This is a genomic window from Sulfuricurvum sp. (genome assembly GCF_049587615.1).
In the GTDB taxonomy this organism is placed as follows: domain Bacteria; phylum Campylobacterota; class Campylobacteria; order Campylobacterales; family Sulfurimonadaceae; genus Sulfuricurvum.
Genome location: NZ_JBAVEF010000012.1, coordinates 1 through 57,671 on the forward strand (window position 1 = coordinate 1; position 57,671 = coordinate 57,671).

Here is a 57,671-nt window from a genome sequence, read left to right on the forward strand (position 1 = left end):
GGTAATCAGAAACTCTTTTTTAGAATATTCATTTTTAAATTTTTCACTAATTTTTTGAATCGACTCTAATAATTTCTGAAAAATATATTGATTGTCTGTTGTTATCAAAAATTCAAATATCCGATACCAATGATAATCTAAAAGTTCATTTTTATTATTGTCGTCAGCTTCATCTATGAGAGTATCTAAAAAGTCAAAAAATAAATTTATCGCATAATCTTGGTTGAAAAAATATACTTTTTTATAAATTTTTTCTATATCAAACCTCATCTTATCTTTGCGTACAAAATGATGATATTTTTCAAAAATTGCAAAACTATAATCGTTCCAACGATCAAGTCTTTCCAATGATAACATTATGGCTTCATCTTTTATTTCAGGATTACATTTACAATCATCTAGTATTTGTAAAACCATATATGGTTCTTTGTTTACAAATGTATCCAATCGATAATGCAAATTATATTTTTTAAAATTCTCCTCATTAAAAAAATTGGCTTCTTTCAAATAGATTAGCCAATCAGAAGATATCCAGCTCTCAATAAAATATTTTTCAAAATTTTTATTATCACTAAAAAGTTTTTGGATAAAATCAAATTCATTAGCCGTTGGATTTTCAAGGCTTCCAAGATATGACATCAATAAAAGTTTGATATGAAACCGAACTTTGTCTGAATACAAGATATTTTCAAGTTCTAAGAGATACATATTCTCATCTGTACCCCTTAAAAATTGGATAATTTGTTTGAATTGTTCCCTTATACTCAAGTCTTGGGATGTTGTTAAAATATACTCAAATAAAGACATACCTTTTTTGGCAAAATCTCTAGCGAATACATAATCATAAAAAGTTTGATGAAAAAATGAGATTTTATTATTCTCTTGTTTCAAAATTCCATTACTACATAAAAGATTCAATTCTTCTTTAAACTCATCTTCAAAATATAAAGCAGGAACTTCAATTTTTTTCAATTCATTCATTTTTTTAACAACTGAGTTTAATAGTTCAATGCTATTTAGTCTCATAGTTTTATCTACTGACTCACTATTGATTTTTTGTTCCCAAAATTTCTTATACAAATCTTGTAGCGTTTTAATGGATATACAACTACTGTCATTATGATATAGGTCTATAAAAATCGACAGATGCAGTGGTGTCCGTAATAACTCAATTAAGGTATTATTTAATGTTGCAGACTCTTTTATAAATGACTTTAATTTGTCATTGACATATTCAAAACTCAATAACTGTGTTCTTATAACATTAGAGTCATCTAAATGTTTAAATAACGGATCATTTTTTAAATCATATTCCCTGATAGAAACGATTATTTTTACATTTGAGATGTATTTTAATTGTTCTATAAACCCCAAGATAATATTTATTACTTTTTGATTTGATGACATTGTTAAAGATAAAGCATCCAGTTGGTCTATCAACACAATGACTTTTTCTTTTCTTGATAACTGTTTTATAGAGTGCAAAACATCTTCAACTCCAAAAAATTTAGAAAGTGAATCTCGACTTTCTATATCGATTTTATCGCTTTTAATGCTCAAATAAGCCATCTGACTCTCTATAAGATCACTTTGTATCTTACTTAGTATTGCAGTTTTACCGATACCAGCTTTTCCAGTCAGAACCAATAAATCATCTTCATAATTCTCACTATTTATAAACTCAAAAATCTCATCAAATTCGGGCATATCAATAAAACTTTTTTCTATATATAAACTTGATGAGGAAAGTAAAAACACTGAATTCTCATGAAATTTTTGTCTTATATCATGTTCAGACAATATACTTTTATCGAATAAATGAGGATAATATTGTTTTGATACTTTTAAATATTTTTCGAGTAATCCTTCAATCTCTTCCCAACTCCACACAATAATAGTAAAGCCAAATTGAGCTGTTAACTCTGTTGCTCTATCTTGCAGAACAGTATCTTGTTTAAAAGAGTTCGCAAAAATAAATGTATCGATATTTGTAAATTTAGCACTAGCCGATTGAACTTCATTTTCTATATCTTTTAAAAGCTCTGTTTGAATTTTTGTATCATCTCTAGCTATTAGTTTATTTTTGCATTGATAAACAATTTGTTTTTCATTCTTTGCAAAAGAAAGCCCATCTATTCCACTTTGAGTTTGACCTTTTCTTCCATATATTTGAAACTCAATGCCATATTTTTCTTCACATAAGTCATTAACTAACGATTCAAACTCTTTTTCATCTTTTAAAGGTGAAAATTGATACTTACTCATATTGTTATCTCAATATTTATCCCATTCATACTCAACCTATTTCGTGAAAATGAATTTAAAAGAGACCTTTGGAAGAATGACAAATTTTGTGCCTTACTGTTAAAGTGATACTATTATAGCAAATCAAAATTCCAATCCCCTTTTATGCTACAATCCGACTAAAAAAGAGCACGCTATGGAAATACTCAAACGTCCGATGGGCGATTATCAAACCAACTGCTATATTGTTAAAATAGACGACAAAGAGATCATTATCGATCCGGGAATGGGGGCGACCGAATGGGTCATGGCGAATGTTAAAAATCCCGTCGCCATCCTCAACACCCACGGTCATTTTGATCACGTCTGGAGCAATAGCGAACTGCAAAAAAAATTAAATATCCCTCTTTATACCCCAAAAGGGGATGTGATGCTGTTACAAAACAGTACCTGGATGCCAGGATTGCCACCATCGACACCCGATATCGAAGTGAATGGTGATGAAACTTTTGAGATTTCAGGGATTACGGTGAAGTTTCACCATTTTCCGGGGCATTGCCCTGGGTGTTCGATGATCGAGATCGGCGATGTGATCTTTAGCGGGGATTTTATATTTCACAACTCTATCGGCCGCTGGGATTTTCCCTATTCCGACGCAGATGCGATGAAGCAGAGTTTGCAAAAATTTTCAAAGATGCAATCTACGAAAACACTTTATCCCGGTCATGGAGAGCCCACTACCGTCCCCGCAGAACAGCGTCACGTCGAATACTGGATACGTTCTATCTAAATAGACTATTCCACATTTTTCATCAAATCGAGGCGTAAAACATGCCGCTCGGTGACGACGGTTTTAAACTCCCCTTCGAAGACTTTGATCTCATGAACATACCCTTTGACGGTGACATTACGCTTTCGCCCCTCGGTTTGGTGCTCAGTTGCTTCAAACGTCACAATATCGCCGACTCTTACCGGCGCCAGAAAAAGACAATTACACGAAGCCAATACAACGTTCGGCTCATTAACCGATGCCATCGCTGCAAAATCAGCCGCGCTGAAGATAAATCCGCCATGCACCAATCCCACTTCATCGGCACGCATCGCTTCATTTGTCTCCAATAAAACTTTTGCGTATCCGACCTCTAGTTTAACAATTTCACCGCTGTAAACACGGTTAATTCTCTCATGAGTATTCAGCGAGCTTTGCTGGTTGATCACCACTGGAAACGACTCTTCTTCTCTTCCTGATTGATTTTTTGCCAAAATTACCCTTTCTTGATCCGTATGTATCCCCGCTTCGGTGCAGGATATCCCTCGATTGTTTTACTATTATCGGCAGGATCAAGAAAATCTTCAAGACTTTGCGATTCAATCCAGGACGTTTTGCGCTGCTCATCCGAGGTAGTCACTACCGTTCCAAGAACCTCAAAAGAGGCAAAGCCGGCGCGAATACACCAATTTTCCAGCGCTTTAAGGGTCGGGACAAAATAAACGTTCGTAATTTTCGAGTAACTCTCGCTCGGGCAAAGGGCAAAAGGTTCGTCTCCATCGATGATAAAGGTATCGAGATAGATTTCTCCCCCCTTTGCCAAACCCTGCCCCAGGGCTTTGAGCATAGCAACCGGATCGCTTCGATGATACAATACCCCCAGACAAAAAATGACATCAAATTTCTCTTCGTAATCGGGTAAATGCTCCACCCCTAGCAACTCATACACAATATCGCTTTTCACATAATGGTTGATAAAATCAAACTGGGATTTAAAGAGTGCCGAAGGGTCAAACCCAACCACCTTGGCCGGAGCATCTTCGAGGAAACGAAACATGTAATAGCCGTTGTTACACCCTATGTCGGCGACTTTTTTGCCGCTCAGATTGAAATGGGGACGAAGAAAATTGTATTTAAGATCCGAGCGCCATTCGGTATCGATAAAAAGGCCGAAAAGATCGAACGGCCCTTTTCGCCACGGCATCATCATTCGCGCTATCCGTTCAAGTTCATTTAAATCCACTGCCTCCGTAGTATGGAGGGATACGACATCCTTCAACTCGACCGTAGCAGTAATGACCGGAAGCTGATTGAGCGCCTCACGTAACGGAGCAATATTTTTCCATTCCATCCATTTTGAGCGTTCTTGTCGAACCGCATTCAGATCCATATTTTCTCCTTGCTATAATCAACTAATTTTATCCATATTAGGCTAAAATGGCACCATGCGTATAGAACAAAAAGCCACTCTCATTTCTACCATTGTCGCCTTTTTATTGGTAACCTTTAAACTTTCCGTTGGGGTTATCAGCGGCTCCGTTGCCGTCTTGGCCTCTGCAATCGACTCATTGCTCGATATGGTTGTCTCCTTGTTTAATTACTTTGCACTTCACAATTCGGATAAAGAGCCCGATGAAAACTTTAACTTCGGTCGTCGTAAACTTGAACCGCTTGCCGCGGTGATTGAGGGGACTATTATCAGCCTCTCGGCACTCTTTATCCTCTACACCGCCATTTCCAAAATGGTTCAGGGAAGTGCCATAGAACATTTGGATATCTCTATCTGGGTCATGGCCGCTTCCCTCGTTATCACGGCAGGGCTGGTTTTATTTTTGAATTTTGTGGCGAAAAAAACGGGAAATATGGTCATCAAAGCGGATGCGCTCCATTACAAAACCGACCTTCTCAGCAATGGTGCCGTTGTAGCCTCTTTGGTATTTATCTCGTTTACTGAATATACCTTTATCGATCCCCTTTTAGGGATTGCCATCAGTATTTATATGATTTATTCTGCTTACCCGCTGATTAAAGAGGGGATTTTGATGCTTCTTGATGCCGCGTTAGATGCGGATAGTGTTGCTAAAATCAACAAGCTTTTAAACGCTCAGCTCGATATCAGCAGCCACCATGATCTGCGAACCCGCCGTTCAGGTTCCGACATTTATCTAAGCGTTCACATTGTTTTCAGTATCAGCACTTCATTGTATGATGCGCACATGGTCGGGGATCGGATCGCATTGTCCCTCAAAAGTCTTTTTCCTGAAAACACGGTACACCCCCTCATCCATCTCGATCCATATGACGATTCTGAAGAAGATCCTTTAGATTAAGGGTGTTAGGCAAAGATTTTAACGCATCTGCTAAAATAATTATTATTATAGATAAAGGATATACCTATGCGTCATTTTCCGCTGCTTTCACTCTTTTTAACCTCTACGTTACTCACCGCTTCGCCTTTAAGTGAAGAACAAATGGTTACAAAAGGCTCCGAGGCATCTGCCCTACTCCTCCAAAAACTCGGCGGTGAATTAAAAAACCAAATGCAGACCAACGGCTCTATGGGAGCACTCCATTTTTGTTCTCAAAACGCCCTCACCCTCACTGAACAAATAGCCAAAGAGTCAAAAACTTCCATAAAACGCATTAGTATCAATAATCGTAATCCGGTGAATAAAGCCAATAAAGACGAAATAGCTCTTTTAAATGAATGGGATAAACTGGTTAAAAATGGCCAGCCTCTCCCTGCACAAAAACTCGTAAAGGTATCAGACAGTACCATCATGTACTATAAACCGATTGTGATCAATAATGAAGCGTGTTTGAAATGTCATGGAAATGTCGAAGGGGCGTTAGCCAAAGCGATTCATACTACCTATCCTGAAGATAAAGCGACCGGATATAAAATGGGAGATTTACGAGGAATGATCGCTATTACGATCAAACGAGACTAAGGGAATTACCCCTTAGTTTTTAACATTTTTTATCGAGCGTATTCAACCGCTCTGCTCTCACGGATAACACTTACTTTAATTTCACCCGGAAACTGTACTTTTTGCGAAATATCATCGGCTATTTCACGGGCAATCAAGGCGGTTTCATCATCATTGACACTTTGCGCACTGACAATGACACGTACTTCACGCCCTGCATTAATCGCATACGCTTGTTTAACACCCACTTTTTGAGTTGCGATCTCTTCGATTTCGCTGACACGGCGCAGAAAGCTTTCCAGCACTTCACGCCGTGCTCCGGGACGGGCTGCAGAGAGGGTATCGGCAGCACAGACCGCCGCACACTCGATACTTTTAATCTCTTCGTACCCATGATGGGCATAAATGGCATTAATGACGACCGGATCTTCATTATAGCGTCGGCACAATTCAGCACCGATATCAACGTGACTGCCCCCACTTTCTTGGGTCAGTGTTTTACCAATATCATGCAACAATCCTGCACGGCGGGCCAATTTGGCATCACCTCCCATTTCTGAGGCCATGATGCCGGCGAGATGGGCCACTTCGAGGGTATGAGCAAGGGCATTTTGGCCGTAACTGGAGCGGTATTTTAGTCTACCGATCAGTTTCATAAGCTCCGGATGGACCCCCTGGAGCCCCATCTCAAAAATGATCTCTTCCCCTTCACGCTGCATTGCCTCTTCAAACTCATCGCATACTTTTTGGTACACCTCTTCGATCCGTGCAGGTTGGATGCGACCGTCTTCAATCAGCAATTCGATCGTTTTCGTCGCAATGGCACGGCGATAGAGGTTGAACGAACTCACGATAATGGCATTGGGAGTCTCATCGATGATAATATCGACACCGCTCACCATTTCGAGGGTTTTAATATTCCGCCCCTCTTTACCGATAATACGCCCTTTTAACTCATCGTTATCCAGATGGATAACACTGATCAGTCTCTCTGCGGCATATTCACCGGCAAATCGGGAGGTTGCTTGCGCCAAAATATAGTTGGCTTTACGCTTAAGCTGCTCTTTGGACTGCTCCTCGAGTTGACGCAGTTCACGCGCCAGTTCCAAACGCGCAGTGTCGCGCACTTGCTCCAATAAAATCGTTTTCGCTTCCTGCACCGATAATCCGGCACGCTGTTCGACGATCACCTTTAGCTGTTCACTTTTTTGTCGGTAGTCTTCTTTTAATTTCTCTAAAGCACGTTCGTTGCGCTCGACATTGAGTCGTCGGTTCTCAAGACCGGTACGTTCTGAACTGATTTTTTCCTCTTCAAGCTGTCGAAGATGCTCAAACTCACGTTCGATGCGTTCTAATTTTTCTGCACGCTCCGACAAATCTTTCTTGACCTGTTCATACGTTTCATCGTACCGTTTTTGTGCCTCTTTTTCAATCTCACGAGATCGAATCGATGCACGTTCAAGTATCATCTGCGCTTCATTTTCAATTGCTTTTGCTTTGGCTTTCGCCTGTTCTGTATAAAGATCAAAATGTGCGGCGGTAATCTTTTTTGAAATTAAAAATCCGACCAACCCGCTGACGAGGGCGATTCCACCCCCGACGAGAAGTTCGTTTAACATTGGTTTTCCTCATGCTTTGCACCCCATGAGAGGTAATGAGCAGGTCTCCTTGCACATCATAATCATCACATACGTGTTTCATCGTTCGACATGCGCATGATTGAATAAAAATCGTAAACGGTTTCGTTTTCAGGGTCGGAAAAAATCGATCATACATACCCTTACCGAAACCTACTCGGCGCAGTGACCCGTCTACCCCTACTACAGGGACAATAGCTACATCTATTAAATTATATTTTCTATACGAATCCCGCGGCTCATAAATCCCAAAAGCCTTACGTTCCAACGGGTATCTTAATGGTACCATTTTGAAACTGACGCCATCCATAAACGGCAGATATACTTCTTTTTCACGACGCAGAATTTTGATCGATTTACGGATATCCACTTCAAAGCCCATCGGCCAAAAAGCCAATATTTTCTGAGCATCCAATTTTTTGAGGATAGTTTCAAGGGTAGAACGAATTTTAGCATCACGATAATTTTTAGTACTCGGGCTGAGACCCTTCAACCGTTTAAGACAATCGGTTCTAAAATCGCTTTTGGACACTTTTTACCTTTGCTTCGTTATAATCTTCATCATTTTATCTAAAAAAAGGTTTTGTATGCGTTTTTCAACCCTTCTAATCCCTTTGCTTTCTGTCATGTTTCTTTTTCAAGGATGCAGTGAAGAATCGACTGACGAGGGGATAGTTTCAACGGCTGAATTTACCCTTATGGATACACAAGGGAAAAACTATATCGTCGAAAAACAGGGAACGAATTTCACCCTCGAAGGGGGCAGTGATAAAGTCGTTCTTTTTGATATCTTCGCAACATGGTGTCCTCCCTGCCAGGCAGAGGTCAAACACCTCGGCAATTTGCAAAAAAAATACGGTGAAGATCTCATCATCATGGGGATCACGATTGAAGAGGATAAAAGCAATGCTGAACTGGAAGCCTTCCGTGAAAAATACAAAGGGGGTGAATATCTCATCTCCAACAAAGCCGATAACCAAGAACTTGCCCGGGCCATCGCTTCAACCATCGGCGTGGGGCAACAGTTTCCGATTCCCCTCATGGTTCTGTATAAAAACGGCACATACGTTACTCACTATGCGGGTGCCACGCAAGAAGAGATTATCGATCATGACATTGCTCAAGCGTTAGGAAAATAACTATGTTCGGATTTATCAAAAAGGGGCTTCAAAAAACCGTCGAGGCGATCAGCGCCATCATCCCAGAGAAAAAAGCGACCATCAGCAAAGACGATCTTGAAAATATCCTTCTCGAAGCCGATGTCGAATACGATCTGGTTGAAATTATACTCCGTGAGCTCTACCAGGAGAACATTACCCGCGATCAGCTCCGTTCCAAACTTCTCGCAACCCTCAGTTTTGCGCAGAATACCCTCCCTGATAATCCGGATAAACCGACGGTCAGTCTCATCATCGGTGTTAACGGTGCAGGAAAAACGACGACCATTGCAAAACTCGCCCAGCGTCATCTGAATAACGGCGAGCGGGTTATTCTCGGCGCAGGTGACACCTTCCGTGCCGCCGCCATCGAACAGCTCACCCGCTGGGCCGATAAACTCGAAATTCCTATCGTCTCCTCGCGTCAGGGGCACGATCCGAGCGCCGTCGCCTTTGATACGATCGAATCGGCCAAAGCGCGAGGATTTGAGCAGGTGATCATTGATACCGCCGGACGCCTCCATACTCAGACTAATCTCGGGAACGAACTCAAAAAAATCGTCCGTATCTGCGATAAAGCCCATACCGGTGCTCCGCACCGCAAGATTCTCATCCTAGACGGTACTCAAGGCTCTTCCGCTATCGCGCAAGCCAAAGCCTTTAACGAGATGATCGGAGTTGACGGAATCATCATCACCAAACTCGACGGCACGGCAAAAGGGGGATCGGTCTTCAGTATCGCCTATGCCCTCTCTCTTCCGATCCTCTATATCGGTGTCGGCGAACAGCCCGAACATCTGATACCGTTTAACAAATATGAGTTTGTAGACGGGATTTTGGATGCGATTTTTGGGGAAGAAAAAACAAATTAGCCCTATCTATTGACATCACTATGTAATTACTTTATGATTACATAAATAGTAATGAGGAGTACATCATGACCATGCTCATCAAAATCGGCAACTCTCAAGGGGTTCGCATCCCCAAAGCGATCATCAAACAAGCTCATTTGGAGAATTCACCTCTCGAATTTGAAGTCACCGCACAAGGGCTACTCCTCAAACCCGCTAAAAGAAAACCGCGCGAGGGGTGGGAAGATCAGATCAAAAAAGCTCTTCTCGAATCTCCCGAAGAAGAGGAAGTTTTTCTCGGAAATGACCTCGATTTCGAGGGATGGGAATGGTAATTAAACGTTTTGAAATTTGGCTTGTAGCACTTGATCCAACGTTGGGAAGTGAAATACAAAAAACACGTCCATGTGTTATCATCTCTCCCAATGAAATGAATCTTTTGCGCACCGTTATCGTTGCACCATTAAGCAGCAAAGGATTTGATTTACCCATGCGTGTTAAAATCAATTTTGATAACAAAGAGGGATTGATTTTACTCGATCAAATTCGTAGTGTTGATAAACAACGGCTTGTCAAAAAAGTTGGAATAATTGAGTCAAACATTGCTGAAGATATTTGCCTCAAACTTCAAGAAATATTTGAATACGAAAGATAATCAATGGCCAAGAAAAAAAACGTCCTCTTCGAATGTCAGCACTGCGGGTTCACCACTCCAAAATGGATGGGAAAATGTACCAACTGCGGCGGATGGGACAGCTTGGTCGAACTGAGCGAACAACAGCAGGAGGTGATCAAACTCACCTCGACCTCTTCCCCCTCAGGAAACAATAAAGCCAAAGAGATCACCCAAATCGTCGAAGAGCATACCGAACGCTTTAGCAGTGACGATGCCGAACTCGATATGGTGCTCGGCGGTGGGGTCGTCCCCGGTTCACTGGTTCTCATCGGGGGGAGTCCCGGGGTCGGAAAATCGACCCTGCTTCTGAAAATCGGCTCCAATCTGGCGAAACAAAACCGCAATGTCCTCTACGTCAGCGGTGAAGAGAGCGAAGGGCAGATCAAGCTCCGCGCCAACCGTCTGGGGGCCAATGTCGACAATCTCTATCTCTTAGCCGAAATACGGTTGGAACAGGTGCTTGGTGAGCTGCATGAGCGCGCGTATGAGTGTATCATCATCGACTCGATCCAAACCCTCTACTCCGAAACCATCGCTTCGGCTCCCGGATCGGTGACCCAGGTACGACAGATCACTTTTGATCTGATGCGGATCGCCAAAGAGCGCCGAATTGCCATTTTCATCATCGGGCATATCACCAAAGAGGGTTCTATTGCAGGACCTCGAGTTCTCGAACACATGGTTGACGTAGTTCTCTATTTCGAAGGGGACAGTGGACATGAACTTCGCATATTGCGAGGATTTAAAAACCGTTTCGGCCCCACCAGCGAAATCGGGGTGTTTGAGATGCGCTCAGACGGTCTCGTATCCGCAAAAGACCTCTCGTCGCGCTTTTTCAACCGAACCAAGTCCCAAAGCGGTTCCGCCCTGACCGTTATCATGGAAGGGACTCGCCCCATCGTTCTCGAAGTTCAGGCCCTCGTCAGCGATACCCATGCCCCTAACCCGAAACGTCAGGCAACGGGGTTTGAGAACAACCGTCTCAATATGCTCCTTGCATTGCTCGAACGAAAGCTCGAAATCCCCCTTAACAGCTACGACGTTTTCATCAACATTACGGGGGGGATCAAAATCACCGAGACTTCTGCCGATTTGGCAATACTCGCCGCCATTATCAGCAGTTTTCGCAACCGCGCCATCTCCAAAGAGACAGTTTTTATCGGCGAAGTCTCTCTAGTCGGCGATATCCGCGAAGTATACCAACTCGATCAGCGTCTTAAAGAGGCCGCCTCCCAACAGATTACCAAAGCACTCATTCCGAAAAAACCGATCGAAAAAACAGCCATTAAATGCTATGAAATCGATGAAGTAAGTAAACTTCTTGAGTGGTTTTAGTATAATAAGAAATATAATAACGATTAAGGGATATACGCATGCCAGTTTGTTCTATTGTTGCCGACCATAAATCCGAAGAGCGCTATTCCAAGCTCTCATTAGCCTACTCTACCGAAGAAGAACGCAAAATGATCGAAGAAGCGATTAGTGCATGTACTCCGTTATGTTCTATTGCGGCAAATATCTATGGTGGAGATGTTGTCGGCGGTAAAAAGATGATTACAATCGAATACCATGATGACTGCGATCGTGAAGGCGGAAAAGTTTTTGAAGAGATTATCAAACAATTAGGGATTGAAAAGTGCCACTAAGCAAAAATGCTGTGGACCTAAGTGTCCAGCGTCTCAAAGAGTTTGCTGAGGGTAATGAAACCTTTCAACAAACCTATTTTAAAAAACATGAAACCCAATTGCTGAATCTGGTCAAAGAAGGTCAAAATCCCAGAGCCCTTTTTATCGGATGTTCTGATTCGCGGGTTATCCCCGATCTCATCGTCCAATCAAGTCCCGGTGATCTTTTTGTGGTTCGAAACGTCGGTAATTTTGTCGCCCCTTATAAACCGGATGAGGATTTCCACTCTACGGCAGCAGGGATAGAATATGCGGTATTGGTTCTGGAAGTCTCCGAAATCATTATCTGCGGACATTCGCACTGCGGTGCTATCGAAGCGCTCTATAAATCCTCCTGCGATACCTCCATGATTCATACGGCAAAATGGCTTACATTAGGGGAAAAAGCCAAATCGATGGCACTACTCGCATTAGGAGAGAATGCTTCGCATGGAGAGTTGCTCCGCGCTACCGAACAACTTTCAATCATAACCCAAATCGAAAACCTTCTCACCTATCCGTATGTGAAGAAATTGGTGGAAGAAGAGAAACTCTTCATTCATGGATGGTATTACGATATCGAGACCGGAGGAATAGAATATTACGATCCCGATCTCTACCAGTTCCGTCCGCTAAGCGAGCTAGGAGAGTAAAAAATCTCCTACCAATCCAAATACAAAAACAATGCCGATATAAAGTAGTTAGCGATGAAAATTGAGACTGCGGAATAAACAACGGCATAAATCGTCGATTGCCCTACTCCCCGCGCTCCTCCGCTGGTATGATAACCGATATAACTTCCGATCGAACTGACAATAAACCCAAATACTGCCGCTTTAATCACCCCGGTCATGATGTCATCGAAATCCCCTAAGCGCAAAAGGGTCTCTTGGTACGCTATCGGATTAATTCCCAGTACCTGTGTCGAAATAAAATAGGCCGAACCGATTGCGACGAAATCAAACCAAATCACCAAAAGCGGCAAGGAGATAACGGTTGCAATAATGCGGGGAGTAATCAGATACTCCTTTGAATTAACCCCTAAAATATCGATCGCATCGATCTGTTCAGAGACCCGCATCGTCCCCAATTCTGCCGCCATCGCACTGATCGATCGGGAAATCAGCATCAAAGAGGCAAAAACGGGGCCAAGTTCTCGAGTAATGGAGAAAAATACCGTATAACCGACAAAGCTTTCAGCTCCGAATTGGTGAAAGCCGTTATAAAGCTGTATCGCCAATACCATTCCGGTAAATAGAGCGGTCAGGGTGATAACGCCCATACATCCCATTCCGATAACATCAATCTGTGTTAAAACAATCTTGTAGCGTCTAAATGCAAGGTGATAAAGCTGAAAAAGTTTCATCTGGAATAAAATAAAAAGGCCGAATTGTTCAATCGTCTCATAAAAGCGGACAAATGGGCGACCGATATAACCTAAAAGCGTTTCTACCATATTGTTTTCCTTCTTTTCTTGAAGTAAGTTTAGCCAAATCAAACCAAAATTCAAAAGTTTCTCGCTACAATAAGCGATTAATTTTTTGTGAGGAAGCAACGGATGGCCACTAAAGAGAAAGAGCACGAAGAACAAGCCCCTGAGGGAGGCGAAAAGAAAAAAAGCAATCTTCTATTAATCATTATTATTGTTGTATTGGTATTAGTTTTACTGATCGGAGGTATCGTAGCTGCATTAATGATGGGTAACCACGACGCAGAAGCGGAATCGGGGCATGGTGCGAAGACAGAAGTTGCTGCCGACGCTCATGCAAATGAAGAAGGTCATGCAAGCGAAGGAGAGAGCAGTGCATCACACGGAAGCGGTGAAGCGATGACCGAAGTGGGACTGATGTTCCCTCTCGACACGTTTACCGTCAATCTTCTCAGTGAAAGTGGCCGCCGCTATCTTAAAGTTGAAATGAATCTCGAACTTGAAGGAGAAGAGCTTTCTCCTGAGCTTGATACTAAAAAACCGATATTCAGAGATATTATTATCCGTATCCTCAGTTCTAAATCCCTCGAAGAGATTTCAACCATCAAAGGGAAAGAGAAACTCAAAGAGCAAATTGTGAATGATCTCAACATGCGTCTCAAAGACGGCAAAGTCAAAAACGTTTACTTCACTGACTTCGTGGTGCAATGATCGGCATCGACCTCATTAAAACTGACCGTATGAAGCGCTTTTTGGAGCGTTTCGGCGACCGTGGCCTGCAAAAATTTTTATCCGAGAGTGAAATTCTTTTAATCAAACACCACCGTAATGCCGCAGGTTTTTGGGCAGCCAAAGAGGCGTGTGCCAAAGCGCTCGGATGCGGTATAGGAAGCGAATGCGGTTTCCACGATATCATCCTCTCCAAAAGCCCAAAAGGTGCACCCCTTATCAATCTTTCTTCACATGTTAAAGAGCTCTTTAATATCCAAAGCCTTAGTGTCTCCATCACCCATGATGGAGAGTATGCGATCGCCGTCGTAGCCCTCCAACAATCTTAACCATAACAAGGCAAAAATATGCAATCTTCTGAACTAATGAGTATCCAAAAATACGCGTCAAAGTACCGTATCAGTATTTTTAATGTCATCAAAAAAACCATGAACGGAGAATTACCGACTGTGGTAAAAGAAGAGAATGGAAAGGAAGTAACCTATATCGCCATCACTCCATCGACGCAACATAGCACGATAGAAAATTCTAGCTCAGAGGCAGAAAGTATCGAAATCGATTATAAAAAAGAGTATGAAGCACTTCACAAAGAGTATCTCATTCTCAAAACGAAATACCAAAAAATGGTTGAGATGTTGGAAGGGTAATTCACCCTCCTCCGACAAAATCGAGAAGCTCGATCGTATCCCCCTCTTTTAACACGGCATTTCCCCACGCATCTTGTTTAACGATTTCCATATTAAGGGCTGAGGCCATTACCCGTTCTTCTAATCCCAAAGAGCGGATAAGATCAAGCATCGTTGAGCTTTCCGGCATTTCACGTACTTCACCGTTTACTTTGATTTGCATGTTGTCTCCTACATCGACATTTTAATAAGTTGAGCGATTTGAAAATTTTTCTTGGCAATTGCAAAATCATAGGCCGTTGCTCCGTCATTGTTTTTGAGTGTCGGATCGGCTTTTGCTTTGAGTAAAAAATCAACCACCTTTTCATTTCCGCTAAATGCGGCTTGGTGCAATGGGGTAATCCCGTCGTTATTGGCGAGATTGACATCGGCATGCGCCATCACTACAAAGGTTACCAACTCTAAATTTTTTTTCTTCACCGCTAAAATTAACGGAGTATTTCCCTGAAAATCCTGTGCATTGATATCGGCACCGTTATCGAGTAAAAACTGAGATATTTTAAAATCACCCATTTTGATGGCAACGTGCAAAGCGGTAAGACCCGCTTTGTTTTGTTCATCAACGTTCTTATGAACGCGAAGGTGATTACGCATTTTTCCGATATCACCTTCAAATGCAGCGTCGTGTAAAATACCGCCATACGCAATACTGGCCACTATCCATAGAACTATCCAGAAACGCATCCCCTACTCCTTGACAAACCGAATCATCTTAAACCGCTCTCCCATGAGGGCCGGTGTAATCAGAATTTTAACTTTTTCAAGTTCCTGGGTATAGATTTCATCACCGGCATGCTCTTTGAGCATCGCTAAAAGATCCAAGATACCCATTTCAATCAATGCTACCAGCTGCGTTGCATACGCGGCACACTCAATGCCCGCTTCTGCGAAAGCATCTTTGACGTGTGTAAAATTGACATCATAGGTGATATCGCTTTTTCCGAAAGCTTCTGAACGGTTCAATACTTCGTCAAAAAGAGGAAAAGTTTGATGCGTTTGATAGACACGGATCGAAAAATCACTCCGTCCATTCAGTTCACCATAATCAAAACTCATAAACTCAAACCGCTTCGAGCTCTGTTGCATTGCTGACGCAAAAGATTCGTATCCTAATGCTATTTCCCCACGATCTTGCTTATATTTTTCTGCCAATTCAGCTATTTTAGGATCATCAATATCAAAGAGTATTTCATGATTCTCGACCCGAGCGATTTTACCTTTGTAAAAAAGTTCACAAGCGAATGCATCAAAAATCTCATTAGCAATAAAAAAAGTGGACTGTTCATTCAGCTGGGACAAATCGCTGTAATGCTCCAGACTTACCGCATTACCGAACGATTCCTCAAAATACGATTTTTGTGCAATACGGAGATTCTCAAACCGCTCCACAATTCCAAATCGCAATGTTTGCAACAATTGGGGCCGAAGCGTATGGATAAACTCGATAATATCGGCTAAAAGATAGCCATGATGGGCACCTATTTCACAGATCAGCGAATCGGAACGTAAAAACCCCTCATCAATCCGTGCAATGATATGTTTAGCAATCGTTCCTCCAAAAAATTTAGAAGTGCTGACTGCCGTATAAAAGTCCCCTTTTTTTCCGATGGGGCGATACGAGGCATAATACCCGTCTTCCCCATACAACCATTCATTCATATACTCACTAAAACGCACGTGCTGCCTTAGAGATTTGACATTGCTTTTTCAAGACGGACAAACCCTTCATCAATTTCTCCTTTGGTAATCGTCAGCGGCGGGAGAAAACGGAGGGTATTGCGTCCCGCTTTAAGGACGATAACTCCGGCTTCACGCGCAGCATTGATAATCTTGCCCAAAGTCTCTCCATCGACGACACGAAGTCCGCGCATCATTCCAAGTCCTACATGTTCTAAAAAGACTGCCGGATGCGATGCGGCGAATGCAGCCAAAGCCGTTTCAAAATAGAGGAGATGCTCATCCAGTTCTCCATTTTCTTTTATCTCTTCGAGAATATCGAGCACTTCGTTGGCCGCAGTTGTCGAGAGATAATTTCCGCCAAACGTCGAGCCGTGATCGCCGGGTGCAAAAATATCTTTTTTGCTTGTCATCACCACACCGATAGGGACACCGCCTCCGAGACCTTTGGCCAAGGTAATCACATCAGGTTCGATGCCGTAAAGGTTAGAAGCTAAAAACTCACCCGTTCGGTAGATCCCCGTTTGTACTTCATCTACCATCAGCAAAACATCGCGTGATTTGAGCATCGCCGCTAATGCTTGCACTTTGGCGCGATCCTGAGGCTGCACGCCCCCCTCCCCTTGCACCAGTTCAATCATTACCGCTACCGTGTGATCATCAATCAACGATTCGATCTCATCAATATTTTTGGCATACACAAAACCATCCGGAAACGGTCCGAAATAGTTGTGCATCGATTCTTGTCCCGTTGCTTTGAGTGCGGTGATCGTGCGGCCGTGGAACGAGTGATCCAAAGTAATGATTTTATACCGTTTCGGCTGACCTAAAACCTCTCCGTATTTGCGGGCAATCTTAATCGCCCCTTCATTGGCTTCGGCACCGCTGTTACCGAAAAAACATTTCATATCGTATCCGCTCAACTCTACAATACGGCGGGCACACTCTGCCTGAGGCTCGATATAATAAAGATTAGAAACATGAATCACTTTGTTCACTTGATCGCATATCGCTTTGCTGAGACGCTCATTGGCATGTCCTACGCTGCACACCGCGATTCCCGCGGAAAAATCGATATACTCTTTCCCCTCGCTATCCATCAAAACAGCGTTTTTCCCCGCCGTAAAACTGACATTTTGGCGTCCATAGGTAGGTAATACGTAATTGTCAAAATTTTTAGTCATTTTTTTGTCACCTTTATTTTATATTCTTGATACACAGCACTCTCCCCCTCATAACTGAGATGAGAAGGGGTTAACACATTACCATCGCGGGTTCCGGAATAGATCAGAAGACAATCCTCTCTTAAGCGTTCATCATGGTGTACCACCATCTCGATTGTTCCCACCGGTGAGGAGAGTCGAACGATCTCCCCTCTCTCAAACCCTGAATGAGGATGCAAATAAACCCCTTCGGCTCTTTTAAACTGTGAATTAAGCCCTTTAGCGTATTTGGGTGTGATAAGATGAAACCCTTCATCTTCATCAATATCCAAATCGATCTCCTCCAAAAATTCGAATTCACCGTTTTCAAATCCCTCTTTATAAGGAATTTCAGAACTCTCCTGACGATATCCAACCCCATTATGATACTCGATTTGAGTACGAAAATAATTTAAATAGTATTCTTCACTCTCTAAACTTACTCCGAATGTTTCGCACAAGAGACTTGTCAGTTGATATTCGCTGATTCCGATCTCACTCTGTGTTAATCGCGGCATCTCCTGGAAAGTATAATCGCCATACGAACTGCGAAAGTCACTTTTTTCCAAAAATGTTTTCGCCGGAATCACCAGATCTGCCACACGGGAAGTTTCGTTCTCATAAAGGCCGAAATAAACCGTAAATCCGGCATTTTCGAACGACGTTTTTACCCTCATCGTATTGGGCATTTGGGAGAGCGGATTACCACCCTGTACAAAAACACACTGATACTTCGAAAAATCAACGCTCGCTTTGCTGACCCTATGGGTAATGGATGTAAACGGCAGCTCAATCCCACCAAGTGAATCGCCCAGATAACTTACTCCGCACCCTGATTTGCCAAAAAGCCCCATAACAGCTCCAAATCCGTCAATGCTCCGAAGTACATCCGCCCCATTACGGTATTTTTGAACACCTGCACCGACCAAAATTACCGTCTTTTTCCCCCGAACACATTCAAGCATCGCCCCAATTTGTCCTAGCGAGACATCAATAGCCTCAAGCGTGGCTTTAATCCTCACCGTCTGTGTCAATTCATAAAAATCGTTATACTCACTTGCATGCTCTTCTAGGAATTTCGTATCGTGTATCCCCTCGATAATCGCAAAACGGCTCAAGATTAAGGCCAGATGCAAATCGCAATGGGGCTTAATTTGAATGTGCAAATCAGCTTTTTCTGCCATTTGCGTTTTTAACGGATCGATAACGATGATCGTTTTACCCTCTAAAAACGGTAACAGATGCGAATGGGTCGTATGGGGATTCCGTCCCCAAAATACGACAACCTCACTCTGAGCAATCATTTGCGGTGATAAAATTTTGTTTCTACCACGCCCCAATAAAATACCCGCTTCTCCGGCCCCGTCGCACAACGATCCGGAGGTTCCAATCCCTTTGATCGAAGCAAAAAAATGTTCAGGTATGCGTTGCATCAAAGCGACATTACCGCTTCCGCGATAATAGAGCACTTCATCGGATTTGGAGCCTTTCAGCGCAGAAATCAGGGTTTCCATTGCTTTTTCCATAGAAATCTCTTCGCCTCGCAGCCTTGGAGAACCCAATCGTTCATAATCGCTAAAATGGTTTAGATTTGGACATAAATAGCCTTGCGTTACAGGATGGCTTTTATCCCCTTTGAGCTTTCCATTTTCGTCCACTACAATACGACACGCATCATAGCAATCAAGTGGACAGGCAGTCGTCTTGTTCATTTTTATTACTTTATTTTAATACTAGAGATAGACACGAGAAATTTTAAACGTCTTTATCGCATTTTACACTTCACACCCTTTAGTTTTTAGTAAATAAATCTCCCGAATTGGATATGATAAATAAATATAAAATAATTGAGGTCACTATGTCTCTTCTCGAACACGTTGACGCTGCAACGAATTTAGCTAAAAACAATGAAGTACAACTTTTAGTCTTCAAAATCGATGCCGCAGAGTCATCTCCCTATTACGCGATTAATGTATTCAAAACACGAGAAGTCGTTGAAGCCAAACGGCACTATCTCACCCAGATTCCCGGAGCACACCCCCTGCTGGAAGGGACAATCGTTTTACGTGAAATGCAAATCCCCATCCTTAATCTCCCAAAATGGCTCGGTGTGGAACTCGAAGATGCGAATAAAAAAGCGTCCAATCTCCTGATTTGCGACTTTAACGGAGTCATCATCGGGATACGAATTATGTACGCGTACCGTGTTATCAAAAAGAATTGGAATGAAATGCATGCCCCTGACAGTTATCGGTTAGGGGAGGATGGGCTGGTGATCAATGATACCCGTCTCGATGACGGGAGTTTGTGTTTGGTCCTCGATTATGAAAAACTCTTAGCCGAGGTCATCCCGCAAGCAATGGTCAATGTCGAATTGGCCGCGAATTCTCTGGCAAACATTGCAATTCCCGCGAAACTCAAAAACGGCATTGTCCTTATTGCGGAAGACTCAAAAACCGCACAACGCCATTTGACCCATATTTTCGAGCACGCCCATATCGGGTATCAAATTTTCAATAATGGCAAAGATATGATTGAATTCATTGCGAAGCATCCCAATCCCGCTTCGATCCCCGCCATCATCACCGATATAGAAATGCCGGAAATGTCCGGATTTACCGTTATTCAACGTCTCAAAAACAATCCCGAAACCAAATCTATCCCTATTATTGTCAACAGTTCAATGACCGGAGATAATAATAAACGCGAAGCAACCAGTTTAGGAGCGGACGGATTTATCGACAAAACTAAAAGTGAAAATATTTTACCGCTTATTGTAGAAAAAATGAATGAAATGGAGATGAGACTTCTCCCGCGATAAGGGGAGAAGGAAGAAGAAACTTACTCGACTACTGCCAATACTTGGCCAGCTTCGATTTTATCGTTAGGCTGTACATTGATTGATGTTACTTTTCCTGCGCGTGGAGCGACTACGTCGATTTCCATTTTCATCGCTTCAAGAATCATGATTTTATCACCTGCATTGACACTGTCACCTACTGCTGCAACCAATTTGAATACAGAACCCGGAAGCTCAGCACAAATAGCGTTTGCATTAGCTGCTGGCGCAGCAGGTGCAGCTGCTACTGCCGGAGCTGCTACCGGTGCTACTGCTGCCGGAGCCGCTTGAACGACGGTTGCATTTCCGCCCACGATTTGTACATTATACGATTGTCCATCGACGATTACTGTGTAAGTTCCATTTGCCATTGTGAAATTCTCCTGTTGTGATTGTTTTGGTTGGTTTGATTCTGCCACTTTCGGGCTATTTTTTCGGACATTAACGGTCGCTTCCCCTTTGAGGAATGCAATCCCTTTGACATCACATGAAGCGGCGATAAAAATATTTTCATCCGTTGCTTCAATCCCCTCATCGCTCAATTTTTGAGTCCAATAGGCGATTGATTTTGTTTCGTCGCGATCGGCAATGTCGATTGCATTATCGGTTGTAGGGTCAAGTTTGAGCTGTTCTGCAGCAATACGGACTACCTCTGCATCCGGTGCGGTAGGCGTTTTACCAAAATAGCCCAGAACCATTTTTCCATAACCCGGAGCAATTTTCTTCCATGGTCCCATAAGAGCATTGTTAAGCGCTTGCTGAAAGTAAAACTGAGAAACTGGGGTTACCGACGTACCGTATCCCCCTTTCTCTACCACTTCGCGCATCGCACGGATTACTTCGGGATAACGATCCAACATATTGTTGTCGCGCATCATCTGTGTATTTGCCGTCAACGCTCCCCCCGGCATCGGAGAGAATGGAATAAGAGGTGAAACCTGAGTCGCTTCCGGCGGCATGAAATAATCTTTTAAACAATCACCCAATACATCTTCGTATTTGAGGATTTTTTCGAGTTCAAGTCCGCCCAGATCGAAATTTTTACCCTTGACCGCATGGAGCATCGTCAAGATATCGGGTTGTGAAGTACCGCCGCTCACCGGAGCCGCCGCCATATCGATGCCGTCTACTCCGGCATCGAGTGCTGCGAGATAACACGCAACACTTACCCCTGCCGTCTCATGCGTATGAAGACGCAAATGAGTCCCTTCCGGGACCAATTTACGTGCCATTTTAAGCGTTTCATACACTTTTTGCGGACTGGAAGTTCCACTCGCGTCTTTAAAACAGATAGAATGATACGGAATACCGGAATCTAAAATTTCACGGAGTGTCTTTTCATAAAAAGCGACATCATGCGCACCGACACATCCCGGAGGAAGATCCATCATCGTAACAACGACTTCGTGTTTGAGTCCATGATAAGCGATACGCTCACCGGAGTATTTAAGATTTTCGACATCATTAAGGGCATCGAAATTACGGATCGTTGTCGTTCCGTGTTTTTTAAACATTTTGGCATGCAAATCGACCATCTCACGACTGCCGGTATCAAGCATTACCGTATTCACCCCGCGAGCGAGTGTTTGGAGATTTGCATCCGGCCCCACAATGGCGCGAAAGCGATCCATCATATCAAATGCATTTTCATTTAGATAGAAAAAAAGGCTTTGGAAACGGGCACCGCCTCCAAATTCGAAATGTCGGATTCCCGCCTCTTTGGCTGCCTCGAGGGCAGGGAAGAAATCTTCCATCAACACCCGTCCTCCGAATACGGACTGAAAGCCGTCGCGGAACGTAGTGTCCATCACATCGATGTATTTTTTTGCCATTTACGTAATCCCTACTTCTTTAGATTATTATGGTGGTGAATCACGGCTGCTAGAGCCGCAATTCCTAATAAACCGCCATTCTGAGAATTTTCCATTTCATGATGATGGAGTGCGGCTGCAATCGCCGCTACTTTTGCTCTTACATCGCTGTTTTCCAAATCATGGTGGTGTAATGCTGCTGCAATCGCCGCTACTTTGGCACCTTGTGAACGATCACATGAAGATGCGACGGCAACCTCACCTGCAAAGTTTTGAGATTCCGGGGCATTCTTGGATTGAAATAGTGTAAAATATTTCATTACTTTATTCAGTAATTCCATTTGCTATCCCCTGTTTAATTTGCACGCGTAATCTTTACACGATGCCCTATTTTAGTATAAAGTTCATTAAAATAGATTTACTGCGCCCTCTTTCAATGAACCTTTTAGTTTCTTTCGTTACAATCCGCCTCATTATTTTATACACAGAGGTGTCTTATGGATCTAAGCAAAATCGGCTACGGAGAAAACCCGGATAAAGTTAAAGCAATTATTGAGATTGCCTGCGGATCAAACATCAAATATGAAGTTGAAAAAGAGAGCGGTGCTTTAGTCCTTGACCGTGTCATGCACTCGGCAATGTACTATCCGGCGAACTACGGTTTTGTGAACAAAACCCTTTCTCAAGACGGCGATCCGGCTGATATCTTGATCCTTACCGAGTATCCTATGGTTGAAGGTTGTGTCACCAACTGCCGTTTAGTCGGTGTACTTATTATGGAAGACGAAAGCGGTATCGATGAAAAATTGCTTGCCGTTCCAACCTCAAAAATTGATCCAACATTCGAAGAGATCCAAGACCTCGGTGATATCCCGAAACACACCCTGGCAAAAATCAAAAATTTCTTTGAAACCTATAAAATGCTTGAACCGGGCAAATGGGTAAAAGTAAAAGGGTTTGAAGACAAAGCATCCGCAACTAAAATCCTAGAAGATGCTATCAAAAATTACAAAGAGTAAGCGAATATGATCGATTTCGGCTCACCGGATTTTTTTGCGTATGCGATTTTCGGACTGATTTTAAATTTTGTCTTTTCGATCGCATTTGGATTGTATCTCAGCAATAATATCGGAGTTGAAGAGATGATGCTCTCCAAAGGAGATCGCGAGCAGCCGTGGTGGCTCGCCCTCTCTCTCGCTATCCCTTACGCCAAAATGGCCATTACTCTCTATCGGGTTGCTATCTTGCAACTTTATTTTCTCGATCAAGGCAAATCCCACAAAGAGTACTGGATCTATCTTACATCACATGATGAACGTTAAGTTTATTTCTCTTCTTTAATACAAAATTTTCGTATCAACGTATCATGCAGTCCGCTCTTTAGCGACTCTGCCCCTTTTTGCGCCCGTTGAAATCGTCCATTCCACTCGTTATTCTTAAATGCCGGATCAACCACTGCCAACCCCTGACGCAGTAACATCTCGCTGTAGCTTTCCGGTCCATTCCCATAAAGGACACACCCTTCTTTAATCATCTCATAATGATAAGAGTGCTGCAGGTATAAATGTTCACGGGCAAACTGTTTATCATGGGGATGGGCCTTATAAAAATGTTCAATTGCCGATCGGCACTCCTGCGGACTTGCACCGTTAAGTATCATCTTTTCCAATGTTACCACCCCAAAAGGCTCACACGGGATAAGGGTGTTACGATGAAGCAATTTCTGCTTGCCGTTACTGTCAATTTCGCTCAGCAACCCGACCGTAATCTCTCCAAACAAAGGAGTCATACAAATCAATGCACTCAGTAATCGGACAAAAAATGTTTCATTTTTACTCATGAGTACTTTTTTAACCCTTTTTTTTAATGATTTTAGAAAACTTTTTACATTGAAACTTAAACTAACACCCACTTTTATAACATTTTAACACAATTTAAACCAATATAGTCTTCCAAACTTAATCTCTACTTTCCCGCTGGTTGGTAGCATACTCCCCTTTTCTATTACTTTTTCTTAACTGATTCATTTAGAAAGGCCACACCATTGTTATATGCTTCCCAGTACCCTAAAATTTCACATTCCATATTCGAGGTGTAAATTTGAGATTTCTTTCCCTGATATTACTGCTTGCATTGTCCCTTTTTGGTGACGCAATGACCCCTAAACAACTCCATGTATTACAAACCGTACGTGATGTCGCGAAATCCATCCCCGACAAAAACGGTAAGACGTATGAGAATACAGTTAGTGCGATTTGTTTAACGGAAAGCAGTGCGGGGAAAAATGTGATCGGCGATTTTCGACATAAAAAATCGTTTACCAAAGCTTCCCTCGGTGCCATGCAAATCCAAGTTGCTACGGCACGACACGTCTCTCAAAATGTTAAAAAACTCCGTTGGATTAATACTCTCAGTGATGTACAGTTGGCAGGGCGACTTTTGGGAGATATCAAACTTTCCGCACAAGTTGCCACATATTATCTTGTCTTGCTGCAAAATCAGCGACTGGACCATTTTTATGCGATCAGCGGATACAACGGCGGATTTACGAATCGCCCCTATTATAATCGTGTCATGAAAAACATGGATATTGTCACCCATCTTGTCTCTTCCGGTAAGCTGTCCTAATTTTTAAGCTATAATACTTTCAACTAGTCAGTGGGGAATTATGATGAATGATGATAAGCTCAAAATTATGCTCGCGATTTTAAGCGGTATTATTTTTAGCCTTATTTTTATCCTCCTCGCTTTTATACTCCCTCTTCATCCCTCTAAGGTTCCTGCAAAAACCATGGACAGCGAACTGCAAAAACTCTCGAAAGAGTATAGAGAGAACAAATTAGTTCCTCCTCCGAAACCGTAATCGATACTCTTTCAAACCGACACAATTTCTCTATGAAAACAATTGCACATGTCTTATAATGTGTTTTCCTAAATGAGGAGTCAAAGATGAAAATTGCCGTATCTGCATGTTTGTTAGGTGAAAAAATTCGATATGATGGTGGGCATAAACATGAACCCTTCATTACCGATCAGCTCGGTCAATTTGCCACATTTATCCCTTTTTGCCCTGAGCATTTGGCTTTTGGAACACCTCGTCCCTCGGTACATTTACTGCGCTATGAGAATGAAATACATATTCAATTGAATAAAGACGGCATCGATCTCACGGAACCTCTTATTCAGAGCAGCCGTGATGAGCTCTCAAAAATCTCTCAAGAACCTCTGTGCGGTATTGTTTTTAAATCCAAATCTCCAAGTTGCGGTATGAAAAGCGCCAAGATATACCTCGATAACGGATTTTGCGAAGGGAAAGAGGACGGTATTTTTGCATCGATGTGCCGCGAGCGTTATCCGCTCTTGCCGATGGAAGAAGAGGGAAGGCTCCAGGATGCCTGGTTGAGAGAAAATTTCATTATGCACGTGTTCGCCTATGATACGTACGAGCGATTCAAAGCCTCCAACCCGGCCATCGGCGATTTGGTCCGTTTCCATACTGTCCATAAATTTATGCTCCAATCCAAAGATGAAAAAATTTACCGAGAACTCGGCAATATTGTCGCCAATCGTGATGATATCTCCCTTGAAACACAGCTGGCGATGTACGAGCTGGGATTTAAAACAGCGATTTCCGCTAAAAGTTCAATCAAACGGACGCGCAACGTTTTAGAACATATGGCAGGATTTTTTAAAAATGAGTTGAGTAAAAGTGAAAAAGAGATTCTGCATGAGCATATCCATGACTATGCCGATAAAATTATCCCCCTTATCGTCCCCCTCTCAACGATTGCCCTTTACGCCCAAAAATATGATCTTCGTTACCTGCTCGAACAAACGTTTCTCAACCCCTACCCTAAAACGCTCGCACTGCGTTCTCATATCAATGCGGGAAAATAAAGGTGCGACGTATTTTATGGTTTCGCCGTGACCTGCGTTGTGACGACAACCCCCTTCTCTCCCTGGAGGGAGAAGTTCTCCCGATTTTTATCTTTGATCCAAATATTCTCTCCTCCCTTCATCATGATGATCGACGGGTTAGTTTCATCTATAATGCCCTCATCCATCTCAAAGACGCCTTACGAAATCGGGGGCTTGACTTAGCCATTTTTTACGGTGAGCCGACGGAGGTTTTTCGCTGGCTCCTCTCTAAAGGCTCCTATGATGCTGTCTGTGCATCAGGAGACTATGATCCCTACGCAATCCGGCGCGACCGTGATGTATCGCATCTGCTGCCGTTTACCTATCTGCACGATACCTATATCTTCCGCCCCGATGAAGTGCTTAAAAAGGACGGAACACCCTATCAGGTATTTACCCCTTTTTACAACCGGGCGAAATCCCTCTTTCAGCCACAGCACCTGTATGAGTATGAGCCCGTCCATCAACAGCTTATCGAGTTTGATTATGAGTACTTGCATACCCTACAATCTACGGAGCATGCTGAAGTGCCTTTCACCCTCGAATCGATCGGCTTTGAATTCCAACCGCTTACCCCGCATCAACAACGCTCACCCGAAACAAAGCTTGAACATTTTGCCGCTCAAATCGAGAATTATCCCAAAAATCGTGACGCTATAGCATTAGATGGGACCTCTGGGATCAGCACCGATTTGAGATTTGGAACCTTGTCCATTCGCAGTGTATTGCGATGGATCGCGGCGCAAAAAAAACAGGGGATAGAGACCGAGCCCTTTTTTCGCCAGCTGATATTTCGGGAATTTTACGCAATGCTCCTGTATCATTTTCCGTACCTTAGCGAACGCAATTTTCGCTATCCCTTTAAAGGGATACCCAACAAAACCTATTTCGAAGCGTTTTGCACGGCACAAACAGGGGTACCTATCATCGATGCAGGGATACGAGAACTCTTGATGAGCGGAGAGATGCACAACCGTGTACGGATGATTTGCGCTTCGTTTTTTACAAAAAACCTCCTCTTGCCATGGCAATGGGGGGAAGCGTTTTTTGCCGAACATCTGAATGATTACGATGCTGCAAATAATATCCTCTCATGGCAATGGAGCGCAGGAACAGGGATCGATCCTCAGCCCTATTTTCGTATTTTCAACCCTTATACGCAAGCCTCTAAATATGATCAAGATGGGATTTATATCCATAAATGGCTTCCGCACTTGGCCTCCGTTTCTCCCAAAACACTCTGTGATGAAGAAGCTTTAGCCCATTTACCGTTAAACAATTATCCTCTGCCAATCGTCAATCATAAAATCAGTTCGAAAGAAGCCTTAGCCTATTTTTCAAACTATTTAAAATAAATAGTAAATGTGGTATCATGTTTCAACATCCTCTTCTTCACACTTTTATGGGAGATTCGAATGGATAACTATAATTCAGTATTGCCACATTCACCTCTGCTAAGTGATGAACATTTCCAAGAGTTTCGACGCCTCAAATTTGCCATCAGTTCTTCAGAAGACGGAATCTGGGAATACAATATCCAAACCAATACGACCTATGTCTCTAAACAGTGGCTGGAGATCATAGGATACGATGAGAATGAATACCAGAGTTCGATTGAGGCATGGAAATCGCTACTGCATCCTGATGATATCGAATATGCTATAGGGGTTCTTTTTAGCTCAATCGCCAACAAAATCGAAAGCGCACATGTCCGTTACCGTATCCGCCATAAACAGGGGCATTGGATCTGGATTTATGACCGCGCGAAAATTCTCTTCGATGAAACAGGTGAACCGTTGATTGTTGCCGGATTTCGTACCGATATCACACAGCAAGTCGAACTCGAAAATCATAACCAAGAGCTCGCGGTAATCGTCCAAAACGCTACGATCGAAGTCTATATTGCCGATGCCACAACCTTAGAATACCTCTATGCCAATGATGGAGCCCTCAAAGCATTGGGATATACTCTTGAAGAGCTCCAAAAGCTGTCGGTTTTTGACATTAACCCCGATCTCACTGCCGATCAAATCGATATTTTTCGACAATATTTCGATACCGTCAGCCCTGTACTGAGTAATATCTCCCACCACAAGCGGAAAAACGGTACCCGTTATCCCGTACAGGCAAGTGTCCATAAGCTCACCTACAAAGGTATTGCGGCCGTCGTTATTTTCGATACGGATATCACCGAACTTACCTTTACCCAAGAACAGCTGCTTCATTTGGCGACCCATGATGCACTGACCGAGCTGCCCAACAGAGTCCTTTTTCTTGACCGGCTTCAGATGGCAATCAAAAAAAACGAACGGACAAAGGATAAAGTCGCATTATTGTTGATCGATCTGGATCATTTTAAACAGATCAACGATTCACTGGGACATCCGATAGGCGATAAACTCCTCATTCATGTCTCTCGGCGTCTTCAATCTCTCCTGCGTCAAGGTGACACTATTGCCCGGATAGGGGGAGATGAATTTAACATTCTGATCGATGGCCTGAGTCATACTCAACCCCTTATCGATATTGCTGAAAAATTAATCCATGCTTTTCAAGAGCCTTTTTCCATTCAAGGACAATTATTGTATACCACCCTGAGCATCGGAATCGCATTGTCTCCTGATGACGGTATGACAACCGAAAGCCTCCTCAAGAATGCCGATACCGCTATGTACCGCGCCAAAAACGAAGGGAGAAATACCTACCGATTTTATGCACATGAAATGGGAGAAAAAGCTTACGAGCGGGTAGTCATGGAAAACGCTTTGCACGTTGCGCTCAAAGAGAATCAATTTGCCGTCTATTATCAACCTCAGATTGATTTGAATAATCATAAATGGGTGGGGATGGAAGCACTGGTACGATGGGAACATCCCACACTCGGAATTGTCTCCCCGGCAACCTTTATCCCCTTGTGCGAAGAGACGGGACTCATTCAAGAAATAGATTTTTTCGTTTTGGAAAGTGTTATCAAACAACATGTAGAGTGGAAAGAAGAGGGGTTAAGCGGACCGAAAACCGCAGTCAACTTCTCCGCGAAAACACTTTCCAACCGTCATATCGCCAAAGAGGTAGCCGCAATTTTACATTTTCACGGTTGTAACTCCGAATGCATTGCCATTGAAGTAACCGAGTCGCATGTCATGCATGATCCGAAGGAGGCAATTGAAATTTTAGGGGAATTTAAAACATTAGGACTCGAAATATCGATCGATGACTTTGGAACGGGGTATTCTTCCCTCTCCTATCTCAAACGGCTCCCTATCGACAAACTGAAAATTGATCAAAGTTTCATACGCGATATTCCTCATGATGAAGACGATATGGCCATTACCAAAACGATCATCGGACTGGCCAATAATTTAAAACTCAATGTAATTGCCGAAGGGGTAGAAACACATGAACAAAAAAGTTTTTTACTCGAAAACGGGTGTCTACTGGGGCAAGGATACCTCTTTGCCAAACCGCTTGATGTAAAAACTACGACAGACTACTTACATTCGAATGGCTATCATCACTGACTCAAGGTAGATCACATCCTATATTTTTCGAGAACTTTAACCGATTAACTGATGCTATGCACTTTATTAATTTTAACTCTTAAAAGTCGTATTTTACTTTCGTCATTCCCGCGAAGGCGGGAATCCAGCTTTTATTTTTGGGGATGGATCCCCGGGTCAAGCCCGAGGATGACGAGAAAAATATTTTTCTGCTTAACGTCAGATATTAAGCATCAAGTGCACTCTCCACTCGATTTCGTCCTCTCTTTTTGGCCTCATACAATGCTTTATCAACCCGACCGATATTTTCATGTACGCTTTGGTTACGGAGTAATTTGCCGACACCGATACTGATGGTAATCGAATGGTCCAATCCAAATGCGTAATTTTCCACCGCACTACGAAGATTTTCCGCTGCAATAGAGGCTTGTTCAGCCGTTGTATGGGGGAGAATCACGATAAACTCCTCGCCGCCCCATCGTCCGATTACATCGGTTTGACGGAGGGAATTTTTGAAAATTTCTGCCAACAGCTGTAATATACGGTCTCCGCTCTGATGTCCGTACGTATCATTAATCATTTTAAAATAATCGACATCCATCATTACAATTGCACAGCGATAGGTTTTGTAACGGTCTACTTTTCGCTGTTCTTCTTGAAGCTTTTCATCGGTTTTTTGGCGGTTGTATAATCCGGTGAGCTTGTCCGTGACAGAAAGTTCAAGGAGCTTTGCGTTATAGCGCCGAAGAACAAAATAGCGCCACGTGAATGCCAATACTCCCAATACGATGAATCCGATAATTTTCCAAACCATTTTCTGATCTACCCACGCTACCTGCTCAATGGTTGATGCCCAGCGGTTATAAATCACCTGCATCGTTTTCTCATCCATATCTTGTACCAGTTTTTCGAAAATATCATGGAGAATCGGTTCATCACTACGTGTCGCTACATGCAGTTCATCTTTTTCTTCCAGACGCAAGGAAACTTTTAAACTTCCGGTATATTCTCTTTGGATATAGGAAGTGGTCACTACAAGATTATCGATATAGCCATAAAGCTGGCCGTTTTCAACTTTTTTTAATCCGTCATTGATCGATTCAACTTCAACAATCGTGAGGGCAGGATAAAGTTTTTTTAATCGATTTACAATCTCATACCCTTTTACGACTCCGATTTTTTCCCCTTTAAGAAGTTCAATACTTTCAATAAAAGGTTTCTCCATCGTCGTAACCATAACATACGGAAGTGCCAAATAAGTCGAGGTAAAATCCAAATAGGGTTCACGCTCCGGCGTTTTTGCCGCCAATGACAAAATATCACACCGGTGATGTTGTACATTGAGCAGTGATTCATTCCAGGTAGTTGTTTGAATCAGTTCGACAGGAATGCCGAGTTTGGATTCGAAGTTTTTCATAACATCCGAAGCGATACCGATGTGTTTCCCCTCTCGTATCGCTTCAAGCGGATACCATTCCGGATCAACACACATCGTAATTTTTTTCTTTTGAAGGAGATAGCTTTTTTCTGCCTGTGTCAGCTGAAAGCTGTTTTTAGCGCTGGCAACGATATCCTGAAATAAAAATTGTCCTAATTTTTGGTCTTCACGGATAATTCCGGCATACAAAAGCTGTTTGTACAGTCTCACGGTGAGTTCGCCGTTCGTTTCACCGATTCGATACAAATCCGTCATCATCAATTTTTTAATCACTTTGGCTTCATAGGCAAGCGCTTCAGAAGATTTATGTACTTTGTATTTTTTCTTTAGGATATCAATAATTTCTTCGGGATGATCCAAGGCGTATTTCCAACCTCGATTGGTTGCGTCAATAAACTTTTGTCCCCGCTGTGAATGTTCCATTGCCTCTTGTTGGGAGGTGAAGAGATTTCCCGCATTCATCACAAACCCATATTCCATAGGATCGATAATTTTATAAGGAATCTTCAATCGATCGAGTTCATAAAGTTGATTGGAGCGATACGCACTCATAGCATCAACTTCATGACGGGTAAAAGGATCGATGCTAAACGTATGATCGACTAAATGGCTATTAGAATGAGTGATGCCGAAATGAGATAATAGAAGCGATAATGAGCTGTGTTTGAACTCGTTTTTTGTCCCCATAAGTGTTTTACCGATTAAATCAGCAGGGCTTTCAATCCCTTGGTGGGTAATAAATACGAGAGGTGAATGCTGTAAATAGGTTGCCATTAAAACGATCGGCTTAATATGACCGTTTTCCACCACGATATTACTGTTGTAGATGCCGTAGTTGCTCTTTCGGTTCAAAACATCCGAAACGACGTCAGAGCCTTCCCGGTACTCACGGAGTTCGACATCGAGCCCCGCATCACGGTAATACCCTTTTTCTTTTGCAGCAATATACCCGGCATACTCAAACTGATATTTCCAATCGAGCTGTATCGATACTTTTTCAAGATTACCGCCACTCAGAATGACAACTGCACTGACAATAATGAGTAAAACCCGTAATACCATTCCCAAAAACCAACTTTCTATAAAGAGCCTTAATTTTATTGTACAACGCTAAAGATAAAAGTTATCCCTATTGTTAATGGCGTCGATCATTATCGCGTCGTTTTGGCTCATGCCGTCCGCTGTCACGTTTTTGAGCCGGTTTCCCGCCACGATCTCCGCCGTTGCGGTTACCGCCACCTCCGCCCCCGCGGCCTCGTTGAATCGGTTCTGCTTTAATGGAGGGATCAGGCTCATACCCTTCAATAATTTGACGGTCAAGCTTTTTATTAATCAGTTTTTCGATCCCTCTCAAGTAATCCGCTTCGTCTACACAAACCAGGGATATCGCTTCTCCTTCACATCCTGCACGCCCTGTTCTACCGATACGGTGAACATAGTCCTCCGCGATGTTAGGGAGTTCGAAGTTAACCACATGCGGCAATGCATCGATGTCGATACCACGGGCTGCAATATCGGTCGCAACCAGGATCCTAACCGCTCCGCGCTTGAAATCATCAAGTGCTTTGGTACGTGCGGCTTGGCTTTTGTTACCGTGGATCGCCGCAGCGGTAATACCGATCTTTTGGAGATATTCGGTGAGTTTATTGGCTCCGTGTTTCGTGCGTGTAAAGACGAGAACCTGTTCCCATTGGTTTTTGCCGATCATCTCTCCGAGAAGTGCACTTTTACGTTTGCAGTCTACAAGGATGACACTTTGCTTAACGAGTTCACTCGACGTGTTGCGGCGTGCCACTTCAACCTCGGCCGGATTACGGAGCAACGTATTTGCCAATGTTTTAATCTCATCCGAATAGGTTGCGGAAAACATGAGATTTTGTCGATGTTTCGGGAGAATACTAATGACACGGCGGATATCACGGATAAAGCCCATATCAAGCATACGGTCCGCTTCGTCTAGAACGAAAACATCGACAGCGCTCAGATCGACCGTCCCCTGCCCTACGTGGTCTAACAGACGTCCCGGAGTAGCAATGAGAATATCGATTCCATTACGGAGCATCGTGATTTGAGGATTGATCCCCACACCGCCAAAAATAACGGCACTTTTGAAAGGGAGATATTTGCCGTAAAGTTTAACACTTTCCCCCACTTGTGCTGCGAGTTCACGGGTCGGCGTGAGGATAAGCGCACGGATTTTACGGTGCGGTTTGGGTGTTTTCTTTTCACTCAAAATTTGGAGCAACGGCAAAGTAAAGCCGGCCGTTTTACCCGTACCGGTCTGGGCTCCTGCGAGCATATCGCGCCCTTCTAAAATAAAGGGGATCGCTTGTGCCTGAACAGGTGTCGGCGTATTATAGCCTTGGTCTTGTATCGCTTTTAGCAGCGGGGCAACGAGGTTTAGATCGGTAAATGTCATAAAGGTATTCCTTTGGTGGTTAGGCCCAACCAAAGTCGCAACTCAGGACGGTTTTAGGCAAGGGGTAAAAATTAGGGTGGAAAGTGCAGTTCAACGCAAGTTCGTAAGCAGCACCAACCGTAGGTGCTGTTAATAAAAGTATTCTAGCATATTCTGCCACTAAAACTCCTATGGTGATTAACCGCATTAGATTAAAACTCTCCAAAAAGAGGAGCGAAGTACTTTCGCCATTGGTTTAAAAATTAGAGAGTTATTTTCCTTTTCTCGGGGAGCCCAAAAGTCGGATAAAGGTATCCGTATAATATTCGTCAAATTGGTCTGCCATCTGCTGTTTTATCATTATAAGCGCTTCATAGCTGGTATAGTTGGATCGAAAGGTACGCTGTGTCGTCAAGGCATCAAAAACATCACACATACCAATAATACGGGCAAACTTAGGAATCATTTTTCCTCGCAACCTTGAGGGGTATCCATTTCCATCTAATTTTTCATGGTGATAATGAACGGCGTCAAGGATTTTTGGGTCTGCGATCCCGTTGTTTTGAAGAATTTCCAAACCAAAATTCGAATGCTGCTGCATCCGTTCAACCTCTTTTGTTTCTAAATAGGTCGGCTTTAAAAGAAGTGATTGATCTATCCGCATTTTCCCGATATCGTGTAACAATCCAGCATAAGCAACCTCACGTAAACTCTCTTTCGTCAAGCCGGTTGATCTTCCTAAAATGATTGAAAAAATAGCTACATTCGTACTGTGATGATGGGTAGTGTACGCTTCGGGTATGATTCGTAAAATGATAGATATGGCATCACTCTCATCGCGATTCAGGCAATGAACCAAGGCATCTACACATGCGTCCAAAGCGCTCAACGGCAATGTTTCAGAGCTTTCATAAAAAATAGCCTCCATCAATTCCGACGTCGTTTGATACACACTTTGCAGTTGATTTTCAAAAGTTTCACACTGCTGCAATATTTCATTCAATCGCATCACACTCGGGATCATCTCCTGAACGCTCCGAATAGGATTCGGTACGGCATTTTTCTCCTTCAAGCCGTAGCGTTCGATATACCCTCTTATTTTATCGGTATCCTGAACCGCAATGTAAATTTTCTCAATCCGTTTGAGTTTAACGGCCAGTTCCGCAGTAATGAGGGTACCCGCTTCTATGATAATGACGTAATTATTAAATCGTTTGATGTAACAATCGAAATTAACCACTGCCCCTTCGATCAGCATATCCGATTTGAGAGTAGTATATTTGTGATTAATAACTCTTCGAACAACTTTTTGCAACCAAATCCTTCTTCTTTCTAACTTCGTTTGATAATCACAATTTTATCTCAAACAATCACATATGCAACTTTATCTCTTCCGCTCGATTTAGCAAGGTAAAGGGCTTCATCAGCGCGTTTTAAAAGTTCTTCTTTAGAAGCGGCACTGTCGGCTTCTTTGAACGCCATGCCGGCACTGATCGTGACATATTGCGTCACATCCGAGTAGGCGTGAGGAATTTGCAGCGCTCTAACCGTCTCGATCAAACGCTGCGCGACGTTATTCACTCCTTCTCGATCAATATCTTTGAGAATGACGACAAACTCTTCCCCGCCATAGCGTGCTACCATATCGGTTGGCCGTTTGAGGCTCTTTTTCAATGCCTCAGCGATAGTAATGAGACATGCATCCCCCTGCACATGACCATAATGATCGTTATAAGGCTTGAAATAATCGACATCGATCATGATGACTGCCAACGTTTTTTTATCTCGAGAGGTCTCTTTGTATTTTCTTTCATACATTTCATCGAAAAAACGGCGGTTCGGAATATGGGTCAATCCATCAAACATCGCGAGTTCTTCGAGGATAGCGCTTTTTTGTTGGAGGGCGGTGTTAACCTCTTCGAGTTTACTTTTTGCCTCTTTAAGTTCTTGAAGGATTCGAACTTCTTCGGTAATATCCTGTACGGTGCCTCGTGAAATGAGCGGATTTCCCTCCACGTCGTATTCACTATCCCCCACCTCTCGAACCCATTTGATTCTTCCGTCTTTCATCACTAACCGGTGATCGATCGTATAAGGCTGTTTCGTTTGGAGAGAATCAAAATAGGCTTGGTTAACACTTTCTCGATCATCAGGGTGAATCGCTTCTAAAAAAGCTTCGTACGAGGCATCAAATCGGCACCGGTCAATCTCAAAAATATGGAATATCTCATCCGACCACTCCAGATTATTGGTACGTAAATCGAGTTCCCAATTTCCAATGTGCGCCATATTCTGCGCTTTAATGAGACTCATTTCGCTTTTTTGGAGCGCTTCTTCGGCTAATTTGCGCTCGGTGATGTCGCGAAAAACGACAATAACCCCTTCTCCGTCAATACTCGAAACGGTCAGACTGACCGGGAAAAAGGTACCGTCACGTCGGATAAAATAATCATCTTCGTGCCGCGTTTTCCCGTCTTTTAGAGTTAAATGAACGGGGCACTCCTCATGAGGATAGATTTCATTCGAAGGTCTGTGATGATGGAACAGTGCATGTTGGTCTTTATACAACACCTCTTTTTCAGTAAATCCAATCAGTTCCAGTGCCCTTTGATTGATCCAGGTACAGTGACGGTTTTCATCGACCCCGAAAACCCCATCCCCGATATTTGAAAGCAACGACTCAAAAAGATTTTTCTTTTTTCGCTGTTGATTGTAAAACAGCATCCCCGCCGCAATAAAGAAAAGAATCACCAGAAAGGCTGCTTTATAGTGTTCCCAAATATCCGCATACGTCACTTCGGGTACGGTTTCAAAAGGGGGGAGGCGCAAATGACGCGAAAGCTCTTCCACCTCGAGATAATCGGCAGGGAGCGTGTAGCCGTAGATTCCCTGTTTTTTGATTTCTTCGTTGGTTGGCTTAAGCGAGAGAAGCGCGGCCAAAAATTCCTTCACATCGTTATGGTCAGCATGAGGAAGGGCAAAAACAGGCCATTCGGGATAGAGTCTTGTGGAGACTTTGTAAGGGTGAGCAGCAGGGTGTTGCTCATGAATGATCCGAATATCGCCGGCTGTGATCTCCCCTTTTCGAAGCATCTCTTCCAAAATCCCGTCGCGGATAAATCCGACATCCGCTTTTTGGGTTAAGATATCATGCACGACCTCTTGATGTGATCCAAGGGTTTCAATGATTTTGCTCTTTTTATCCGACAAATCGATGCCGGCATCATGCATCTCATAGGCTTGTGCCCTAAATCCCCCCATATGTTTGGTACTTGGCGTGGCGATCGTTTTCCCCTGGATATCGTACAGAGTGCGAATAGGGCTGTCACGGCGAACGATAATCACTCCCCCCAGTTTACAGGCAGGAGTTCCCTCTTCACTCACACTGATCAGGGTGGCGATGGCACCGCTGAGGGCATATTGTTGCCGGACAACAAGAAAATGAGTCGGATTGGTAGTGACGATGTCGAGCTGCCCTTTGGCAATTTTGTCGTTCATCTCCTCTTGCGTCAAAACGTCCAAAACCACCCGATTATCCAACCGTTCATTCAGATAATCGATCAGAGGCTGATATTTTTCACGCGTCTTTTCAGATCCGGTGTAAGCAAATACGCCGAAATGTATTTGATCTTTGGCATAAGCGGAAACAATTAAGGATAACAATAGAAAAAAAGAAATTAGTTTTTGCATTTATCCCCATCTTTTAAAACAATATTATTATTTGTTATAATAGCAAATTATCACTTTATCGATCCTTTTTCAAGTACCCTTCCGGCTTCGATTCATCAACATCCCCGCTCAATCATATCGATTTTTTCGGCCTATACGCTTCTAGCGAAACCATAATCGCATGATCGCCGCACCCAGCAGTGCATATGTAATCTCTTCACTTCCCGCGATCCATCCCCCCAAAGCGCCCAAAGCCAACATCAATGCCGTATAGAGTGGAGCCGTTGCTTCGCGCAGCTCTTTTTTGATAATCCCATACTGCAAATCCGAGAGTTCTACTTTGAGTTCCCCTTTACTCGCACGCTGGATAACATGACGCAAAGCGATCCAATCATCCGGGATATGTTTGACCTCATCCATCAACGTCTCAAAAATCGATTCTTTCATCCCCAATGCTCTGGGGATATTACGCTGCAAGATCGGGAGAATATCCTTAATCCCGTTAAAATTTTCGATGTAGGTCGTCCCCAGTCCTTCGATAATCGCACTGACCCGCAGAATATAGATTGCCTCTTGAGGGAGCTTAAAAGGGAGATTTCGCGTTTGTTCCAATACCTCGAACGCCAGCTTTTGCATACTTCCACTGTCCAGTGCATCGTTGCCGAAGATATCAAACATCCGCTCGGTAAATTCGGCCAGTTCGGCCGCGGGTGCATCGTAAGCAACCGTTCCCAACCGTTTGGCCGCACTCACATACGCCTCAAAATCACGCTCATTGGCCGAACGGATCAATTCGATAATGGCGATACGGGTATCGTTGGGAACCCGTTTTACCATTCCAAAATCAAGAAGAACCAATTTCCCGTCAGGATTTATCAGGAGATTGCCCGGATGGGGGTCGGCATGGAAAAAACCTTTTACCAACATTTGATCCGTATAAAACCGTACCAGCTGATCGATCAGTGATTCAATATCCAGACCGTGTGAGAGAATGGCCTCACGATCATCAAACCTCCACCCCTCTTCAAAACTCATCACCAGAGCATCATCACAACTGAGAGTCGGATAACATTTCGGAAAGACAATCCCCGCATCAGCGTACATGGCAGAGAATTTTTCCAAATTGGAGCGTTCCTGGTTGAGACTGCACTCTTGGACGATCATCACCGAAAATTCGGCAATCACCGACTCGATCGAATGGCGGGTTGTATGAGAAAAGAGAGGACGGAAGATACGGTTAAATACGGCTAAAATCCGTATATCGGCACGAACACGTTTCTCAATCCCCTCTCGTCGCAGTTTTACCGCTACTTTGGTCGTTTCATCAATAAACGCTTCATGCACCTGACCGATCGATGCCGAAGCCATCGGCTGAGGATCAAAACGGATAAACGGACTCGTAGGAAAGGCTTTTTCCATGACCCGCTCATATGAAGAAAGGCTCATCGGAGGCAAATCATCATGGAGGGTTTTCAAAGCATAAAGATACGGCTCATCGAAAAAATCGTTACGGGTTGCTAAAACCTGCGCGAGTTTGATAAAACTCGCCCCCAATTTTGTAATGACCAATGCAAGCTTTGCCGGTGGCAGAGGGGAAAACCCTAAAAAACGATCCTTTTTTTTGATCAGCAGGTAAAACGACAACAGAAGCCGAAAAACGCTCCAAAGCCGATACGGTGAATAGAGTGAATTCACGGCCGTAACGCTTCAATATCCTTTTTCGTTGCAATTCCCAGCTCTTCGATCACCTCTTTGATCGCCGTTTTAAGTTCCTCTTTGAGACGTTTCTCTTCATCTTCGCCACGGGTCTTTAAACCTTCCAAAAAGCTCTTGGAATCGGTAGCGTTGAGCTTCCCTTTCTCTTCGAGCTTTTTGAGCTCCTCTTCCACCTTCTCTTTGAGCAGTAAGGCTCCGCCCATTCCTGTATAGAGTAATTCTTTCAACATGGTTCTTCTCCACTCTTTAGATGATAGATTATAAGCCTAAAACGGTAATATCCGTATCCTTTTTTTGCCGGTTTATCGATCGAAAACTTCTCTTTACCCGAAAATTGTGATAAAGTACCCCATTAATTCCCCCAAAGGGCATCGTGTAGTGGACCCATTATTATCAAATAGCAACTTTCTCCATCTTATCGAAATGGGCCCTATTGTTGTCCTCTCATGGAGTACCGATGAGGGGTGGCCGATTAAATACGTTTCCGGAAATATCGAAAATGTTTTGGGGATCCCCTCCGATGCACTGTTCCAAAAATCGGTCAAATATTCCGATTTTATCCATCCTGAGGATATCGATCGTATAAGCACTGAAGTATCAACCTTTATTTCTGCAAAAACAAACATCTTTTATCAAGAATATCGACTTTGCTACCAAAACAACCCGCCCCTTTGGGTGGGAGATTTCACGGCTGTTGACTACAATGATGAAGGAATGGCCCTATCGATCAACGGCTATCTTTTCGATATTTCCAAAACCAAAGAAGCGGAAGAAAAAGTCGAAAGGATGATCTATTTCGATACCCTCACCGACCTCCCCAATCGACAGAAATTTCAAATCGATACCGAGACCAATGCCATCCACGCCTGCGCTATTTTCAATATCGATAATTTCAAAGAGATCAACGACTTTTTTGGAATTGAGGCGGGAGATGTTATTTTAAAACAGGTAGCCCAGTGGTTCGGAGAAATAAACCTCTTAGCCTACCGGATAGCAGGAGACGAGTTCGCCGTCGCTTTCTATGATACGCTCACCTCCAGTAGCTGTTATTCTCGGCTTTCCGATATCCTTTCCTTGTTTGAAGAAAAAACTTTTTTTATCGGCAACGAACCTCTGAATCTTCGTCTCAGCGTCGGATTGGCTGTCGGAAATGAAAAGCTTCTGACACGCGCCGACATTGCTTTGCATTCCGCAAAAGAGCAAAAAATCCCCATCGCGATTTACGATGAAGAGGATAATATTGAACAAAAATATTACGCCAACATCGCGATGGCAAATACCGTTCGAAAAGCCCTCTTAAATGGGCGTATCATCTGTCATTATCAACCTATTTTTGATTTAAACACCGAGACGATTACCAAATATGAGGCATTGGTACGGATGATCGATGACGAAGGCCGCCTCATTTGTCCTCTCGAATTTTTGCCCATGGCTAAAAAAACAAAACTCTATTCCCAAATTACCCGCGCAGTGATTCATCATGCCTGTTCCACATTTGCCGACCGCAGCGAAGAGTTCTCCGTCAATATTTCACTCGCCGATATTAAAGACCCCCATACGGTTCAAGAAATTTTTAAAACCATTATCAAAACCTCTACGGCATCGCGTATTGTATTTGAAATCTTAGAATCAGAAGGGATCGAAAACTACGATGAAGTGGCACAGTTTATCACTCAGGCAAAATCGCTGGGGGCAAAAATCGCCATTGACGACTTCGGAAGCGGATACTCCAATTTTGAGCATATTCTCAAACTTGATATTAACTGCATCAAAATCGACGGCTCCCTTATCCGAGGTATTGCCGATAATCCGCGTCACCAGATCATCGTCGAAACTATCGTGACCTTCGCCCAAAAAATCGGTGCGAGCACGATCGCGGAATTCGTGACCGATGCAGACGTCTATGAAACCGTCAAAAAACTGGGAGTTGGAGCATCTCAGGGGTATTACACCGGCAAACCCGAAGCAATCGTTTCGGATATCGAGAAAACACAGTGAATCCTCCGAATCATTTTGACTCCATCGCAGAGGTTTTCAACCGTATTTGGTATTTCTCCGACGCGTACAAAGATTTTGTGATCGGCCACATTATCGGTGATCTTTCCCTTTCACGAAACGATATTCTTGCCGATATCGGAGGGGGGACGGGTACCTTTACCAGCCGGTTAATGGAGGAAGCAAAATTACAAAAAGCTTACTGCATCGAACCCTCCGGTGCGATGTGCGAAGAAGCGGCAAAGCTGGAGAACATTACCGCTTTTCACACTGATGCCCATGCGTTTTTATCCACCCGAACCCCATTCACAAAACTGCTCCTCAAAGAGGTAATCCACCATATAGAGGAACGCGAACCGTTTTGGAATGCGATATTCGAGAACCTTCCGCATGGGGGGAAGCTCCTCATCATCACCCGTCCGCAAACCGTCGAATTCCCATTATTCCAAAAAGCCAAAGAGGCCTTTTTCCATAATCAGCCTTCCTATGAACTCTTTGAATCTCAGCTCAAAGAGTGCGGATTCCATGTTGAAACGGCCCATCGAAATCACACGTTTGCCCTCCCGAAAAAAAGCTGGTATGAGATGCTCAGGCACCGTTTCATGTCGGATTTAAGTCTCTTTAGCGACGAAGAGATCGAAGCGGGAATAGTAGAAATCGAGCAAATTTACCCGGAAGAGACCATCAACATCATTGACAATCTGATTTTTATTACGGCAACTAAAAAATAATTTTGTGTTATCATTTATCCCATGATAAACATCCCATCCGATACGCGGTTCAGCATTATCCTCCCCAACACCAACAAAGCCCTCTCCGCGGCGATCAAAAATGCCACCCCGGAACAGCTCGAAACCCTGAAAGAGGGAAAAGATATCAAATCCCTCCTCACCTCGGTCTTTCACGATAAAACCACCGCTTCCAAATCGGATCAAACCCTACTTGATCTTCTCAAAAACTCTTCGGCATTTAAAAATATGGGGAGTTTCAGCGACTCGCTGCAATCGCTCCTCAAAGAGCTGAAATCTTCACCCGATATGGCTCCGAAAACGGCGATATTAGAAAACTTTCTCAAAAATATCACCACCCTCGATCCCCAAAACCTCAAAAGCCAAATTTCTTCGAGCGGCGTGTTTATGGAGTCCAAATTTGCCGCAGCCCTGAACAAGATTCCCGATCTAACCCAAAATCTCGAAGCACTTAAATCGCTCCTCTCCAAAATACCGACCAACGATGCCAAAGCACTTCAAAACACCGTTTCTACTCTCTTGGCAAGTCCTAAACTCCCCTCAGCAAGCCACAATCTCCAAAGTGCACTCCAACTCACCGAAGGGTTAAAAAAAATAGCCGAAACACTCCAATCACTCATCACCAAAACCGATCCCCTCTACTCCAAAGAGGTTGCCGCCCTCGCCCTCAAACTCGATCAACACTCCATCGCATCGGAGATCAAAACCACCCTTTCTCAACTCTACGGAGCCCTTCTCTCCAGCAGCGCACCCGATACCAATCCCCTCCTCGACTCCATCGAAAAACTGCTTAAAAACCTAAACAGTTCATCCGACGAAGAGGTTAAAACCTTTACCCGCCAACTCGAAAATGCGATCAATGAAGGGGATACCACCAAAGAGCTCACGACGATCAAATCCAAACTGAGTGAATTTACCAACCCCAAAGAGCTCGTCACCGAAATCTTTCTCAAAGAATCAATGTCCGATGATCTGAAATCCAATCTCCTCGCCTTGCACGAAGAACTAACCCAATCCAATGACCCCGGTGTTCCCAAACTGTTAGAACAAACCGATAAACTCCTCACCCAAATCGACTACCATCAGATGCTCTCGCACCTGAGCTCGTCCAACTCGATCTATTTCCCCTTTGTCTGGGATCAGCTCCAAGAGGGGTCATTGACGTTTAAAAAAACAAATCAACAAAAATTCTACTGCGAAATCAATCTGAAACTCAAAGAGTACGGTGAGCTTAATCTGATGATGGCACTTTACGATGAGAATCAGCTCGAAATCCAAGCTCACACCGACAAGAGTACCCTTAAAACCCTTATCCATGACAATATCGCAGAACTTCGTTCACTCCTGATCAAAGCGGGATTAACGCCCCGTTCAATTCGTGTTTTTGACAAAAGCGAAACCCAAACAACGCTCAATGAAACGTATACAAATTCTGACGGATCGGATATGGGATTTGAGGTGAAAGTATGAAAAAAGCGGTTGCCCTGCGCTATGATCACCTAAAAGAGAACGCACCGCGCGTTGTCGCGAAAGGGAAAGGAGAGAATGCGGAAAACATCATAAAAATCGCCGAACTCCACAACCTCCCTATCCGAAAAGATGAAGATTTGGTGGAGCTTTTGAGTAAAGTGGAACTCGATCGGGAAGTTCCCGAAAAACTCTATGTCGCCGTTGCAGAAGTGTTTAGTTTTATCTACAAAATTACAAATCGTCACTAAACGTATCGACAATATAATCTTCCAACTCGAGATCGTCACTTTCTAAGACGGGATTGAGTGCATGCATTCCATGAGGACGCACCGTATTACGATTTTTGGTGATCAGCGGATGCCATGAGGGGAGCGGCTTGCCCTGATGACGCAGACGGTAGGCGCATGTTTCAGGAAGCCAATCGTACTCGGCTACCCGCTCTAACGTGAGCCCCATACACCCTTCCACTCTCTTAAAGCGGTTGGCATAATCACTGCATTGTCCCGCATTGATATCGTAACAGTGGCATGCGACACGGGTTAGATAGATGGGAGCCGTATCGTCATCTTCATCCTGAAGACGATTCAGACAGCACAGACCGCATCCGTCACACAGTGCTTCCCACTCTTGGGGAGTCAATTCTTCGAGCGTTTTCGTTTCCCAAAAAGGGGCTGTTTCATTATTTTGCATAATGAAAAAATAGCATAAGTACGGTTAAAAGTGACCATTTGCAAAAAATTAACGTCATACCCGAGTAGACGGTTATCCAGCTAGATTCCCGTCTTCACGGGAATGACTAAGGCTATTGAGTTCATTGAATTTGGTCTTAGTGTTATTTGGATATGATGAGGATAACAAAAAGGATATTTAATGACTACTGAACAACCATTGGGTGAACTCTTGCGCGAATGTGCCGATGCGGTAGGGGGAAAAAACTTTTTTCTCACCCTCGCCGAAACAATCCGTACGACCCGAGAGGGGATAATTCTCGCTGAAAAAAAACAGATCAACTATTCGAGCGGAGTGATGACATGGAATAAAACACTGCATGCCGACAATTGGAGACTTCTCATCGATTGTGCAAAAGTGCGTACCAAGGATGGCAATATTCTCCTCTCGCCCGAAGACAAACGGTATAAAAACATCCTCAACATGATCCGCACCCTCAAACCGCTGAGCTTTACCATCACTCCGTCCAATACTGCGGATGGAGAAGGATTTAGTTTCAATGCGTTGGAAGTGATTGATGAGAAAACGACACGGATATCACCGCTGTTTAAAGCGCTGTTTGTCATGCCGATCGATGTGTTACGAAAAACGATAATTTGATAAATAAGAGAAGAGATTGATTTAAAAGAAGCGAAAAGAGTGGAGCGGGAAACGAGACTCGAACTCGCGACATTCAGCTTGGAAGGCTGACGCTCTAGCCAACTGAGCTATTCCCGCATCACGATGAAATTATAGCGCCCGTTCGCTTAAGGATTCATTTATCACTATCACTCAAGCCGTGGTATACTTATACCAAATCCATTCCATGAAGGGATGAATCGTTGATGCACCGCCTTTTCCTCGCCATCCCTGTTCATCTCTATGACTATCCCAAAATCCGAGATGACTTTGATCCGTTTTTGGAAGGACGATGGCGGGAGGAAGAGACCCTGCATGTCACAATCGCTTTTTTGGGAAAACGGTTCGATGCCGGCAAGGTGATCGAAACAGTTGACGCGTTCCCATGGTCATTCGACCCTTCACTCTTGGGGCGATGGGATTATTTCACCCAGAGCCGCGTCTTCGTTGCGACAACCCACAACCCCTCTCTCCAAACTCTGTATGAGCGACTTTCACCTTTGCTGGAACTGGAGAATGCCCTCCTTAATCCCCATGTAACCTTGATGCGGGTTAAAAGATTCAACAATGCCGAAGAATTTTTCCGCCGCATGAACGAGCCTTCTCTCGATGCGCTGGGATATCTGAAACCAAAAGTAATCCTCTACCGCAGCATCCTCCATCCCTATGGAGCCGAATATCAACCGTTAAAGGAGTGGCAGCTATGATGACTCTTCGCTATCACAGTATAGGTTCTTATTTGACCCTTTTTCCGATAATATCCCCAAAAAGTAAGACATCTTCCAAAATCGCTTTTTCGCACAATCCCTCTTCATTCAGATTGATAAGCAATTCGCCATTGGCACTGCTGAAAATGCGGTCATTCAGGATTACTTTAACGAAATTCCCCTCTTCGGTTCCCAACTCTTTTTTCATCTTGGAGACAACGTCACCTTTGGGGAAAATGACATCGATACGACCATTTTCTTTGTTGGCGCCGATCGCATACAGCAATTGATTTTGGCGAAATTTCATATAATGTTTAACATTAAAGAAAAGCGTTAAAATATCCTCGCCGGCGTAAAAATCGTTGATCTCTTTATGAGTTTTTCCCTGGTCCTGTATCTCTTTGAACACCGTTTTTTTGAGATGGTCGAAGGTGTAAATTTTAGTAATCTTGTCCGAATTTGTTTTGCGTATTTTTGTATAGGTATCGGGGACGAGCTTCCCGTTTATAATCTTGCCGCGACTTTCGTACATCTCAGTACGGTTATTGGAGAGGAACTTTGCGACTCCCGTAGTGCGGGCTTCGATACGAATCGCGTAGGTGTCGTCCTCATGCGTCTCAAATCTCGCATCTGCGATCCCCATCGTTTGAAATATCCCATACGAGACTTCATACGTAGCCCTAAGCACTTGGGCATTTAATAGGCTTGTGAATACAACGAACACGAAAATGACGGTTTTCATGATTTACCCTTTTTGTGCCAGTGTATATCCAAATCGTGGAGCATTTGCGGATTACAGGTTGAGCAGCAGCGATCCTGCCCCTTTGGAGACGATCCCCAGCGGAACTTTTATCCCCTCTTCCATATGATCGGCAAAAATACGGTTGAGCCAAACACGGTTGGTTTGCACTTTTTGGAGGATAAGATACTCCTCTTTTTCAATCGTCAACGTCATATACGATCCGATAGAAACATTCAGAGGCTGCTTCTCCCCCTCCGGGAGCAGCGTAAAACGGAGATTCTTTTTGGTCGTATCCACGGTAACATTTTCCACCTTGCCATATCCGCGTGTATTAAAATAAAGAGATACAGCAGAAGTGAGAAGTTTAGAGCGGATCGAGTCCATCGTGGAGAGCTCGGCACACTGAGCCGTGCTCAAAAGGAATAGTAGAATAAGAACCAGTCGTTGCAGCATAAATCATCCTCGTTTTTAGAGGCGGATTATAGCTTCACCCCTCTAAAAGAGAGCTAATACTCTCAATTTCATCCGCTCGTAATTCAAAACTGAAAATATCCAAATCCTCATCGATATGGTGTTTTGAGGTTGACCCGATGAGGGGAACGATCCCGATCTGATTGAGATAGCGATAGAGTATCTGAGCTTCGGTTTTATTGTATTCCTGGGTCAAGGCGAAAAACTCACGGCTCCCTAAAAGATGAGGATTCGCCGTCAACGACCAAAAACTCTGATAGATAATTCCCTGTTCATCGCACCAGTGGCGCAGCTCTTTGTCGTACCCGCTCTCAGCATAAAAGCGGTTTTGTACGAATGCAGGTTTAACGTTAGCATCCCTATCCAGCCGTTTGAGCAACTCCACATCATAACAATTGCTAATCCCCAGTTGACGCGCGCCTCCGCTATGATGGAGCGTTTCCATCGCCCCCCATACTTTCAAGAGATTCGCGTACGGAAACAGAGGGGAATGGAGTACCAGCGAATCGACATACTCCGTCCTGAGGTTTTGTTTCGACACTTCAAAAGACTCTGCCACTTGAATTTCGAGGGGAGCATTGGGATTATACGGGATACGCTGAGGGTCTTGACCGTTTAAAGGGGTGAATTTGGTTTGAAGAAATAGCTGTTCCCTCTCAATTCCCTGCGCTGCCAATCGCGCTAACGCTTCCCCTACCCGTGCTTCTTCGTAGTGTTTGGGCTGACACGCCGTATCAATACCCCTAAATCCGCTCAATACCGCCATTTCTACCAGTTCAGCGGTACGCTCTTTTTTCCACGCCGTTCCATAAAGCAGAGGCGGTATCGACCGCGTATTCGGTCTCATGGTTTAGAGTGCGCTGATATATTCTGCCAGTTCATGCACCTGATCTTTACTGCTCGTACTGAGATAGTTTTTCTTCATCATTTTGACAACCGGTATCGCTTTTCGCTCACCGGAGGCATAGTCATGTAAATTTTTTTCGATCTTGGCAACAGCCATCCCTTTGATGGGGATCGATTTTGCCATCGCTGATTTTTCCCCTTTGGAGCCATGGCAGCTGGCACACTTTTGCTGATAGACAGAACTTATCGGTGCCGCACACACAACACTTGCCGTTACAACTGGTAATAAAAGTTTAATCAGTCTCATCTCTACCCCTTTTTTTGCGAAAGTGACACTATTTATGCCGTTCCAATTATTCTAACGAAAATCAAACCAATAAACCCTTAAACCAATCTTATTTTATCGTCAAAGAGGAGCATTAAGTTTGTTATGCAGTTCTATTTTGGATGTGACATTGTATTTGTTAAAAATATGTCTCATATGAGTTTTAAGGGTGTTGATTGATATCCCCAATTTCTCTGCGATTTGCGGATAGGATTCCCCCCCCAGCACCTTGCGAACGATTCTTTTTTCCTGATCCGTCAACAGACCCATATTTTCATCGATCCGTGCACATTTCGTATAGGTAACATTGTAATTCGTGTCATACAGCGGTTGCAGCAAGGTTTGGAACAAAATCCGCATGCTTTCCAGCTTATCGATATCAATCTCTTTTTCCATTTTAAAGATAAAGCACACATACCCGATCTTCTCTTTTAAATCAAACGCGTAAATCGGCATCAAAACAGCCTCTTTCATCTGAAGTTCGCTGCCAAATTCCTGGGACTCTTTGGGACTCAGCAGCCCTTTGAAGAGTTGATGCATCTCATTGATTTGAAAATAACGGGTATTGGAACTGAAACGGCTGGCACAATTGTTTACAAACGTACTCCAATCCAGCTTTTTTTTGCTCAAGATGTATTTTTTGACCAGATGGGCAAAATGGCGGTGTTCTTCGAGTACGCACTCTATCTTCACCTGTTCATGCTCGTTCATGTAGATCGTGATGATATCCGCATCGCTTTTTTTGATATAAAAATTAATATTGTGATGCAGCAGCGCTTTCATGCTTCTTCCCTGTATCACACACCCTTGAATTTCTATAATTTTATGAAGGATCTCATTGTCGGTAATCATCATCTGTTCAACTCTCATAGATTGGATTCATATTTCACGTACCCTAATTATATACTGTATGGAATCTAAAAAAATAAATTACCTGGTGATTTTTATTTTGTCACACGAAAGGGTGATGCCTTGCTATTTAATTTTATGATATACTGATTAATCTCGAAACACCTAGGAAACGAGTTGAAGGAGGTGATGAATGAAAAAGAATAAATGGGGGTTCCCCCTTGCAAGTCTGTTATTCGTAGTAGGAATGGGAAACGAAGCGTATGCCTATCCCATGTTTGGAAAACAAACCGGATTGGATTGTACTGCGTGTCACATGCAGCATGAACCGAAGCTCAATGCAGGAGGGCGCAGATTCGCAGCATCCGGAATGACAGAGAGTCTCCATGCCGGTGATGCGAACAGCAGTGGTATGGATTTGAATCCTTCACTCATGTTCAAATCAATGTATGAAGAGACATGGGATAAACCAAATTCAAGTGGTATCGTTAACCCTGATACGCCGACAGCAGGAGGGGATTTGGCAATCCCGAAAACCGCGGCATTCTTGATGGGCGGCCGATTGGGTAAAAATGTCGGTGCTATCATCAATCTCTCCTACAAAGACGTGGAAGATAACAGTATTGGGGGAAAAGTCGTCTATGCGAGAGAGATAGAAAACGGGTATATCGGAGCTGTAGCTTACTCTTCATCCAGTTTCGGTCCCTTCTCAGGGATGGAGAACTACAATACAGGATTGTATAAGCCGCTGAGAACGTTTGATATCAAAAAGCTCGCGAATGCTTTCCAGGCTTCAGAAATCGGAAGTGGTTCGGCGACCGGTATGCAGGTCTATTATGACAGTGACGGTGTGCTGAGCAGCAGCGGTCATTTGTTCGCAACCGTCGGTGCGTTTACCCCGGCTCAGGATAACGTCGATATGCAGATGAATAATAATGTTCTTCCGTTTGCACGAATCGCCTATGAGTACGGTTTAGCCGATTTCAACTTTATTTTCGGCGGGTTCGGGATTGTAGGGGGATCAAAAGTCTCTTCGAGCGAACCTCTCAGTGTGGAACGTGAAACGTACGGGATTGATTTTCAGCTCGAGGGGGTCGTTGCGGACAGAAGTGTTTCCCTCGTAATGAGCAAGGTCTTAAAAAACAAAGTGACCTATACGGGCATAGGATCGAATTTACTCAACCCAGAAGAATATAGTAATCTTGAGAATGAGGCCTTCTCCGTAGAAGGGGAGATTAATCTCACCCCTGAGTTTGGTTTTAAAGCAGCGTACATGGCGTTCGATGACCTTTATGCGTATCCAAATGCAGTTGTAGGTAAACCGACAGGCAGTGATTATCAAGCCAACCATGTGAATGTCAAAGACATCGATCATGCCTACACGGTAGGGGTTGACTACTCCTTTAAGGCCTATTTCCCAATGAAACTGGCCGTAGAACATGCATGGGCCAAACCAACCCTTGAGAGAGTCAAAGATTATCGAGACTTTTTGGTATCGTTGAACATTCTCTATTAACAAAGACAAAGGAAATAAAATGAAAAATACAGTCCATAAGATCAAAAACCTGAGCGGAAAGCAAAAAATATCGCTCAGTGTTGTCGCGGCAGCGATTATAGCGGGAGGATTAGTCGTCGGATGCGGCGGTGGCGGTGACACCACCACCACAACAACTCCTTTTACCCCTTTGATTGAAGATCCTGTCGTTGTAGGGACCGATCTGTTCTGTGACGGCGTTTTAAAAGTAACGTCAGAGGTAGCGGATGATTTTAACGCAAGTCAAGTAATTGCTTACAATGTATCTGCCACGGATGATAATGATGTCGCACGCCAAAATCCGAATGCGGCAAACACTTTGGTACGTTTGGGAACGGTCACTATTGATCCATTGACCGCCGGCGGTGCGGATGCCAACGGTACTACGAAAGAAGCAAAAGTTCACCCGCTCATCATGAGTTACGCGGAGCAAGTATTCGGGGATTATGAACTCGGAGACGGAAGTGCCGATATCGGGGATCCGACCCACTGGGATGATATTTTTGTCTCCCTTTCCCGCGATGACGGTAAGACATGGAAAAAATATCCGATCAGCGATAACGCCGGAAAAGACAGAAGTTCTATTGAAGTGACATGGGACGGACAAAAGATTAAGTACCCTGCTCACGCGCACAAACCGACAATGGCCGCCAGCGGCAATAAAATCCTCGTTGCATGGCACAGTAAATACTGCCCAAGCGGAAATCCGATGGATCTCGCGATGGATGATACCAATACAACCTATCCGACCGATTACTTTAAAGTCAACGGTACACAAGGTTCAATCCTCTACACTGCGGATGATGGCAGTGTGATGATTGCGCCAAACGGTAAAGAGGTGTATGAAGTGCCGTTCAGCTGTATCTGGACCGCACGCGGTATTTTCAACCTGGAGACCAATGAGATCGACTGGATGCAGCCGCAGCAGTTGACGTCAGGGATGCGTGATGCGAATAAAATAACCATCGCCGAATCGGTCCCCGGTGCCGGTTCACCGGCCGGTTTTGCTATTTCATGGCAAGAAGACCCTGAAGGGCTCCGTTCCGGCGGAGGTGAGGGGCCGGGTGATGGCTGGAGCGGTGCGACGACCAATCACGGTGCTGACATCTGGTACAGTATGATTACAATGAACGATTTCGTCCTCAATGACGGAAATACAGAGACCAAACCGGTTCCTACGGTTAATTTCTCTTATCCGGTCCGTATCACCGATAATGAATCGTGTAAAGTGGGCGACACCAAACTCTATTGTCAAACATTGTGTGACACTTATGGTACCGTTGAGGGAACCGATAATAAAGGGAATACGGTTCAATACTGTAAAACCGGAGATGTCGATATGCTTGATGATACACAAGTTGTTCTCAACGGTGATACAGGGGCGTCACGTCCGGTTATCAAGCTGTTGAAAACCAATGCAACAACAGAAGAATACGTTGTTATTCTAGGGTACGAAGAGACCAAAGGGCTTTCAGATAAAGAGCCGGGGGATACGACTACCGATATCGCGTTAGAGGGTAAATCGGTTTATTTTGAAACCTTCCCGTTCACAAAACTGGTAGCACCGACCAATGAAGATGAATTCAACACTCTTCTCACCAAATTGCCGATGGTCAGTTCGGGTAACATTATCAATGTAAAAGCCAAAGATCAAGATTCAACGGATATGATTTATGAAAATGCCCGCCGTTTGACCTTTATTCCGCAAATCGATCCGTGTAACGTAGGAAAATATACCTACGGTTGGCTTTACAAACAGGGTGTTTATACCCAAGGTGGATCATCCGACATGTTTGTCCGGTTTAACGATAACTTTGATGCCAACCTTACCGACCCGGTGAACGTCAGTGCCAATGCGTATGTCGATGAAAACGGTACTTCATCATGGACGCCGGATGCTCTTACCGCGAATACGTATGATAATGTCCTTGAAAACTCATTCTCACCACGCGGTTTCATGAGAGGGGATGATATCTATATCGGTTTCGAATATACGCCGGATTATCACCCGGATTCCGGATACTCGCCGAACAATTTCTATATCCACCGATATACGAACGGTGCATGGCAAGGGCCTCAAAACATTTCAAAAGTATACGGAAACAACCTTTCGACACTCGATCCCCGTTTCATAACAACACCGTTTGGGAAATATGAAACAACCGGACTTGAGTCTGATAAGTCGAATCCGAACGTCCTTTACATGTCATTCGGGACCTTCAATACCTCAACAGGTATTGAAGAAGATCTCTACTATACCCGTTCAACCGACAAAGGGGTAACGTGGGAATATACAGGTACATCCGGTGTAACACCGGCTGCTAATTTGGCCATCAAAAATGATATCGAAGAGAAAGAAGTACAATCAGTACCGTCACCGGATGGTACCATGTTCTTCAACGCATGGCTCCAAGAGGATGCTACTTTCGATGTATCCGATCACTTCTCAGGTCTCGATAGCTGGTTTGGTCTACTCAATTACAACATTCCAAGAACTACTGCTGAATAAGCATTGGATGCCGGGGTTTCCCCGGCTCTCTTTCACTTTACTTTATTTCTGTTCAAATCCCTTCTTTCAACTCCCTTTCTATCCTTATCGTAGAGATATAAGTTTTTATAAAATTAGCCCTTTCTCATCATCCTTTTCGGAAATATCTCTATTTTTTGTTGTTATCTTTTAGTAACAATTGATCGATACGATGTTGCAATTTTTACAAAGGACAGGATTATGGAAGGCAAAAATTCACAAGGAAAATTGCTCATCGGACACGATGATTGTAACACTTCACAAAACGAAAGTTTAGAGGAGATTGTAGCGGAACGACTTAATCGTCGTGATCTAATGAAACTGAGTGCCGGTTTTATCGGAACAGCATTTTTCGGTTCATTCATGGCCGGATGTAATCAGGATGATTCTACAACAACGACCTCTGCGGCGGCTGCAACCGCATTGTTGTCCTTTACTCCGGTTTCCAAAAATCTGAATGATGCCCTTACCGTTCCGACAGGCTACACGGCCAAGGTCCTCTACCGTGTCGGTGATCCGATCAAACTCGGTACTGCCGATTATGTGAACGACGGTACCGATGCTGATTTTGACAGCCGCAGCGGCGACTGCCATGACGGTATGAAATACTTTGGCCTCAAAGCTGATAACAGCGGCTACGATACCACCAACTCTACCAACGGATTGATGTGTATCAACCACGAGTACATCAACCAAAATTATCTCCACACCGTAGCGGAAGTTGCCGCCATCAACAATGCAGCGCGTGTTCCCTCACAGGTCGATAAAGAGATCGCGGCACACGGTGTCGCCGTTATCAAAGTGAGCAACACCGGAGCCGGTTTCGCTCTCGACAAAACGTCGGGATATAACCGCCGCATTACCGCTGCAACCCCTATGCATCTTCAGGGAGTTGCGGCAGGAAGCGCCTATATGATCACCCCGTATTCGACAACGGGTACGGATACACGCGGTACCGTCAACAACTGCGCCAACGGCTACACGCCGTGGGGAACCTATCTCACATGTGAAGAGAACTGGAACGGATATTTTAAATGCGATACCCGTACCGGCAAAGAGGCGGTAGCCTTCAGCCGTTACGGATTGAAAACAACCAGCCGTTACGGTTGGGAAAGTGTTTATACCCAATGGCTCGCAACAATAACGGGGGCGGATGCAACCGCCGATTACCGCAATGTCCCCAACACCTACGGGTATGTTGTCGAAATCGATCCGTTTCATCCGACCTCAACTCCCGTCAAACACACGGCAATGGGACGTTTCGCCCACGAGGGGTGCTGGCCGGCCAAAGCGACAGTCGGTAAGCCGGTCGTTTTTTACATGGGAGACGATTCCAAAGGGGAATACATCTATAAATTTGTCTCAACCCAAAACTGGGATGCGGCAGATGCGACAGGAGGACTCACCGCAGGTGCGAAATATTTGGACAGCGGAACTCTCTATGTTGCCAAATTTAATGCCAATGGATCAGGAAACTGGCTTAAACTCGATATTTCCGAAACAGCGATTGCTGATTATACCATCTACGACTTTGCCGATGCCGCCGATGTCGCTATTCACAGCCGTATTGCCGCTGATGCCATGGGTGCGACCCGTATGGACCGACCGGAGTGGGGAGGTGTTCACCCGACGACGGGCGAAGTCTATATGACATTGACCAACAATTCCGACCGAGGCAAAAGCGGTAAATACGGGCTCGACCCAGCCAATCCCCGCTACTATACCGATACCTACGATACGACGACAACCAATAAAGGGAACGTCAACGGCCATATCATCCGTTGGAAAGAGACGGGCGGTGAACCCTCAGCGACAACGTTCACATGGGATATCTACCTCTTCGGTGCCCAATCGGTCGTCGATGCAGGGGGCGATGACGCTTATTATCAAGCCAACATCAATGTATCCGGCCTTACGGCAGATAACGATTTCTCGAGCCCTGATGGACTGTGGTTCAGTGAGGTCTCCAAAGGCCTTATGTGGATTCAGACCGATGATGGCGCTTATACCGATACCACCAACTGTATGCTTTTGGCAGCACTTCCCGGCAGCGTAAGCGACGGGGCAACAACCAATATTATCAGCTTGGCGGTTCCGACGCATGGAACAACGGACGAAACTGTTACGACCTACGTCGGTGCCAAACCGACAACGACAAAACTCAAACGGTTCCTTGTCGGCCCGGTCGAATGTGAAATCACCGGTATCACCGAAACACCGGACGGAAAAGCGATTTTCGTCAACGTTCAGCACCCCGGCGAAGACGGAACAACAACGGCTCTTACCAGCCACTGGCCGGATTTCGGAACCGCACGCCCACGCTCCGCTACGATCGTCATTACTAAAAATGACGGCGGAGTTGTCGGAATATAATCACACTTCCCCATTTTGGGGAACTGTCTTTCTATAAACTTAATCCATTTTTTACCGAATAGTCGGTAATATCAATCTAAATCTATTAGTAGAAAATTTTAATAAAGCATTGAGAAAATGAGTTGTGAATCAAAAGCTATGAAACGTTCCGGTGCTGTTTTACTCATGACTCTTCTTTTGATTGCTATTATGTCTGGCGGAATTGCCTTGGTACTGGCGCAGAGCAACCATTTGCTCACGTTGTCGCAGCACAGCCGCGGGGATGCGCAGATCACTAAAATCGCAAGCGATCTCAAACGGCTTCTCCCAAATCTTCTCTCGAAAATCGAATCAGCCCGTGATCTCGATTATTTCCTAATGCTCCCCCTTTCCAGCCACTCCTCTGATAATCGGTTTTCGCTGGAAGCTTCGCTCCATTCACCCCTGGGTGTGTTCAACATTAATAACATTTGTGATGCAGAGGGAAAGCCGAAAGAGCCGCACTCTTCGCTCCTTTCTGCAATTTTTACACGCTATCCGATTGCCGCTCCGGATACGTTTATTAATATTCTTTTTGATACAATCGATACAGATTTAACCGAGCGCCAAGAGGGAAGTGAAATAGTGACTTTTTTTTCAGATTTTCATAACGGTTCAATCGAGAATAGGACACAATTTGAGCAGATTATTTCCCGTTATCTCGCAATAACAAAAGATCCCCAGATTCTCGAAATTCCATGGGAGAAACTGATCGGTTTTGAAGGGGATAAAATCGACATCAACTACGCCTCGCCGGAAATTGTCTCTATTATCGCACCGAATATCGATTCGGCAACCCTTCGTCAGATCACCGATTTACGTACCGAGCCTTTTGAAAGCAAAGAGAAGTTACTCTCAGTTGCTCCGGAACTCTCCTCGGTATATGATCCCTACTTTTTGGTCTACACACCGGGAAAATCCTATCCTCTGATCGGGGAAGTAGCCATGCAGACGGATGGAGAATCGAATGGCTTTCGATTCCATATTGATCTGCAAAACCGCACTTTTAGCCGCTTGGAGATACAGTAATGATCCCTTTTTATCCCCTTTACCGACGTTTAATAACCCTTCTCCAATGTTTTGGCAAACGGCGTTACGGTTATCTCGATCGCTCCTTATGCGCCATTCCTGAGGGTAAGGAAGCCCTTTATCTTATCCTCTCCCCTGACCTTTACCGCATCACTATTGTCACCCTCCCGGTCGCTACGACACAAGAAGCACTCCGCTACGCTCCGGCTTATTTTGATGCCGGCGATGCAGCGATCGTGTTTGGAGCGTATCGGCTGGATGAGGGACGTTATCTCCTCAGTGCCTGTGATCCCGAACCCGTTCGGGAACGTTTGGAAGAATCCGGGGTAAACCCCTCATCGGTGGTCCGTTTTGTCCTCGCACAAGAGGCATTCGGCGTCGATGTTTTACCGATAGCCCTAAGTGATGGCTCGGCACTGGCACTCAGTGAGGGGGTTGTCGTCCGCCTCCCTTCTCAGTATGTGAGTACACCGGTTCAACATAAGCTCGAAGAGGTGCTTACAAATCTCTTACCGTGTTTGTCAGGGTTTAAGGCAAATATGCATAAGGGGGGGACAGCGACGAAAAAGACCCTCATCATGAGCGCTGTTCTCTCTGGCCTCATTGCCTTCAACTTTATCGTTCAAGGGGTCTTGTCGTATCGGGAGGGGGAACGTATTAGGGAAGAGCAAGAACAAATGCAAGCCCTTAAACATCTCCCGACCACCCAAATGGAGCTGGATGCCCTTGCCGATACGTGGGAGAAAAAAGAGCGCGAACAGATCAAACTGCGTAAAATTATTGCCGTATTCGGAACCCTCCCGCTGGAGAGCAATGCGACCGTATCGCTCCCTCCTCCATCGGTTCCGGCACAAAACGGCATTGTTTTGGTTCCCGGATCCAACCCTTCGGAGCAGAATCTTCTCCTTATCCCCGGGGATTCCAACGCAACGACGGGGACAATCGGAACAAGCGGCGGTGAATATGTGGCATCACTGGGGTATGAAAATAGAGTGATCACCTTTAAAATTCTCACTCCCTCGGAAGATCGAGCCGAAAAAGTACGCGATATCGCTTCGAGAATACTTAAAACGAATACTGTTACCATAAAAGAGACCTCTGTCGAAGGGAGCATCCAATGAAAAATCCTTTTGATCCCTCCACGGTCGTCGTTGGCGTCTCTCTCTTTGCCATTATCCTGACCGGCGGATGGGCCCTGCATCAGCACAGCGTGTTAAGTGAAGCTGCGGCGCAGCGTGATGCGAGCATCCAAACGTTTGAGCGTTTATCCACACTGAAAGGACGATGGGGAGATTCACCGGATATCCAGCAAAAGCGCGCTTATTTAATGACCCATCCTGCCCTTGTACGTCAGGAACAACGACAAAAAACCCTTCTCCTCGAATACGCGAATCTCTCGAAAAATGAGTTTGACCGGATTGTGGGGACGCTGATGAATGCCCCTTTTGTCATCACAAAACTCGCCCTGGCCCGAAACGGGGATACGGGAACCATTAGCGTGGAGATTGAACGATGAAACGATTTTTCTCTTTTAGTGCACTTTTAGTGATAGGGCTCATCGTTTTTTTGCCAAAAAGCAACCTCTATTATTCCGCCGAAGAAGCCCTTTCCTCTACGCATCTGTATCTAAACGGTGAGGAGATCAATGATCGTCTTCTTTATCTGGACATTCGTGATGCCTCCTTGCTTTTGGACAGCATGATGATCGGATCGGTCGAGCATATCCGGTTTGTTCCCCTCATCGCCTTT

General features: G+C 44.1%; 60 protein-coding genes and 1 tRNA gene (1 of these 61 running past the window's edge). 34 read left to right on the plus strand and 27 right to left on the minus strand.

Annotated elements, in window-relative coordinates; translation table 11 throughout:
* Window positions 1–2,265, minus strand: a 2,265-nt coding sequence (locus WB308_RS00620; protein WP_424187953.1) for an NACHT domain-containing protein, incomplete at its 3' end; no start/stop codon positions are given.
* 175 nt (window positions 2,266–2,440) lie between these two features.
* Between WB308_RS00620 and WB308_RS00625 the strand changes: the two genes are divergently transcribed.
* Window positions 2,441–3,034, plus strand: coding sequence for an MBL fold metallo-hydrolase (locus WB308_RS00625; RefSeq protein WP_424187955.1), 594 nt, complete (start codon window positions 2,441–2,443; stop codon window positions 3,032–3,034).
* Window positions 3,035–3,039: 5 nt separating this feature from the next.
* Here WB308_RS00625 and WB308_RS00630 read toward each other — a convergent pair whose 3' ends face one another.
* Both WB308_RS00630 and cmoB read right to left on the minus strand, forming a co-directional pair.
* Window positions 3,040–3,507, minus strand: coding sequence for a PaaI family thioesterase (locus WB308_RS00630; protein WP_424187957.1), 468 nt, complete (start codon window positions 3,505–3,507; stop codon window positions 3,040–3,042).
* Window positions 3,508–3,509: 2 nt separating this feature from the next.
* Window positions 3,510–4,403: a tRNA 5-methoxyuridine(34)/uridine 5-oxyacetic acid(34) synthase CmoB gene (gene cmoB / locus WB308_RS00635; RefSeq protein WP_424187959.1), complete on the minus strand. Its 894-nt coding sequence runs from the start codon at window positions 4,401–4,403 to the stop codon at window positions 3,510–3,512.
* A gap of 55 nt (window positions 4,404–4,458) precedes the next feature.
* Between cmoB and WB308_RS00640 the strand changes: the two genes are divergently transcribed.
* Both WB308_RS00640 and WB308_RS00645 read left to right on the plus strand, forming a co-directional pair.
* Window positions 4,459–5,343, plus strand: a complete 885-nt coding sequence (locus WB308_RS00640) for a cation diffusion facilitator family transporter (protein ID WP_424187961.1) — start codon at window positions 4,459–4,461, stop codon at window positions 5,341–5,343.
* Window positions 5,344–5,409: 66 nt separating this feature from the next.
* Window positions 5,410–5,964 carry a Tll0287-like domain-containing protein gene (locus tag WB308_RS00645; protein WP_424187963.1) on the plus strand — a complete coding sequence of 185 codons (555 nt, stop codon included), beginning with the start codon at window positions 5,410–5,412 and terminating at the stop codon, window positions 5,962–5,964.
* A gap of 29 nt (window positions 5,965–5,993) precedes the next feature.
* On the opposite strand, the gene rny is transcribed toward WB308_RS00645, so the two are convergent.
* Both rny and WB308_RS00655 read right to left on the minus strand, forming a co-directional pair.
* Entirely contained in the window at window positions 5,994–7,562 is a 1,569-nt protein-coding gene (rny, locus tag WB308_RS00650; protein ID WP_424187965.1) for a ribonuclease Y, read from the minus strand.
* Window positions 7,468–8,112 carry a 5-formyltetrahydrofolate cyclo-ligase gene (locus WB308_RS00655; protein WP_424187967.1) on the minus strand — a complete coding sequence of 215 codons (645 nt, stop codon included), beginning with the start codon at window positions 8,110–8,112 and terminating at the stop codon, window positions 7,468–7,470. The genes rny and WB308_RS00655 overlap by 95 nt, the downstream gene beginning before the upstream one ends.
* A 55-nt stretch (window positions 8,113–8,167) precedes the next feature.
* Between WB308_RS00655 and WB308_RS00660 the strand changes: the two genes are divergently transcribed.
* The 7 genes from WB308_RS00660 to WB308_RS00690 all read left to right on the plus strand — a co-directional run bounded on the left by WB308_RS00660 (window position 8,168) and on the right by WB308_RS00690 (window position 12,581).
* Window positions 8,168–8,719, plus strand: a complete 552-nt coding sequence (locus tag WB308_RS00660) for a TlpA family protein disulfide reductase (RefSeq protein ID WP_424187969.1) — start codon at window positions 8,168–8,170, stop codon at window positions 8,717–8,719.
* A gap of 2 nt (window positions 8,720–8,721) precedes the next feature.
* Window positions 8,722–9,609, plus strand: coding sequence for a signal recognition particle-docking protein FtsY (ftsY, locus tag WB308_RS00665; RefSeq protein ID WP_424187971.1), 888 nt, complete (start codon window positions 8,722–8,724; stop codon window positions 9,607–9,609).
* Between the two features lie 65 nt (window positions 9,610–9,674).
* On the plus strand, window positions 9,675–9,923 hold the full coding sequence (locus WB308_RS00670; protein WP_424187973.1) for an AbrB/MazE/SpoVT family DNA-binding domain-containing protein: 249 nt from the start codon (window positions 9,675–9,677) through the stop codon (window positions 9,921–9,923).
* Window positions 9,917–10,243, plus strand: coding sequence for a type II toxin-antitoxin system PemK/MazF family toxin (locus WB308_RS00675; RefSeq protein ID WP_424187975.1), 327 nt, complete (start codon window positions 9,917–9,919; stop codon window positions 10,241–10,243). Before WB308_RS00670 ends, WB308_RS00675 begins: the two co-directional genes overlap by 7 nt.
* A gap of 3 nt (window positions 10,244–10,246) precedes the next feature.
* Entirely contained in the window at window positions 10,247–11,599 is a 1,353-nt protein-coding gene (gene radA / locus WB308_RS00680) for a DNA repair protein RadA (RefSeq protein WP_424187977.1), read from the plus strand.
* A gap of 38 nt (window positions 11,600–11,637) precedes the next feature.
* Window positions 11,638–11,910, plus strand: a complete 273-nt coding sequence (locus tag WB308_RS00685) for a hypothetical protein (protein ID WP_424187979.1) — start codon at window positions 11,638–11,640, stop codon at window positions 11,908–11,910.
* Window positions 11,901–12,581 (plus strand): carbonic anhydrase, encoded by a 681-nt coding sequence (locus tag WB308_RS00690; RefSeq protein WP_424187981.1) that lies wholly within the window; start codon window positions 11,901–11,903, stop codon window positions 12,579–12,581. The genes WB308_RS00685 and WB308_RS00690 overlap by 10 nt, the downstream gene beginning before the upstream one ends.
* A gap of 8 nt (window positions 12,582–12,589) precedes the next feature.
* Here WB308_RS00690 and WB308_RS00695 read toward each other — a convergent pair whose 3' ends face one another.
* Complete coding sequence (locus WB308_RS00695) at window positions 12,590–13,384, minus strand: MlaE family ABC transporter permease (RefSeq protein ID WP_424187983.1); 795 nt, start codon at window positions 13,382–13,384, stop codon at window positions 12,590–12,592.
* A gap of 102 nt (window positions 13,385–13,486) precedes the next feature.
* On the opposite strand from WB308_RS00695, the gene fliL reads away from it, so the two are divergent.
* Genes fliL through WB308_RS00710 form a run of 3 tightly spaced genes read left to right on the plus strand, consistent with a single transcriptional unit; the run spans window position 13,487 to window position 14,733 of the window.
* Window positions 13,487–14,068, plus strand: a complete 582-nt coding sequence (fliL, locus tag WB308_RS00700) for a flagellar basal body-associated protein FliL (RefSeq protein ID WP_424187985.1) — start codon at window positions 13,487–13,489, stop codon at window positions 14,066–14,068.
* The gene (gene acpS / locus WB308_RS00705; RefSeq protein ID WP_424187987.1) at window positions 14,065–14,415 is read left to right on the plus strand and encodes a holo-ACP synthase; all 351 of its coding nucleotides are present in this window, start codon (window positions 14,065–14,067) and stop codon (window positions 14,413–14,415) included. Before fliL ends, acpS begins: the two co-directional genes overlap by 4 nt.
* A gap of 18 nt (window positions 14,416–14,433) precedes the next feature.
* The gene (locus WB308_RS00710) at window positions 14,434–14,733 is read left to right on the plus strand and encodes a hypothetical protein (RefSeq protein WP_424187989.1); all 300 of its coding nucleotides are present in this window, start codon (window positions 14,434–14,436) and stop codon (window positions 14,731–14,733) included.
* Window position 14,734: 1 nt separating this feature from the next.
* Here the strand turns inward: WB308_RS00710 and thiS are convergent, their stop codons facing one another.
* The 5 genes from thiS to WB308_RS00735 are packed head-to-tail and all read right to left on the minus strand — an operon-like array spanning window position 14,735 to window position 19,363.
* Window positions 14,735–14,935: a sulfur carrier protein ThiS gene (gene thiS / locus WB308_RS00715; protein ID WP_424187991.1), complete on the minus strand. Its 201-nt coding sequence runs from the start codon at window positions 14,933–14,935 to the stop codon at window positions 14,735–14,737.
* Between the two features lie 8 nt (window positions 14,936–14,943).
* Window positions 14,944–15,456, minus strand: a complete 513-nt coding sequence (locus tag WB308_RS00720) for an ankyrin repeat domain-containing protein (RefSeq protein ID WP_424187993.1) — start codon at window positions 15,454–15,456, stop codon at window positions 14,944–14,946.
* Window positions 15,457–15,459: 3 nt separating this feature from the next.
* The gene (locus WB308_RS00725) at window positions 15,460–16,449 is read right to left on the minus strand and encodes an SAM-dependent methyltransferase (protein ID WP_424187995.1); all 990 of its coding nucleotides are present in this window, start codon (window positions 16,447–16,449) and stop codon (window positions 15,460–15,462) included.
* An 8-nt stretch (window positions 16,450–16,457) separates the two neighbouring features.
* Window positions 16,458–17,633, minus strand: a complete 1,176-nt coding sequence (locus WB308_RS00730; protein ID WP_424187997.1) for an aspartate aminotransferase family protein — start codon at window positions 17,631–17,633, stop codon at window positions 16,458–16,460.
* Window positions 17,630–19,363: a molybdopterin-dependent oxidoreductase gene (locus tag WB308_RS00735; protein ID WP_424187999.1), complete on the minus strand. Its 1,734-nt coding sequence runs from the start codon at window positions 19,361–19,363 to the stop codon at window positions 17,630–17,632. Before WB308_RS00735 ends, WB308_RS00730 begins: the two co-directional genes overlap by 4 nt.
* A gap of 146 nt (window positions 19,364–19,509) precedes the next feature.
* Here WB308_RS00735 and WB308_RS00740 point away from each other — a divergent pair, with 146 nt between their 5' ends.
* A complete protein-coding gene (locus WB308_RS00740; protein ID WP_424188001.1) occupies window positions 19,510–20,472 on the plus strand; it encodes a chemotaxis protein CheW in 963 nt (320 codons plus the stop codon).
* Window positions 20,473–20,492: 20 nt separating this feature from the next.
* Here WB308_RS00740 and WB308_RS00745 read toward each other — a convergent pair whose 3' ends face one another.
* Both WB308_RS00745 and WB308_RS00750 read right to left on the minus strand, forming a co-directional pair.
* Window positions 20,493–22,322 carry a biotin/lipoyl-containing protein gene (locus tag WB308_RS00745; RefSeq protein WP_424188003.1) on the minus strand — a complete coding sequence of 610 codons (1,830 nt, stop codon included), beginning with the start codon at window positions 22,320–22,322 and terminating at the stop codon, window positions 20,493–20,495.
* 11 nt (window positions 22,323–22,333) lie between these two features.
* Entirely contained in the window at window positions 22,334–22,642 is a 309-nt protein-coding gene (locus WB308_RS00750; protein WP_424188005.1) for a hypothetical protein, read from the minus strand.
* Window positions 22,643–22,798: 156 nt separating this feature from the next.
* Between WB308_RS00750 and ppa the strand changes: the two genes are divergently transcribed.
* Both ppa and WB308_RS00760 read left to right on the plus strand, forming a co-directional pair.
* On the plus strand, window positions 22,799–23,320 hold the full coding sequence (ppa, locus tag WB308_RS00755) for an inorganic diphosphatase (RefSeq protein ID WP_015653254.1): 522 nt from the start codon (window positions 22,799–22,801) through the stop codon (window positions 23,318–23,320).
* Window positions 23,321–23,326: 6 nt separating this feature from the next.
* Window positions 23,327–23,623 (plus strand): hypothetical protein, encoded by a 297-nt coding sequence (locus WB308_RS00760; protein WP_424188008.1) that lies wholly within the window; start codon window positions 23,327–23,329, stop codon window positions 23,621–23,623.
* A 2-nt stretch (window positions 23,624–23,625) separates the two neighbouring features.
* Here the strand turns inward: WB308_RS00760 and WB308_RS00765 are convergent, their stop codons facing one another.
* Window positions 23,626–24,141, minus strand: a complete 516-nt coding sequence (locus tag WB308_RS00765) for a hypothetical protein (protein ID WP_424188010.1) — start codon at window positions 24,139–24,141, stop codon at window positions 23,626–23,628.
* Between the two features lie 260 nt (window positions 24,142–24,401).
* On the opposite strand from WB308_RS00765, the gene WB308_RS00770 reads away from it, so the two are divergent.
* From WB308_RS00770 to WB308_RS00790, 5 genes are all read left to right on the plus strand, one after another.
* Window positions 24,402–24,929, plus strand: a complete 528-nt coding sequence (locus WB308_RS00770; protein ID WP_424188012.1) for a transglycosylase SLT domain-containing protein — start codon at window positions 24,402–24,404, stop codon at window positions 24,927–24,929.
* Window positions 24,930–24,972: 43 nt separating this feature from the next.
* A complete protein-coding gene (locus WB308_RS00775; protein ID WP_424188014.1) occupies window positions 24,973–25,164 on the plus strand; it encodes a hypothetical protein in 192 nt (63 codons plus the stop codon).
* 86 nt (window positions 25,165–25,250) lie between these two features.
* On the plus strand, window positions 25,251–26,198 hold the full coding sequence (locus tag WB308_RS00780; RefSeq protein ID WP_424188016.1) for a YbgA family protein: 948 nt from the start codon (window positions 25,251–25,253) through the stop codon (window positions 26,196–26,198).
* 2 nt (window positions 26,199–26,200) lie between these two features.
* Entirely contained in the window at window positions 26,201–27,574 is a 1,374-nt protein-coding gene (locus WB308_RS00785; RefSeq protein WP_424188018.1) for a cryptochrome/photolyase family protein, read from the plus strand.
* Between the two features lie 81 nt (window positions 27,575–27,655).
* Window positions 27,656–29,740, plus strand: a complete 2,085-nt coding sequence (locus tag WB308_RS00790) for a sensor domain-containing protein (RefSeq protein WP_424188020.1) — start codon at window positions 27,656–27,658, stop codon at window positions 29,738–29,740.
* A gap of 205 nt (window positions 29,741–29,945) precedes the next feature.
* On the opposite strand, the gene WB308_RS00795 is transcribed toward WB308_RS00790, so the two are convergent.
* The 6 genes from WB308_RS00795 to WB308_RS00820 form a co-directional block, all read right to left on the minus strand.
* On the minus strand, window positions 29,946–32,219 hold the full coding sequence (locus tag WB308_RS00795; RefSeq protein WP_424188022.1) for a diguanylate cyclase: 2,274 nt from the start codon (window positions 32,217–32,219) through the stop codon (window positions 29,946–29,948).
* 73 nt (window positions 32,220–32,292) lie between these two features.
* Window positions 32,293–33,576: a DEAD/DEAH box helicase gene (locus WB308_RS00800; RefSeq protein WP_424188024.1), complete on the minus strand. Its 1,284-nt coding sequence runs from the start codon at window positions 33,574–33,576 to the stop codon at window positions 32,293–32,295.
* A 250-nt stretch (window positions 33,577–33,826) separates the two neighbouring features.
* Window positions 33,827–34,870 (minus strand): HD-GYP domain-containing protein, encoded by a 1,044-nt coding sequence (locus WB308_RS00805; protein WP_424188026.1) that lies wholly within the window; start codon window positions 34,868–34,870, stop codon window positions 33,827–33,829.
* Between the two features lie 47 nt (window positions 34,871–34,917).
* Window positions 34,918–37,245, minus strand: a complete 2,328-nt coding sequence (locus WB308_RS00810) for a diguanylate cyclase domain-containing protein (protein ID WP_424188028.1) — start codon at window positions 37,243–37,245, stop codon at window positions 34,918–34,920.
* A gap of 141 nt (window positions 37,246–37,386) precedes the next feature.
* On the minus strand, window positions 37,387–38,919 hold the full coding sequence (locus tag WB308_RS00815; protein WP_424188030.1) for an ABC1 kinase family protein: 1,533 nt from the start codon (window positions 38,917–38,919) through the stop codon (window positions 37,387–37,389).
* Entirely contained in the window at window positions 38,916–39,170 is a 255-nt protein-coding gene (locus tag WB308_RS00820) for a hypothetical protein (RefSeq protein WP_424188032.1), read from the minus strand. Before WB308_RS00820 ends, WB308_RS00815 begins: the two co-directional genes overlap by 4 nt.
* Window positions 39,171–39,318: 148 nt before the next feature.
* Here WB308_RS00820 and WB308_RS00825 point away from each other — a divergent pair, with 148 nt between their 5' ends.
* The 4 genes from WB308_RS00825 to WB308_RS00840 are packed head-to-tail and all read left to right on the plus strand — an operon-like array spanning window position 39,319 to window position 43,402.
* Window positions 39,319–40,938 carry an EAL domain-containing protein gene (locus WB308_RS00825; protein ID WP_424188034.1) on the plus strand — a complete coding sequence of 540 codons (1,620 nt, stop codon included), beginning with the start codon at window positions 39,319–39,321 and terminating at the stop codon, window positions 40,936–40,938.
* A complete protein-coding gene (locus WB308_RS00830) occupies window positions 40,935–41,666 on the plus strand; it encodes a class I SAM-dependent methyltransferase (protein ID WP_424188036.1) in 732 nt (243 codons plus the stop codon). The genes WB308_RS00825 and WB308_RS00830 overlap by 4 nt, the downstream gene beginning before the upstream one ends.
* Window positions 41,667–41,687: 21 nt before the next feature.
* Window positions 41,688–43,154 (plus strand): flagellar hook-length control protein FliK, encoded by a 1,467-nt coding sequence (locus tag WB308_RS00835; RefSeq protein WP_424188038.1) that lies wholly within the window; start codon window positions 41,688–41,690, stop codon window positions 43,152–43,154.
* Window positions 43,151–43,402 (plus strand): EscU/YscU/HrcU family type III secretion system export apparatus switch protein, encoded by a 252-nt coding sequence (locus tag WB308_RS00840; protein WP_424188040.1) that lies wholly within the window; start codon window positions 43,151–43,153, stop codon window positions 43,400–43,402. Before WB308_RS00835 ends, WB308_RS00840 begins: the two co-directional genes overlap by 4 nt.
* On the opposite strand, the gene WB308_RS00845 is transcribed toward WB308_RS00840, so the two are convergent.
* Window positions 43,386–43,844 carry a YcgN family cysteine cluster protein gene (locus tag WB308_RS00845; protein WP_424188042.1) on the minus strand — a complete coding sequence of 153 codons (459 nt, stop codon included), beginning with the start codon at window positions 43,842–43,844 and terminating at the stop codon, window positions 43,386–43,388. The two genes, WB308_RS00840 and WB308_RS00845, sit on opposite strands and share 17 nt — an antisense overlap.
* Window positions 43,845–44,024: 180 nt before the next feature.
* Between WB308_RS00845 and WB308_RS00850 the strand changes: the two genes are divergently transcribed.
* A complete protein-coding gene (locus tag WB308_RS00850) occupies window positions 44,025–44,483 on the plus strand; it encodes a hypothetical protein (protein WP_424188044.1) in 459 nt (152 codons plus the stop codon).
* 40 nt (window positions 44,484–44,523) lie between these two features.
* Here WB308_RS00850 and WB308_RS00855 read toward each other — a convergent pair.
* Window positions 44,524–44,600 (minus strand) — tRNA-Gly (locus WB308_RS00855).
* A gap of 107 nt (window positions 44,601–44,707) precedes the next feature.
* Between WB308_RS00855 and WB308_RS00860 the strand changes: the two genes are divergently transcribed.
* Window positions 44,708–45,208 (plus strand): 2'-5' RNA ligase family protein, encoded by a 501-nt coding sequence (locus WB308_RS00860; protein ID WP_424188046.1) that lies wholly within the window; start codon window positions 44,708–44,710, stop codon window positions 45,206–45,208.
* Window positions 45,209–45,236: 28 nt separating this feature from the next.
* On the opposite strand, the gene WB308_RS00865 is transcribed toward WB308_RS00860, so the two are convergent.
* From WB308_RS00865 to WB308_RS00885, 5 genes are all read right to left on the minus strand, one after another.
* Window positions 45,237–45,950, minus strand: coding sequence for a DUF3108 domain-containing protein (locus WB308_RS00865; RefSeq protein ID WP_424188048.1), 714 nt, complete (start codon window positions 45,948–45,950; stop codon window positions 45,237–45,239).
* Window positions 45,951–46,001: 51 nt separating this feature from the next.
* On the minus strand, window positions 46,002–46,403 hold the full coding sequence (locus WB308_RS00870) for a hypothetical protein (protein WP_424188050.1): 402 nt from the start codon (window positions 46,401–46,403) through the stop codon (window positions 46,002–46,004).
* 34 nt (window positions 46,404–46,437) lie between these two features.
* Entirely contained in the window at window positions 46,438–47,268 is an 831-nt protein-coding gene (locus WB308_RS00875; RefSeq protein ID WP_424188052.1) for an aldo/keto reductase family protein, read from the minus strand.
* Window positions 47,269–47,271: 3 nt separating this feature from the next.
* Window positions 47,272–47,574 (minus strand): c-type cytochrome, encoded by a 303-nt coding sequence (locus tag WB308_RS00880; RefSeq protein WP_424188054.1) that lies wholly within the window; start codon window positions 47,572–47,574, stop codon window positions 47,272–47,274.
* Window positions 47,575–47,673: 99 nt separating this feature from the next.
* Window positions 47,674–48,462, minus strand: coding sequence for a response regulator transcription factor (locus WB308_RS00885; protein ID WP_424188056.1), 789 nt, complete (start codon window positions 48,460–48,462; stop codon window positions 47,674–47,676).
* Between the two features lie 172 nt (window positions 48,463–48,634).
* Here WB308_RS00885 and WB308_RS00890 point away from each other — a divergent pair, with 172 nt between their 5' ends.
* The 7 genes from WB308_RS00890 to WB308_RS00920 all read left to right on the plus strand — a co-directional run.
* Window positions 48,635–49,957 carry a hypothetical protein gene (locus WB308_RS00890; RefSeq protein ID WP_424188058.1) on the plus strand — a complete coding sequence of 441 codons (1,323 nt, stop codon included), beginning with the start codon at window positions 48,635–48,637 and terminating at the stop codon, window positions 49,955–49,957.
* A 19-nt stretch (window positions 49,958–49,976) separates the two neighbouring features.
* The gene (locus tag WB308_RS00895; RefSeq protein ID WP_424188060.1) at window positions 49,977–52,484 is read left to right on the plus strand and encodes a choice-of-anchor O protein; all 2,508 of its coding nucleotides are present in this window, start codon (window positions 49,977–49,979) and stop codon (window positions 52,482–52,484) included.
* Between the two features lie 219 nt (window positions 52,485–52,703).
* Window positions 52,704–54,875, plus strand: coding sequence for a PhoX family protein (locus WB308_RS00900; RefSeq protein ID WP_424188062.1), 2,172 nt, complete (start codon window positions 52,704–52,706; stop codon window positions 54,873–54,875).
* Between the two features lie 117 nt (window positions 54,876–54,992).
* On the plus strand, window positions 54,993–55,922 hold the full coding sequence (locus WB308_RS00905; RefSeq protein ID WP_424188064.1) for a hypothetical protein: 930 nt from the start codon (window positions 54,993–54,995) through the stop codon (window positions 55,920–55,922).
* Window positions 55,922–57,043 carry a hypothetical protein gene (locus tag WB308_RS00910; RefSeq protein WP_424188066.1) on the plus strand — a complete coding sequence of 374 codons (1,122 nt, stop codon included), beginning with the start codon at window positions 55,922–55,924 and terminating at the stop codon, window positions 57,041–57,043. The genes WB308_RS00905 and WB308_RS00910 overlap by 1 nt, the downstream gene beginning before the upstream one ends.
* Complete coding sequence (locus WB308_RS00915) at window positions 57,040–57,438, plus strand: hypothetical protein (RefSeq protein WP_424188068.1); 399 nt, start codon at window positions 57,040–57,042, stop codon at window positions 57,436–57,438. The genes WB308_RS00910 and WB308_RS00915 overlap by 4 nt, the downstream gene beginning before the upstream one ends.
* On the plus strand, window positions 57,435–57,671 hold the beginning of the coding sequence (locus WB308_RS00920; protein WP_424188070.1) for a hypothetical protein. It continues 279 nt past the right edge of the window; the window shows 237 of its 516 coding nt (coding positions 1–237); it begins with the start codon at window positions 57,435–57,437; its stop codon lies off the right edge, out of view. The genes WB308_RS00915 and WB308_RS00920 overlap by 4 nt, the downstream gene beginning before the upstream one ends.

Bases quoted from the DNA above. Each gene is read 5' to 3' on its own strand.
- WB308_RS00760 (WP_424188008.1), top strand. From the start codon at position 23,327: ATGATCGATTTCGGCTCACCGGATTTTTTTGCGTATGCGATTTTCGGA.
- WB308_RS00695 (WP_424187983.1), bottom strand. From the start codon at position 13,384: ATGGTAGAAACGCTTTTAGGTTATATCGGTCGCCCATTTGTCCGCTTT.
- WB308_RS00720 (WP_424187993.1), bottom strand. From the start codon at position 15,456: ATGCGTTTCTGGATAGTTCTATGGATAGTGGCCAGTATTGCGTATGGC.
- ppa (WP_015653254.1), top strand. From the start codon at position 22,799: ATGGATCTAAGCAAAATCGGCTACGGAGAAAACCCGGATAAAGTTAAA.
- fliL (WP_424187985.1), top strand. From the start codon at position 13,487: ATGGCCACTAAAGAGAAAGAGCACGAAGAACAAGCCCCTGAGGGAGGC.
- WB308_RS00795 (WP_424188022.1), bottom strand. From the start codon at position 32,219: ATGGTATTACGGGTTTTACTCATTATTGTCAGTGCAGTTGTCATTCTG.
- WB308_RS00775 (WP_424188014.1), top strand. From the start codon at position 24,973: ATGAATGATGATAAGCTCAAAATTATGCTCGCGATTTTAAGCGGTATT.
- WB308_RS00675 (WP_424187975.1), top strand. From the start codon at position 9,917: ATGGTAATTAAACGTTTTGAAATTTGGCTTGTAGCACTTGATCCAACG.
- WB308_RS00800 (WP_424188024.1), bottom strand. From the start codon at position 33,576: ATGACATTTACCGATCTAAACCTCGTTGCCCCGCTGCTAAAAGCGATA.
- WB308_RS00850 (WP_424188044.1), top strand. From the start codon at position 44,025: ATGACTACTGAACAACCATTGGGTGAACTCTTGCGCGAATGTGCCGAT.
- WB308_RS00845 (WP_424188042.1), bottom strand. From the start codon at position 43,844: ATGCAAAATAATGAAACAGCCCCTTTTTGGGAAACGAAAACGCTCGAA.
- WB308_RS00710 (WP_424187989.1), top strand. From the start codon at position 14,434: ATGCAATCTTCTGAACTAATGAGTATCCAAAAATACGCGTCAAAGTAC.
- WB308_RS00745 (WP_424188003.1), bottom strand. From the start codon at position 22,322: ATGGCAAAAAAATACATCGATGTGATGGACACTACGTTCCGCGACGGC.
- WB308_RS00670 (WP_424187973.1), top strand. From the start codon at position 9,675: ATGACCATGCTCATCAAAATCGGCAACTCTCAAGGGGTTCGCATCCCC.
- WB308_RS00735 (WP_424187999.1), bottom strand. From the start codon at position 19,363: ATGAACAAGACGACTGCCTGTCCACTTGATTGCTATGATGCGTGTCGT.
- WB308_RS00875 (WP_424188052.1), bottom strand. From the start codon at position 47,268: ATGAGACCGAATACGCGGTCGATACCGCCTCTGCTTTATGGAACGGCG.
- WB308_RS00895 (WP_424188060.1), top strand. From the start codon at position 49,977: ATGAAAAATACAGTCCATAAGATCAAAAACCTGAGCGGAAAGCAAAAA.
- WB308_RS00660 (WP_424187969.1), top strand. From the start codon at position 8,168: ATGCGTTTTTCAACCCTTCTAATCCCTTTGCTTTCTGTCATGTTTCTT.
- WB308_RS00860 (WP_424188046.1), top strand. From the start codon at position 44,708: ATGCACCGCCTTTTCCTCGCCATCCCTGTTCATCTCTATGACTATCCC.
- WB308_RS00820 (WP_424188032.1), bottom strand. From the start codon at position 39,170: ATGTTGAAAGAATTACTCTATACAGGAATGGGCGGAGCCTTACTGCTC.
- thiS (WP_424187991.1), bottom strand. From the start codon at position 14,935: ATGCAAATCAAAGTAAACGGTGAAGTACGTGAAATGCCGGAAAGCTCA.
- WB308_RS00835 (WP_424188038.1), top strand. From the start codon at position 41,688: ATGATAAACATCCCATCCGATACGCGGTTCAGCATTATCCTCCCCAAC.
- WB308_RS00885 (WP_424188056.1), bottom strand. From the start codon at position 48,462: ATGAGAGTTGAACAGATGATGATTACCGACAATGAGATCCTTCATAAA.
- WB308_RS00900 (WP_424188062.1), top strand. From the start codon at position 52,704: ATGGAAGGCAAAAATTCACAAGGAAAATTGCTCATCGGACACGATGAT.
- acpS (WP_424187987.1), top strand. From the start codon at position 14,065: ATGATCGGCATCGACCTCATTAAAACTGACCGTATGAAGCGCTTTTTG.
- WB308_RS00865 (WP_424188048.1), bottom strand. From the start codon at position 45,950: ATGAAAACCGTCATTTTCGTGTTCGTTGTATTCACAAGCCTATTAAAT.
- WB308_RS00910 (WP_424188066.1), top strand. From the start codon at position 55,922: ATGATCCCTTTTTATCCCCTTTACCGACGTTTAATAACCCTTCTCCAA.
- radA (WP_424187977.1), top strand. From the start codon at position 10,247: ATGGCCAAGAAAAAAAACGTCCTCTTCGAATGTCAGCACTGCGGGTTC.
- WB308_RS00685 (WP_424187979.1), top strand. From the start codon at position 11,638: ATGCCAGTTTGTTCTATTGTTGCCGACCATAAATCCGAAGAGCGCTAT.
- WB308_RS00915 (WP_424188068.1), top strand. From the start codon at position 57,040: ATGAAAAATCCTTTTGATCCCTCCACGGTCGTCGTTGGCGTCTCTCTC.
- WB308_RS00645 (WP_424187963.1), top strand. From the start codon at position 5,410: ATGCGTCATTTTCCGCTGCTTTCACTCTTTTTAACCTCTACGTTACTC.
- rny (WP_424187965.1), bottom strand. From the start codon at position 7,562: ATGTTAAACGAACTTCTCGTCGGGGGTGGAATCGCCCTCGTCAGCGGG.
- cmoB (WP_424187959.1), bottom strand. From the start codon at position 4,403: ATGGATCTGAATGCGGTTCGACAAGAACGCTCAAAATGGATGGAATGG.
- WB308_RS00765 (WP_424188010.1), bottom strand. From the start codon at position 24,141: ATGAGTAAAAATGAAACATTTTTTGTCCGATTACTGAGTGCATTGATT.
- WB308_RS00880 (WP_424188054.1), bottom strand. From the start codon at position 47,574: ATGAGACTGATTAAACTTTTATTACCAGTTGTAACGGCAAGTGTTGTG.
- WB308_RS00780 (WP_424188016.1), top strand. From the start codon at position 25,251: ATGAAAATTGCCGTATCTGCATGTTTGTTAGGTGAAAAAATTCGATAT.
- ftsY (WP_424187971.1), top strand. From the start codon at position 8,722: ATGTTCGGATTTATCAAAAAGGGGCTTCAAAAAACCGTCGAGGCGATC.
- WB308_RS00890 (WP_424188058.1), top strand. From the start codon at position 48,635: ATGAAAAAGAATAAATGGGGGTTCCCCCTTGCAAGTCTGTTATTCGTA.
- WB308_RS00740 (WP_424188001.1), top strand. From the start codon at position 19,510: ATGTCTCTTCTCGAACACGTTGACGCTGCAACGAATTTAGCTAAAAAC.
- WB308_RS00625 (WP_424187955.1), top strand. From the start codon at position 2,441: ATGGAAATACTCAAACGTCCGATGGGCGATTATCAAACCAACTGCTAT.
- WB308_RS00870 (WP_424188050.1), bottom strand. From the start codon at position 46,403: ATGCTGCAACGACTGGTTCTTATTCTACTATTCCTTTTGAGCACGGCT.
- WB308_RS00750 (WP_424188005.1), bottom strand. From the start codon at position 22,642: ATGGAATTACTGAATAAAGTAATGAAATATTTTACACTATTTCAATCC.
- WB308_RS00730 (WP_424187997.1), bottom strand. From the start codon at position 17,633: ATGACTAAAAATTTTGACAATTACGTATTACCTACCTATGGACGCCAA.
- WB308_RS00840 (WP_424188040.1), top strand. From the start codon at position 43,151: ATGAAAAAAGCGGTTGCCCTGCGCTATGATCACCTAAAAGAGAACGCA.
- WB308_RS00640 (WP_424187961.1), top strand. From the start codon at position 4,459: ATGCGTATAGAACAAAAAGCCACTCTCATTTCTACCATTGTCGCCTTT.
- WB308_RS00810 (WP_424188028.1), bottom strand. From the start codon at position 37,245: ATGCAAAAACTAATTTCTTTTTTTCTATTGTTATCCTTAATTGTTTCC.
- WB308_RS00905 (WP_424188064.1), top strand. From the start codon at position 54,993: ATGAGTTGTGAATCAAAAGCTATGAAACGTTCCGGTGCTGTTTTACTC.